Origin of the sequence: Candidatus Pristimantibacillus lignocellulolyticus (genome assembly GCA_023639215.1) — a bacterium.
GTDB classification, from domain to species: Bacteria; Bacillota; Bacilli; order Paenibacillales; family Paenibacillaceae; genus Pristimantibacillus; species Pristimantibacillus lignocellulolyticus.
Genome location: CP097899.1, coordinates 1842844 through 1900514 on the forward strand (window position 1 = coordinate 1842844; position 57671 = coordinate 1900514).

At 37.9% G+C, this 57671-nt stretch carries 45 protein-coding genes (2 of these 45 only partly in view); 38 read left to right on the forward strand and 7 right to left on the reverse strand.

The window, feature by feature from the left end:
- From neuC to argH, 25 genes are all read left to right on the forward strand, one after another.
- Positions 1–1012, forward strand: partial view of a UDP-N-acetylglucosamine 2-epimerase gene (gene neuC / locus NAG76_07725; GenBank protein URN96108.1) — the 3' portion only. Its footprint begins 146 nt before the window's first position; the window shows 1012 of its 1158 coding nt (coding positions 147–1158); its start codon lies off the left edge, out of view; it ends in the stop codon at positions 1010–1012.
- On the forward strand, positions 1013–1678 hold the full coding sequence (locus NAG76_07730) for a PIG-L family deacetylase (protein ID URN96109.1): 666 nt from the start codon (positions 1013–1015) through the stop codon (positions 1676–1678).
- Positions 1675–2748, forward strand: coding sequence for an N-acetylneuraminate synthase (gene neuB / locus NAG76_07735; protein ID URN96110.1), 1074 nt, complete (start codon positions 1675–1677; stop codon positions 2746–2748). Before NAG76_07730 ends, neuB begins: the two co-directional genes overlap by 4 nt.
- Positions 2741–3364, forward strand: a complete 624-nt coding sequence (locus tag NAG76_07740; protein URN96111.1) for an acetyltransferase — start codon at positions 2741–2743, stop codon at positions 3362–3364. The genes neuB and NAG76_07740 overlap by 8 nt, the downstream gene beginning before the upstream one ends.
- 3 nt (positions 3365–3367) lie before the next feature.
- A complete protein-coding gene (locus NAG76_07745) occupies positions 3368–4429 on the forward strand; it encodes a nucleotidyltransferase family protein (GenBank protein ID URN96112.1) in 1062 nt (353 codons plus the stop codon).
- Entirely contained in the window at positions 4426–5337 is a 912-nt protein-coding gene (locus tag NAG76_07750) for a Gfo/Idh/MocA family oxidoreductase (protein URN96113.1), read from the forward strand. Before NAG76_07745 ends, NAG76_07750 begins: the two co-directional genes overlap by 4 nt.
- Positions 5330–6037: an acylneuraminate cytidylyltransferase family protein gene (locus NAG76_07755; GenBank protein ID URN96114.1), complete on the forward strand. Its 708-nt coding sequence runs from the start codon at positions 5330–5332 to the stop codon at positions 6035–6037. Before NAG76_07750 ends, NAG76_07755 begins: the two co-directional genes overlap by 8 nt.
- A 33-nt stretch (positions 6038–6070) precedes the next feature.
- Entirely contained in the window at positions 6071–7003 is a 933-nt protein-coding gene (locus NAG76_07760) for a Gfo/Idh/MocA family oxidoreductase (protein URN96115.1), read from the forward strand.
- Complete coding sequence (locus NAG76_07765; GenBank protein URN96116.1) at positions 7000–7959, forward strand: Gfo/Idh/MocA family oxidoreductase; 960 nt, start codon at positions 7000–7002, stop codon at positions 7957–7959. The genes NAG76_07760 and NAG76_07765 overlap by 4 nt, the downstream gene beginning before the upstream one ends.
- Positions 7956–8825 (forward strand): SGNH/GDSL hydrolase family protein, encoded by an 870-nt coding sequence (locus NAG76_07770; GenBank protein ID URN96117.1) that lies wholly within the window; start codon positions 7956–7958, stop codon positions 8823–8825. Before NAG76_07765 ends, NAG76_07770 begins: the two co-directional genes overlap by 4 nt.
- Before the next feature lie 35 nt (positions 8826–8860).
- Positions 8861–9676 carry an SDR family oxidoreductase gene (locus NAG76_07775; GenBank protein URN96118.1) on the forward strand — a complete coding sequence of 272 codons (816 nt, stop codon included), beginning with the start codon at positions 8861–8863 and terminating at the stop codon, positions 9674–9676.
- 521 nt (positions 9677–10197) lie between these two features.
- Positions 10198–10395 (forward strand): cold shock domain-containing protein, encoded by a 198-nt coding sequence (locus NAG76_07780; GenBank protein ID URN96119.1) that lies wholly within the window; start codon positions 10198–10200, stop codon positions 10393–10395.
- Between the two features lie 168 nt (positions 10396–10563).
- A complete protein-coding gene (locus NAG76_07785; protein URN96120.1) occupies positions 10564–12168 on the forward strand; it encodes a helix-turn-helix domain-containing protein in 1605 nt (534 codons plus the stop codon).
- 102 nt (positions 12169–12270) lie between these two features.
- Positions 12271–13284: an ABC transporter substrate-binding protein gene (locus tag NAG76_07790; protein URN96121.1), complete on the forward strand. Its 1014-nt coding sequence runs from the start codon at positions 12271–12273 to the stop codon at positions 13282–13284.
- A 336-nt stretch (positions 13285–13620) separates the two neighbouring features.
- Positions 13621–14169 (forward strand): ribosome-associated translation inhibitor RaiA, encoded by a 549-nt coding sequence (gene raiA / locus NAG76_07795; protein URN96122.1) that lies wholly within the window; start codon positions 13621–13623, stop codon positions 14167–14169.
- A gap of 449 nt (positions 14170–14618) precedes the next feature.
- Entirely contained in the window at positions 14619–17129 is a 2511-nt protein-coding gene (gene secA, locus NAG76_07800; GenBank protein ID URN96123.1) for a preprotein translocase subunit SecA, read from the forward strand.
- 42 nt (positions 17130–17171) lie between these two features.
- Positions 17172–18279 (forward strand): peptide chain release factor 2 gene (gene prfB / locus NAG76_07805; protein ID URN96124.1). Its coding sequence is split into 2 segments (ribosomal slippage): positions 17172–17243 and positions 17245–18279, totalling 1107 coding nucleotides; the frame shifts between segments, so codons are not numbered across the junction.
- Between the two features lie 129 nt (positions 18280–18408).
- Positions 18409–19239 (forward strand): YitT family protein, encoded by an 831-nt coding sequence (locus tag NAG76_07810; GenBank protein URN96793.1) that lies wholly within the window; start codon positions 18409–18411, stop codon positions 19237–19239.
- A 225-nt stretch (positions 19240–19464) separates the two neighbouring features.
- Entirely contained in the window at positions 19465–20514 is a 1050-nt protein-coding gene (argC, locus tag NAG76_07815) for an N-acetyl-gamma-glutamyl-phosphate reductase (GenBank protein URN96125.1), read from the forward strand.
- Positions 20515–20849: 335 nt separating this feature from the next.
- A complete protein-coding gene (gene argJ, locus NAG76_07820; protein ID URN96126.1) occupies positions 20850–22091 on the forward strand; it encodes a bifunctional ornithine acetyltransferase/N-acetylglutamate synthase in 1242 nt (413 codons plus the stop codon).
- A 216-nt stretch (positions 22092–22307) separates the two neighbouring features.
- A complete protein-coding gene (gene argB / locus NAG76_07825; GenBank protein URN96127.1) occupies positions 22308–23096 on the forward strand; it encodes an acetylglutamate kinase in 789 nt (262 codons plus the stop codon).
- A 75-nt stretch (positions 23097–23171) separates the two neighbouring features.
- Positions 23172–24359 carry an acetylornithine transaminase gene (locus NAG76_07830; protein URN96128.1) on the forward strand — a complete coding sequence of 396 codons (1188 nt, stop codon included), beginning with the start codon at positions 23172–23174 and terminating at the stop codon, positions 24357–24359.
- Positions 24360–24718: 359 nt separating this feature from the next.
- Positions 24719–25675: an ornithine carbamoyltransferase gene (gene argF, locus NAG76_07835; protein URN96129.1), complete on the forward strand. Its 957-nt coding sequence runs from the start codon at positions 24719–24721 to the stop codon at positions 25673–25675.
- 28 nt (positions 25676–25703) lie between these two features.
- A complete protein-coding gene (locus NAG76_07840) occupies positions 25704–26936 on the forward strand; it encodes an argininosuccinate synthase (protein ID URN96130.1) in 1233 nt (410 codons plus the stop codon).
- A 303-nt stretch (positions 26937–27239) separates the two neighbouring features.
- Positions 27240–28655 carry an argininosuccinate lyase gene (gene argH / locus NAG76_07845; GenBank protein URN96131.1) on the forward strand — a complete coding sequence of 472 codons (1416 nt, stop codon included), beginning with the start codon at positions 27240–27242 and terminating at the stop codon, positions 28653–28655.
- Between the two features lie 142 nt (positions 28656–28797).
- Here the strand turns inward: argH and NAG76_07850 are convergent, their stop codons facing one another.
- From NAG76_07850 to NAG76_07865, 4 genes are all read right to left on the reverse strand, one after another.
- Entirely contained in the window at positions 28798–28977 is a 180-nt protein-coding gene (locus tag NAG76_07850) for a hypothetical protein (GenBank protein URN96132.1), read from the reverse strand.
- 9 nt (positions 28978–28986) lie between these two features.
- Positions 28987–29880, reverse strand: coding sequence for a carbohydrate ABC transporter permease (locus tag NAG76_07855; GenBank protein URN96133.1), 894 nt, complete (start codon positions 29878–29880; stop codon positions 28987–28989).
- A gap of 12 nt (positions 29881–29892) precedes the next feature.
- Positions 29893–30786 carry a sugar ABC transporter permease gene (locus NAG76_07860; protein ID URN96134.1) on the reverse strand — a complete coding sequence of 298 codons (894 nt, stop codon included), beginning with the start codon at positions 30784–30786 and terminating at the stop codon, positions 29893–29895.
- A gap of 94 nt (positions 30787–30880) precedes the next feature.
- On the reverse strand, positions 30881–32251 hold the full coding sequence (locus NAG76_07865) for a carbohydrate ABC transporter substrate-binding protein (GenBank protein ID URN96135.1): 1371 nt from the start codon (positions 32249–32251) through the stop codon (positions 30881–30883).
- Positions 32252–32558: 307 nt separating this feature from the next.
- Between NAG76_07865 and NAG76_07870 the strand changes: the two genes are divergently transcribed.
- Complete coding sequence (locus tag NAG76_07870; GenBank protein ID URN96136.1) at positions 32559–33980, forward strand: carbohydrate ABC transporter substrate-binding protein; 1422 nt, start codon at positions 32559–32561, stop codon at positions 33978–33980.
- 77 nt (positions 33981–34057) lie between these two features.
- Here the strand turns inward: NAG76_07870 and NAG76_07875 are convergent, their stop codons facing one another.
- Both NAG76_07875 and NAG76_07880 read right to left on the reverse strand, forming a co-directional pair.
- Positions 34058–35653, reverse strand: coding sequence for a response regulator (locus NAG76_07875; GenBank protein URN96137.1), 1596 nt, complete (start codon positions 35651–35653; stop codon positions 34058–34060).
- A complete protein-coding gene (locus NAG76_07880) occupies positions 35646–37409 on the reverse strand; it encodes a sensor histidine kinase (protein ID URN96138.1) in 1764 nt (587 codons plus the stop codon). The genes NAG76_07875 and NAG76_07880 overlap by 8 nt, the downstream gene beginning before the upstream one ends.
- A gap of 415 nt (positions 37410–37824) precedes the next feature.
- Between NAG76_07880 and ftsE the strand changes: the two genes are divergently transcribed.
- The 9 genes from ftsE (at position 37825) to NAG76_07925 (ending at position 51207) form a co-directional block, all read left to right on the forward strand.
- Positions 37825–38511 (forward strand): cell division ATP-binding protein FtsE, encoded by a 687-nt coding sequence (ftsE, locus tag NAG76_07885; protein ID URN96139.1) that lies wholly within the window; start codon positions 37825–37827, stop codon positions 38509–38511.
- Positions 38501–39418 carry a permease-like cell division protein FtsX gene (gene ftsX, locus NAG76_07890; protein URN96140.1) on the forward strand — a complete coding sequence of 306 codons (918 nt, stop codon included), beginning with the start codon at positions 38501–38503 and terminating at the stop codon, positions 39416–39418. The genes ftsE and ftsX overlap by 11 nt, the downstream gene beginning before the upstream one ends.
- Before the next feature lie 13 nt (positions 39419–39431).
- Positions 39432–40646: a peptidoglycan DD-metalloendopeptidase family protein gene (locus tag NAG76_07895; protein ID URN96141.1), complete on the forward strand. Its 1215-nt coding sequence runs from the start codon at positions 39432–39434 to the stop codon at positions 40644–40646.
- A 135-nt stretch (positions 40647–40781) separates the two neighbouring features.
- Positions 40782–42236 (forward strand): S41 family peptidase, encoded by a 1455-nt coding sequence (locus NAG76_07900; protein ID URN96794.1) that lies wholly within the window; start codon positions 40782–40784, stop codon positions 42234–42236.
- Between the two features lie 101 nt (positions 42237–42337).
- Positions 42338–43654 (forward strand): PDZ domain-containing protein, encoded by a 1317-nt coding sequence (locus NAG76_07905; protein URN96142.1) that lies wholly within the window; start codon positions 42338–42340, stop codon positions 43652–43654.
- 174 nt (positions 43655–43828) lie between these two features.
- Positions 43829–44989 carry a response regulator gene (locus tag NAG76_07910; GenBank protein ID URN96143.1) on the forward strand — a complete coding sequence of 387 codons (1161 nt, stop codon included), beginning with the start codon at positions 43829–43831 and terminating at the stop codon, positions 44987–44989.
- Positions 44990–45670: 681 nt separating this feature from the next.
- Positions 45671–47653 carry an excinuclease ABC subunit UvrB gene (gene uvrB / locus NAG76_07915; GenBank protein URN96144.1) on the forward strand — a complete coding sequence of 661 codons (1983 nt, stop codon included), beginning with the start codon at positions 45671–45673 and terminating at the stop codon, positions 47651–47653.
- 290 nt (positions 47654–47943) lie between these two features.
- Positions 47944–50805: an excinuclease ABC subunit UvrA gene (uvrA, locus tag NAG76_07920; protein ID URN96145.1), complete on the forward strand. Its 2862-nt coding sequence runs from the start codon at positions 47944–47946 to the stop codon at positions 50803–50805.
- Positions 50806–50988: 183 nt separating this feature from the next.
- On the forward strand, positions 50989–51207 hold the full coding sequence (locus NAG76_07925) for a DUF2759 family protein (protein ID URN96146.1): 219 nt from the start codon (positions 50989–50991) through the stop codon (positions 51205–51207).
- Positions 51208–51274: 67 nt separating this feature from the next.
- Here the strand turns inward: NAG76_07925 and NAG76_07930 are convergent, their stop codons facing one another.
- Positions 51275–52243, reverse strand: coding sequence for a sugar phosphate isomerase/epimerase (locus tag NAG76_07930; protein URN96147.1), 969 nt, complete (start codon positions 52241–52243; stop codon positions 51275–51277).
- Between the two features lie 630 nt (positions 52244–52873).
- On the opposite strand from NAG76_07930, the gene NAG76_07935 reads away from it, so the two are divergent.
- The 3 genes from NAG76_07935 to pcrA all read left to right on the forward strand — a co-directional run.
- Positions 52874–55396 carry a U32 family peptidase gene (locus NAG76_07935; GenBank protein ID URN96148.1) on the forward strand — a complete coding sequence of 841 codons (2523 nt, stop codon included), beginning with the start codon at positions 52874–52876 and terminating at the stop codon, positions 55394–55396.
- A gap of 498 nt (positions 55397–55894) precedes the next feature.
- Positions 55895–56608: a heptaprenylglyceryl phosphate synthase gene (locus tag NAG76_07940; GenBank protein URN96149.1), complete on the forward strand. Its 714-nt coding sequence runs from the start codon at positions 55895–55897 to the stop codon at positions 56606–56608.
- A 99-nt stretch (positions 56609–56707) separates the two neighbouring features.
- On the forward strand, positions 56708–57671 hold the 5' portion of the coding sequence (pcrA, locus tag NAG76_07945) for a DNA helicase PcrA (GenBank protein ID URN96150.1). 1370 nt of this gene lie beyond the right edge of the window; only the first 964 of its 2334 coding nucleotides appear in the window; the start codon lies at positions 56708–56710; the stop codon falls past the right edge of the window.

The window sequence follows — 57671 nt, forward strand, 5'->3', positions numbered from 1 at the left end:
TGTAGAACAAATAGAAAAAGACGGTTATTTGATAGCAGAAAAAATTGAAAGCTTACTCAACAGTGATCTTACATCAGGCAGAGTAAAGGGACTTGCTATTCAGTTACAAGGAATGGTTCAGGCTGTAGAGCGAGTGAAGCCGGATGTTCTATTGGTATTAGGTGATCGCGAAGAGTCCATGACGACTGCACTAGTAGGCGCATACATGAATATCCCCGTTGTACACGTAGCCGGGGGAGACCGGGTTATCGGAAATGTAGATGATCAAGTAAGGCATGCAGTAAGCAAGCTAGCACACATTCATTTTACAACAAATCATGAAAGCGCAGAACGTTTGATAAAATTGGGTGAAGAGCCGTTTCGCGTGTTTAACACTGGAAATCCAGGACTAGATCGTTTAAAAGAAGTGCCTTTTTTAACAAGAGAGGAATTATCTCAACGATTAGGCTTTAAGATTGAAAACGGTGAACCATTAATTTTACTAATCCAACACGTAATTTCGACAGAAGTGCAATATGCTTATGAGCAAATGAAAGCTACGATGGAGGCTGTAAAAAAACTAGGAATAAAAACGATAATAAGCTATCCGAATTCTGATGCTGGTGGGCAACAAATCATAGCAGCTATTAACGAATATGCTGACTTACCATTCATATATGTTCAAAAAAATATTCCTAGACTTGAATTTGTTAATAGTATGCGTCATGCAAATTGCTTGCTAGGTAATTCTAGTGCAGGCATTCTAGAAGCTCCATTTTTAAAGTTGCCTGTAATAAACGTAGGTAATAGACAAAAGGGTCGATTACACGCCAATAATGTTCAATTTATAGATCATGATGTTGATGAAATTATAAATGCAGTGAAAAAATCAATACATGACAAAGAGTATTTATTAAAAATAAAGAACGGTACGAATCCTTATGGAAACGGTGATAGTGCTTCTAAAATAGCTAATATATTGGCTGATTTACAAATTGATCAAAAGTTATTAATTAAGGAGATAACTTACTAAATGAATAAAGTAATTATTATGACACCACATCCTGACGACGAAACACTGGGGTGTGGTGGTACTTTACTACGACATCTTCAGCAAAATGATAAAGTTTATTGGGTTATAGTAACAGAGATGAAAGATTCTTTTTCCCAAGAAAAAAGATCAAAAAGAAATACGGAAATAGAATGTGTTGCTGATCAATATCAATTTGAGAAGATATTTAACTTAGGTTTTGAAGCAGCGGCATTAGATCGAGTACCTGATTCAGACTTAATTATGAAAATAAGCAAAGTATTTCAAGAGATACAACCTAATATTGTATACGTGCCTTATCCAAACGATATTCATTCTGACCACAAAGCTGTATTTGATGCATCGGTAGCTTGTACCAAATGGTTTAGATATCCATCTATAGATAAGGTTTTAGTGTACGAAACTTTATCAGAAACTGATTTTACAATAAACCCTGATGGTAATGGATTTAGGCCGAACATCTTTGTAAATATAGAGCCCTACATTGATCAAAAAATAGATATTATGAAAATCTATGAATCTGAAATAAGTGAATTTCCATTTCCGCGTAGCGAAAAAGCGATTCGGTCACTTGCCTATATTCGCGGTGCAGCAAGTGGATTTGAGGCGGCAGAGGCATTCATGCTATTGAAGGAGCGAGTGCTATGAAGACGTATATTATTGCTGAAGCTGGTGTTAATCATAATGGTTCACTTCAAATTGCAAAAGAGTTGGTTAGAGCCGCAAAGCAAGCGGGGGCAGATGCAGTTAAATTCCAAACGTTCAAGACGGAAAATTTAGTGACAAAGCACGCCAAACAAGCTAATTACCAAATAGAAAATTTAGGTGAAGCTACGTCTCAATTTTCCATGCTTAAAAAGCTGGAATTAACGTACGAGGAGTTTAAGGAATTACAGTTATTTGCTAAGGCAGAGCAGATAGAATTTTTATCTACAGCTTTCGATTTTGAAAGTATTGATTTTTTAGTAGACCAACTGTCCTTACCTATAATAAAAATTTCTTCAGGTGAAGTAACTAACACACCATTTCTTCATTATGTTGCCTCAAAAGGAAAACCAATGATTTTATCAACGGGTATGGCAACAATCGAAGAAATTCATGAAGCTTTGGCTTTTATTGCATACGGCCTAGCAAGACCCGTAGAGCAGGTTGTATTTGAGCAAGTAGTTAATTTCTATCGGACGACTGAGGCAAAGGAAGTGCTTGAAAGCTACGTAACACTTTTACACTGCACTACCCAATACCCGGCTCCAATTGATTCAATAAATTTAAATGCGATGAACCAAATGGAAAAAGTATTTCAGTTGCCTATTGGGTTGTCTGATCATTCAGAAGGAATTATGATACCAATTGCAGCTGTTGCCCTTGGTGCTAAGGTTATTGAGAAGCATTTTACACTAGATAAAACGTTAGAAGGCCCAGATCATGTATCTTCATTAAATCCAGATGAATTAAGCGGAATGGTGAATAAAATTAGAAAAATTGAAATAGCGTTGGGAGATGGAATAAAAACTCCAACTGCAACAGAATTAAAAAATAGCATTGCTGCACGCAAAAGTCTAGTGGCTAAAACCGCGATTAATGCAGGAGATATTTTTACGATGGAAAATTTGACAGTAAAAAGACCTGGAGGTGGCCAAGCACCCTCAAGGTACTGGACTTATATTGGTCAAAAAGCAGTGAAGTCGTATGAAGAGGACGAGTTAATCGATGAGTAGACCGCTAATTATTATTGGGAATGGGGGCCACGCCTCTGTATTAACTGAAATATTAATGGATCGTACTGAGAAAATTATAGGATTTACTGCGCCCTTGCAAGAGAAGAATCGTTATGGTTTACCTTACTTAGGAAGCGATGAAGTAATAGAAAACTATCTTCCTTCTGAGTGCATGCTAGTGCTCGGGATAGGGATGATAGAGCCATCACCACTTCGCGAAAAGTTGTTCAATTACTACTTCAATATAGGCTATCAATTTATGACTGTTATACATCCATCAGCTATTATTGCTCCATCTGTTAGACTAGGGCAAGGGGTTCAAGTAATGGCAGGTGCCATTATTCAAACCAACACGAAAATTGCCGATAATAGTATTATCAATACAGGGGCGATAATAGATCACGATTGTCAAATCAGTTCCCACACCCATATCTCGCCAGGCACAAGACTATCAGGAGGTGTTCATATAAAAAAAGGAACACATATTGGTGTTGGTGCAACAGTAATACAAAATATTACGATAGGTGAGAATTGTTTAATCGGTGCAGGGGCTGTGGTCATTAATAATATCGCTGATAACTTAAAAGTAATTGGAGTACCTGCGAAGGAAGTGTAACATATGAGACATTGGGAAAAAATAATTGTTTTTAATAAACAAACATTGTTTGAAACTATGAGAATCATTGATAAAACTGCCTTACAATTTGCAGTAGTATTAGATGAACAGCGTCGTTTGCTAGGGACCGTAACAGATGGAGATATACGTCGTGGTATTTTAAGAGGAAACGGACTAGAGGTACCTATTACTTCAATTATGAATCCCAATCCAATTAGTGCAAGAGAAGGTCAAAAAAATTATAAATATCATAAAATTATGAAATCAAAAATGCTAAAACAACTACCAATCGTGGATAGAGAGAATAGAATCATAGATATTATATTTTTTGACAGTGTAGATAGATTATCAAATAAAAATACCGTAGTATTGATGCTTGGTGGATTAGGGACTAGACTACGTCCACTTACAGATGATACACCTAAGCCTATGCTAAGAGTAGGGAATAAACCAATTCTTGAAACCATTGTTGAAAGCTTTAAACAGTATGGATACTCTAACTTTATTTTTTCAGTGAATTATAAAAAAGAAGTGATTAAGGATTACTTTCAAAATGGTGAGCATTTCGATATATCAATAGATTATGTCGAAGAAGATACAAGGATGGGTACTGCTGGAGCACTCTCTTTAATAAAAAATCGACCAAGTAAACCATTTTTTGTTATGAATGGAGACTTACTTACACAAATAAACTTTGATCAACTGATGGAATTTCACCAAGAACAAAATTCTGTCGCAACAATGTGTGTACGAGAGTATGAATTTCAAATTCCATACGGTGTGATTGAAACAAGTGGGACGAGACTAGTGACAATTAAAGAAAAGCCCGTTCATAGAAGCTTTGTAAACGCCGGTATATATGTCTTAAGTCCAGAGGTTTTTAATTATATACCAGCTAATACGTTTTATGATATGCCTACTCTATTCGAACAGTTAATAGAAGCGGGTTTGAAAACAACAGTATTCCCAATTCATGAGTATTGGTTAGATATTGGGAAAATGGATGAATATGAGCGAGCGGATACTGAATATATGAAAATATTTAAGAGAGAAGTTTTGAGATGAAAGCTCTAGTAATAGGATATGGATCAATTGGACAAAGACATGCTAGGCTACTAGAGGAAATGGGAATTGATGTTTCAGTTGTTTCTCGTCGTAACTTTAATTCTCCTAATTTTTATAATAATTTAGAGTATGCCTTTCTAGAAAATGAATACGATTATATTGTTATTTCTAATGAAACAGTATTTCACGCAGAGTCTTTAAGAGAGTTAGTTAGTAACCAATATGAAGGGCATATACTAATCGAAAAACCTCTATTTATGAATTTGGAACAGATTAATTTTAACCACAGTAAGACGTTTGTAGCTTATAATTTAAGATTTCATCCCCTGATACAAAGTTTAAGGACTTATCTAAACAATGAAGAAGTAATTAGTGTAAATGCTTACGTTGGACAGTATTTGCCTAGTTGGAGACCAAACGCAGACTATACTAAAAGCTATTCTGCATCCAAGGCTCGAGGGGGAGGGGTCTTAAGGGATTTAAGTCATGAGTTGGATTATTTAATGGATCTATTTGGGGAATGGCATTCATTGGTCGCAGTAATTAATAAAATAAGTGATCTAGAGATTGAATCAGAGGATTACGTACAGATCAGTTACAGCACCAATCTTAATACTCGTGTTACAGTTGAATTGAATTACCTAGACCGCATTACTCAACGATATGTCATTGTTCAAACAAATAGCAAAACGCTAAAAATTGATTTCGTTAATAATATTATTAATTGCAATGGAGAGCTTGAGCAATTAGTGCCAATAGATAGAGATTACACATATAAAAAGCAGCATGAAGCTGTTTTAAATGGATCAACCCTTTGTTGCTCTTTTGCACAAGGAGTGAGTGTTGTCAAAATGATTGAAGCGGCAGAAAAATCTTCACTACTCAAGGAGTGGGTATATAATGGCTAGAATCTGTACGATATGTGCACGGGGTGGATCTAAAGGTGTAAAAAATAAAAATCTTCGTGAGATTTTAGGGAAGCCCCTAATTGCTCACAGCATTCTACAGGCAAAGAAAAGCAATCTTTTTGATGTTGTAGCAGTGAGTAGTGACAGCAATAAAATATTAGAGGTAGCTAAAGCATATGGTGCCGATTATGTAGTTAAGCGTCCCGATGAAATGGCATCAGACACGGCTGCCAAGCTACCGGCCATTCAACATTGTGTAAAACATGTAGAAGAGCTTTGTGATCTAACCTTTGATACCATTACAGATATTGATGCAACCTCACCTCTACGCACAGTAGAAGACTTGCAAAATGCTATTAAAATGTTTGAAGAGCATAGTAATGCTAGTAATTTAATTACTGCAGCACCAGCTCGAAGAAGTCCTTACTTTAATCTAGTAGAGCAAGGAGATGATGGCTTTGTAAAGCTATCGAAGCCACTTGATACATCCATTGTTCGTCGTCAGGATGCTCCAAAATCATTCGATATGAATGCCTCAATTTATGTTTGGAATAGAGAAACTTTTATTAATTCAAGTAAGCTTTTTACAGAGAATACCATCTTATACGTTATGCCAGAAGAACGTTCGCAGGATATCGATTCCGAATTAGATTTTGAGATAGTTAAGCTTATTGCTGAAAAAAGAATTATTTTAATATAATTTCAGGCTAGATTTATATAGAGGGTGAATGTTGTGAATATAGTCATAATAGGTGCTGGTCAGTTAGGAAGTAGACATTTGCAGGCGATGGCTCTTTTAGAAGACAGTATGAACATTTATGTGGTAGACCCATTAGAAACTTCATTAGAACTAAGTAGCAAAAGATTTGATGAAGTAGATAGATTTGGTAATAAAAGTTTGTTCTTATTGAGGAAAATTGACGAGTTACCGGCTGCTATTGAGTTTGCAGTAATTGCAACGACTTCGATTCATAGATTATATGTGATTAAGAAATTATTTAATCACGCAACTGTAAAGTATTTACTGTTGGAAAAGTTTCTATTCCCTTTTATCGAAGAATATAAAGAAGCACAAGATGTAATAGCGGCATCTAGAACGATTACATATGTTAACTGTGCTCGGAGGCAATGGGAGAATTATAAAAAATTAAAAAAGGAAATTAGTAACTCAAGTAAAATCAATCTTATAGCTAAAGGTACAAATTGGAACCTTGCAAGTAATTCTATTCATTTACTTGACTTATTCTTCTACCTAAACGGGCGTGAGGAGATTGAGTTAAATACAGACCATCTAAAGCAACAGCTCATTCAAAATAAACGCGAGGGTTTCATCGAGTTTTTAGGCACGATTAGTGGTACTACAGAAAGAGGAAGTATGTTTCAATTAACTTGCGAAGAAAGTGATGCATTTAATTTCACTATTGAAATTGAAACTGATGAAGATAAATATTGTATAGATGAGATGAATGAGCATATCGATTTTAATGGCATGCAAAATAAATTCTCCCTTTATTATCAAAGCCAATTAACACACATTATTTATAAACAATTAATTCATAACGGCAGCTGCGATTTAACATCTTTTGAAGAATCAGTACATTATCATCTGATTTTACTCAGAGCATTTAATGAATTTTTGGGAGATAGAGTAGGGATTATCACATGATGAACGTATTATTAGTGGGCGCAGGACTAATGGCTGGAGAATATGCCAATGTATTAAATGCTATGAATATTAAATATACCGTTGTTGGTCGCAGTGAAAACAGTGCGAAAAGATTCAAGGAAACGCAAGGAGTTCCTGTCATCATCGGTGGGCTAGAAAGCTTAGACGACGGTTTTTTGCAAAATTATTCTCATGCAATTGTTGCAACTACTCTTGAAAGTCTTGAAGATAATGTCTTGTATTTGTTGGATAAAGGAATGAAAGAAATATTAGTAGAGAAGCCTGGTGCAGTTACAGAAGAAGGAATTGAACGGATTAATAAACTCTCAAAAAAGTATGAGGCAAAAACATATATCGCATATAATAGAAGGTTTTATTCTTCAATTATGGAAGCTAGGAAACGTATTGAAGAAGACGGAGGCTTAACGTCCTTTTTATTTGAGTTTACAGAATGGACTCATATTATAGAAAAGCTGAATAAAACTGCCTTTCAGCTGAACAACTTGTTTATTGGTAACTCTACTCATGTAGTAGATGCCGCATTTTATATTGGTGGGCTACCGAGGGAACTTCAAGGGTACACGCAAAGCAAGTTAGTGTGGCACCAAAAAGGAAGCATATTTGTAGGTGCGGGTATAACAATGAACGATATTCCATTTTCTTATCACGCCAATTGGAATGCACCTGGCAGCTGGAAACTAGAATTGTTAACGAATAAAAACAGGTTTATTTTTAGGCCATTTGAGCAGCTACACACTCAGAAAATTGGAAGCACTGCAATAGAACAAGTTACATTTGATGATCATTTAGATACTCAATTTAAACCAGGTTTGTATCGTCAACTCGAGCAATTTTTATTAGGTGGAGATTACGGACAACTACTCTCTATAGAAGATGCGGCTCGTACGTTTCATTGGTTCTATCGTATACTTGGACAACATGGAGGTAGCGTATGAGAATTTTAATATTAGGTGATTCACTTGGACTTCCAAGACCACATCGTATTAATAATTATTCTCCTTTGGAACAAGAGCTGGCTGTTTCATATGAACAAACATATTCATCGATTATACAAAGAAGCTTATTGGAAACATTTAAGTTTGAGCCGTATTTTGAGATAATAAATCGTTCTAGACGTTTTTGTACTTTAAGAGATATTGATGCGGAATTTGCAGATTACCTTTTCTTTTACGAGCCAGATATAATTGTATTACAAATTGGTATTGTTGACTGCTGGTTCAGGGAAGGCAGAACTCAAATGGTAAACAGTGAGGACTTCCAAAATTATTTAAACAAAATATTAAAAATGCTATCATTGAGACAGAATTGTTTTTTGATTATCGTAGGCATTTCGCCAACATCTAGCAAAATGGATGAAAGGCACGGTGGTCTTAACGAGGAAATAAGTAAATATAATCAAATTTACAAAGCTAATGTTGATAATAAAAGAATATTTTATATTGATATGGAACAGTACGTGGATCCATCAGATGTGCATAAATACTTGTTGCCGGACGATCATCATTTAAACCCAGAGGGAAATCTATTGGTGGCGAATGATTTGTTAAGAATAATTTATTCATTGACATATAATAAAATAGGGTATCAATTGCATCAACAACAAGATATGGATGGAGCATTAGCACGTTTTGAACTTGCATATAAACTGTACCCTTACAATGTTGATAATATATACAATTATATTTTTTTGCTACACAATAAGAATGATATAGAGCAATTACAATTAGTATCAGAATTTTGTGAAGAAAATATCTATGATCCTGATATTCAACAATTATTGTTTGAGTGTAATATTAAATAAAAAATAAATATTAAATATTAGAATGAGGAAAACATATGAACTATACCAAAAAATTCTCACTAGTGGGAAAAAATGCAATCGTTACTGGTGGTGCAGGGATCTTGGGTAGGCATTTTTGTTTTGGTCTAGCTGAAGCAGGAGCACAGGTAGCTGTAGTAGATATCAATAAAGAGGCTTCCCAGCAGGTGGTCGATCAAATCATTGAACGCGGTGGTAAAGCGACGCGCTTTTATTGTAATTTAACCTCTGAACAATCTGTAATCTCAATGGTAGACTCAGTAAGGTCTGAATTTGGCTCTATTGATATCCTCCATAATAATGCAGCTGGTAAATCAAATGATTTGAATGCCTTTTTTGCACCCTTTGAAGAGTATGAGCTAAACCAATGGAATCAGATTATGTCCACAGATTTAGATAGTATGTTTTTGGTTGCTAAGCATGTAGGTAAAGTGATGAAAGAACAAGGGCAGGGAGGCTCAATTATGCAAACTTCTTCTATTTACGGCATAATGGGTCCAGATAATCGAATATACGAAGGCTCATATTACTTAGAACGCGGAATAAATACCCCTGCTATTTATTCCGCCGCTAAAGCTGGCGTCATTGGACTTACACGTTATTTAGCTACTTATTGGGCTAAGGATAATATTCGTGTAAATACAATTACTCCTGGTGGAGTAGAAAGTGGACAAAATGATGTATTCAAGGAGAAGTATAGTAATCGAATTCCTTTAGGGAGAATGGCGCAACCTGAGGAAATGGTAGGTGCTTTAATTTTTCTAGCATCTGATGCATCTAGTTATATTACTGGTCAAAATATTATTATTGATGGTGGATTGAATGCTTGGTAAAGAAAACGGACATCGAACAATTAATTACGAATATTAGAAGCTAATCTATAGTAGATATGCATACTCGCAGAAAATAGGCGTTCTAGTGCATATCGATAATGGGTATCGTTTTATCTGAACCGTCATACTTGGTATGTAGATATCCATTACGTTAGGAGTAACATATAGTTTTACTCCCATGTAATGTTTGGAGTCAGGGTTTACCATGCCTTCTAACGGTTAAGCGAGGAATCTAGTTGTATAAAAGTTTAATATTCAGGGTAAATGATAATTATAAAGAGATAGCGGCGATTGTAAGACTCATCGATTCTCGTAGTGATCTCCAAAATTCTGCAAAACGGCAGTAAATATGATATATTGTATAAAAATAGCATGAACTCTTAAAAAGAACTGCCCATCCACCAATAATGTATTCGCTTTCAAAAATAGATTGACAATTTGAACCAACGTATTGTATATTCAAATTGTGGCCCATATAAGGTTGCCACCTAGTATTTTGAATACGAAGGGAATGTTTGCACATGCAAGGAAAAGTTAAATGGTTTAACGCAGAAAAAGGTTATGGTTTTATCGAAACAGAACAAGGTGGCGATGTATTCGTACATTTCTCCGCTATCCAAACAGAAGGTTTCAAAACTCTTGAAGAAGGCCAAGAAGTTGAATTCGACATTGTTGAAGGCGCTCGTGGTCCTCAAGCTGCTAACGTTAACAAACTGTAATTATAAGGCTGTATAGCCCTTTCTTTATAGTTATAATGGTTGAAAAGGACTTCCCACAAGGAAGTTCTTTTTTTGTATGTTAACATTATGGACGATAGTTAGCACTACTCTATATTTTTTCGCTTGAACTTTGTGTATAATTGAGAATGATTATCACACAAAAAGTAGGTGAAAAATATTTCTACTGAATTAACGAATATAATTAACACTCCATTTGTTTTTCATTATCCTCAAACTGTAATAGAGTTATCAAAGTTAATAGCAAACAAGCCTCCTCATCACTCGATTCAAAATCGTTATATTATCATTGTAACTTCAGGAAAATGTCGCGTATCCACTACGGAAGAACAGTTAATTGTTCAAGCGGGGAATGTGGCTCATTATAATTATGATAATAATTCTTCTATAACCTCACTTGAGAAATCTCAACTTCAAGGTGTAGCGATAGAATATGTTACGGCAGGGGCAAGTAACAAAAAAGAAAGATCTTTTCAACAAGGATTAATAATAGATCACGCATCAACTAGATTAGTTCAATTAGCGGATAAATTGTTAGAGCAATGGAATCTTCAAAATTATGAAAATTCTTTATCTATTCAGCAAGTTTTTTCTGATCTACTTGCTGAGATACATCGTAACTCACAGCTTATTACAAATGATAAAAGTGAGGATTGGCTACAAAAGATACTTCTTTATATGGGGCAACGCTATTATTCAACAATTACTAGAAGCGATATGGCCGAGCTTGCTGGTGTAAGCCCTGAACATTTCTCTAGAGTATTTCGAAAAGAAATAGGTCAGACGTTTAATTCGCATTTGAATTTGCTTCGTATAAGAAAAGCTCAACAACTATTGTTGACGCAGCAGTTAAATTTATCTCAATTGGCATTGGAAGTAGGATATGAGGAAGGCACCTATCTTAGTAGGAAATTTAAGCAGGTCGTTGGAACGTCACCTTCAGTATTTATTCGTAAGGAAAAGAAGGTAGTTTCATTGAATTATAACTATACAGCATGCTTAAGAGCGCTGGGAATTATGCCTGAACTCGCTCCTTATTCACACTGGTTAGCGAGTCGTGAACATATACCACAGACAAAACATTTATCCATCGATCATATGAGTTTTGATAATGTATGTGATGCTATTTCAGCAGTAAGGCCCGATGTTATTATTAATTACTGTATTGAACAAGAGAATGCAGCCATGCTTACAATTGCTCCTGTTATTGCTATTCCATTTCGCGAAATGTCCTGGAGAGACCAATTCCATTTAATAAGTGAAGTGGTTGATAGGAGAAACCAAGCGAATGTTTGGCTACAGAAATATGACGATCTATGCACGGATCTAAATAACAACTTAAATAGAAGAAACACAACTCGGGGCTCTGCTATCGTCTGGGAATTTGGAGATAAGAAAGTGTATTGCTATGATTCAAGCTATGGTCGTGGATGTCATATTTTATACGGAGAATTGAATTACCATAGACCGGATCTTTTGATGAAAGAAAAAATCAATGAGCGAGGATACTTAGAGAAGAAGATAAAAGATATTGCATTATACCAGGCTGATGTTATTATTTTTCTCAATTTTCCATATAGTTTGGAAGAAAAACTAGAATTCAAAAAATTAATAAATTCTGATGATTGGCTGAAACTCGAAGCGGTTCGTAACAAGCAAGTTCATTTCTTGAAAGAGTCATCGATGTTTTACGGTTTTGATCCTCTTTCATCACTAGCACAAATTGAAATATTAAGTGAGGTTTTGAGATCATAAAAGTACATAGTACATATCACATTTAGACATGGTCATAAAGCGAATTCCTCTGTAATATTATTGAGAATGATAATCATTATACATTATAGGAGGAATGCAATCATGAGTAGCAATATAACGTGGTATAGAAAGCTAGGCATTTTACTAATCGTTACAATGTTGGCGATAATAATGGTAGCCTGTGGAAGTAAGAATAGTAATCAATCCACAGAAGGAAACTCTAATCAACAAGGCATATCTGACGTTGTAATTGATGAGACAACCAATGATAAAGAACAGGATTTCAAAATTATTACTACGGTTAATGGTGAAATAAAAGTTCCAGCACATCCTAAGAGAATTGTTGCAGAGGAATATTTGGGAAGCTTAATCGCTCTTGATGTAATTCCAGTAGGTGCACCAGGATTGACGCTTGATAATATGTACTTTAAGGAAGCTTTGACAGGGGTAGCAGATACAGGAGCTTACGGCCAAATGTCATCTGAAAAAATCCTTGAGCTACAGCCTGATCTTATTATTTCAGGAATAGCCGAAAATTATGAAGTATTAAGTAAAATCGCTCCAACAATTACAATACCGTATGGAGATTTGAAAAATGCACATGAAGAGCTTACTTATTTTGGAGAGCTGCTTGGTATGGAACAAGAAGCGAAAGATTGGTTAGTTAATTACGATCAGATTATTGCTGAAGCTAAGCAAAAGGTTGATGAGGTTATTCCCGCAGATGCCTCGTTCAGCATTATTGAAAACACCGCAGGATCAACATATGCCTATGGTGATAATTTTGGACGTGGCGGACAAGCTGTGTATCAGGCTTTAGGACGTAAGCCACCTGCGGAAGTTGCTGATCATATTATGGAGAAGCAATGGGCAGAAATTTCTGAAGAAACGTTAACACAATATGCGGGCGACTATATCATTTTGACCTCGAACGATAGGACGCTAGAAGATTATAAAGCTGACCCAATTTGGTCGAGTCTTCCTGCTATTAAAAATAATCAAGTGTTTGTTTGGAAAGAAGAAGTTTCTTGGTATTATGATCCAATAGCAATCTTGAAACAAACCGAACAATTGACTGCTTGGTTGACTGGTCTTCATGAAGAAAACAACAAATAGAGGCAGTTCAAAAACTTGAGCTAATTATAACAATCTTCTCATTTTCATGTTCTTTTAAGGTGAAGTGGGTATAGTCTTATTAAACCATTCAATACTTCCCTAATTTGTATGTGTTTAGCTTTGTAATATAGTTATTGATTTGCCACAAGCGCTACAATTATCAATATAGATAGCGTAAGTGGCCGATCTTAACTACTATTAATTAAAAGTATTTAGCGAAATAAAATTGAAATAATATCGTCACAAATTATCAGAAAATTCTAAATTAACTAAAATCTATTTTGTATATGTTCTTTGCATATGATATAATAAGAACATGTAAAGGAGGAGTGCCACATGAACTACAATATCCGAGGACAACGCGTTCAAGTTACCGATGCACTAAGGGACTACACTGAGAAAAAACTCAGCAGATTGGAGAAATATTTCGATCCTTCGATCACCTCCGAAGTAAACGTTACACTTTCAGTTACAAAAGGACAACACACGGTGGAGGTTACGATACCAGCATCTGGACTAATCCTTCGAGCAGAAGAAAAAAGTGAAGATATGTACGCATCAATTGATCTAGTAGTTGATAAGCTAGAGCGTCAAATTCGCAAACACAAAACTAAATTGAATCGTAAATTCCGTCAAGCTAGCGGATCGAAAGCATTATTCCGAGAAAATTCTACTTCAGTATCTGTACTGGAGGATGAGGAGGAAGATTTCGAACTTGTCCGTACAAAGAGCTTTACATTAAAGCCAATGGACATAGAAGAAGCGATACTTCAAATGAATATGTTAGGTCACGAATTCTTCGTATTTTCTAATTCTGATAGTAAATCAGTTAACGTCGTCTACAAACGTAACGATGGCAAATACGGATTAATAGAACAAGGATAATTAATGAATTTTTTAGGTATCTCTGGATTTGCTACTTCGGCAGCAGTTCAGAGATACCTTTTTGGTTATTATCGATGTTCAAATAGACCAATAACAAGTCTAGCAATAGTAAGTATTGGAATGATATAGATGAATAATAATATTAAAATAAAAGATATATAATAGAATATATTAATTTCAAATGCTATCGAGCAACCGCTCGGCCATAAATGAAGTCTACCGACGATAGTTGGTAGGCGAGAAGTTCTAACGTTATACCAATAATTTGGTCATATTATGTCAACGGTATCGTTAAAAATTATTAATGATATTGATCACAGTGCTACAATACCTACAAAACACGTATCTCTTCCTTTAAATGGTTATACCAAATAGGGGATAGATTGCGATTATAACTACAAACTGTTACAATCTTTAACATAAAGACGTACTATCGGAAGGGGAAAGCCATGCTTGGATTGGTGAAGAAAATATTTGGTGATTTTAATGAAAAAGAAGTAAAACGACTAACTAAGATCGTTGAGCAAATAAACGAAATGGAACCACAGTACTTGGCATTATCCGATGAACAACTACAAGCGAAGACCGGCGAATTCCAAGAGAGAGTTGCTAAAGGTGAAGATCTAACAGATCTATTGCCTGAAGCATTTGCAACTGTACGTGAAGCATCCAAGCGCGTATTGAATATGCGCCATTTTGATGTTCAATTACTGGGCGGTATGGTTCTTCATGAAGGTAAGATCGCTGAGATGAAAACAGGTGAAGGTAAAACTCTAGTTGCTACGCTACCGGTTTATCTAAATGCTCTTGCCGGAAAAGGCGTACACGTTATTACGGTCAATGGTTACTTGGCAGAACGCGATAGCATATTAATGGGGCAACTATATAACTTCCTTGGCTTAACAGTTGGTTGTAACTTACATGGTTTGACGCATGCTCAAAAACAAGAAGCATATGCTTGTGATATTACTTACGGAACGAACAATGAGTTCGGTTTCGACTACTTGCGTGATAACATGGTTTTATACAAAGAGCAGATGGTTCAACGTCCATTGTTCTTCGCTATTATAGATGAGGTTGACTCGATTCTAGTCGATGAAGCGCGTACGCCGCTTATTATTTCCGGACAAGCTGCTAAATCTACAGAATTATACGATGCGGCACAACGACTTGTATCTCGTATGGTGCCAGAAGAAGACTTTACAATAGATATCAAATTAAGAAATGTTATGCTTACTGAAGCTGGTGTTACGAAAGGTGAGCGTGCTTTCGGAATCGAAAATTTATTCGATCATGCGAACGTTACGATTAACCACCATATCCAACAAGCTTTGAAAGCAAACAATATTATGAAACGTGATGTTGATTACGTTGTTGAAAATGACGAAGTTATTATCGTTGATGAATTTACTGGTCGTCTAATGGCTGGTCGTCGTTATAGCGATGGTCTACATCAAGCGATTGAAGCGAAAGAAAACTTGAAAGTACAGAACGAAAGTATGACACTTGCTACGATAACTTTCCAAAACTACTTCCGTATGTATCGTAAACTAGGCGGTATGACTGGTACAGCTAAAACAGAGGAAGAAGAGTTCCGTAAAATTTACGGTCTAGATGTTATTCAAGTTCCTACTAACCGTTCTATGATTCGTAAAGATCTTCCCGATGTTGTCTACAAAACAGTTAAAGGTAAGTTCAAAGCTGTTGTAGAAGAAATCGTTGAACGTCATAAAACGAATCAGCCAGTACTAGTAGGTACAATCTCAATTGAAAACTCTGAAGTGCTTTCTGAAATGTTGAAACGCCGCGGAGTACAACATAAAGTATTGAATGCAAAGTTCCATGCAGAGGAAGCAGAAATAATTACTCGTGCTGGACAACCAGGTTCTGTTACGATTGCAACGAATATGGCCGGTCGTGGTACCGATATTTTGCTTGGTGACAATGTTGCTGGTAATGGTGGTCTGCACATTATCGGTACAGAACGTCATGAGAGCCGTCGTATTGATAATCAGCTACGTGGTCGTGCTGGACGTCAAGGTGACCCAGGTTCTTCTCAATTCTATTTATCACTGGAAGATGAATTAATGCGTCGTTTCGGTGCTGAAAATATTATGACAATGATGGATCGTCTAGGTCTTGATGAAGATCAACCTATTGAGAGCCGTATGATTACAAGAGCTGTTGAATCTGCTCAAAAACGTGTCGAGGGTAATAACTTTGATACGCGTAAAGTTGTCCTGCAATATGATGATGTAATGAATCAACAACGTGAAGTTATCTACAAACAACGTCGTGACATTTTAGAATCTGAAAATATTCGTGATGAAGTTATGAATATGATTAAGCCAGTGATCGAACGTACAGTAGATGCGCATTGTATAGAAGATATTCCAGAGGATTGGGATCTACAATCTGTTATTGAGTTCGTGCAAGCGAACTTACTTGATGAAGGTGCTCTTACTCGTGATGATATTTGGGGCAAGGAAAAATCAGAAATCGTCGATGTTATCTACAATAAAGTTGCAGCGGCATATGATGTTCGTGAGGAGCAATTAGGCGAAACAACAATGCGCGAATTTGAGAAAGTCGTTGTACTTCGTGCAGTTGATTCCAAATGGATGGATCATATTGATGCAATGGATCAACTCCGTCAAGGTATTCACTTGCGTGCATATGGTGGTACTGATCCGCTTCGTGAGTATCAATTCGAAGGATTTGAAATGTTCCACGGCATGGTGGAGAGCATTCAGGAGGAAGTTTCCAAGTATATTATGAAAGCACGTGTGGAAAGTAATCTTGAACGTCAAGAAGTTGTGAAAGGTCAAACTTCATCAACAAGTGGCGGTGGTGAGGATGCTGTGAAGAAACCAGTTCGCCGTGATGATCGTGTTGGCCGTAATGACATGTGTCCTTGCGGTAGTGGTAAGAAATATAAACAATGTCATGGTATGAATTAATATCTTAGGACAAGAACAATAGTTTGAGGTGAATGTATTTCTATGTTAGATGTTACTTTAAAGCAAGATTTACGTGAAATAGCTAATCGATTACAGACACTTAGGGGGTCTCTTTGACTTAGAGCTAAAGCATGATATTATTGCTAACTTTGAGGAAAAGATGTCTATGCCAGATTTCTGGGATGACAATACACGCGCGCAAAGCGTGATCTCTGAATTGAACGCTGTAAAATCGGTAGTTGAAGATTACAATAGCTTTGAAACTACTCATCAAGAGTTAATGATGATACTAGAGCTTGTAGAGGAAGACGAAGATGAAGATATGGTAGCTGAACTAACGCAAGGTTTAGCTGCTCTTCAAGAGAAACTTTCTGCCTATGAACTACAGTTATTATTGAATCAACCTTATGATAAATTGAACGCTATATTAGAGTTGCATCCAGGAGCTGGTGGTACCGAGTCGCAAGATTGGGGTCTAATGCTTTATCGTATGTATACTCGTTGGGCTGAGAAGCGCGGCTTCAAAGTTGAATTACTGGACTATCTACCAGGCGATGAAGCGGGTATTAAGAGCGTAAGCATACTAGTTAAAGGATTTAACGCCTATGGATACTTGAAAGCAGAGAAGGGTGTTCATCGATTAGTTCGAATCTCACCATTCGATTCTGCTGGTCGTCGTCATACTTCATTTGCATCTTGTGATGTCGTTCCAGAAATTGATGATACGATTGAAATAGAGATTCGTTCGGAAGATTTGAAAGTTGATACGTACCGTGCAAGTGGTGCAGGTGGTCAGCATGTCAATAAGACCGAATCAGCTATACGTATCACGCATATTCCCTCTGGAATTATAGTAGCCTGTCAGCAAGAACGTTCTCAAATTGCGAACCGTGATCGTGCTATGAAGACTTTACGTTCCAAGTTATATGAGCGTAAAATTGAAGAGCAGATGAAGGAGCTTGCAGAGATCCGCGGTGATCAATCCGACATTGCATGGGGAAGTCAAATTCGTTCTTATGTGTTCCATCCCTATAGCATGGTTAAAGATCATCGTACATCTGTTGAAACGGGTAACGTTAATGCAGTAATGGATGGCGATATTGATATGTTTATTGATGGCTATTTACGCAATCAAATTCGTCAAAAGTAATAAACATATATGCTCGGAGAGTTTTTACACAATGGTGTAGAAGCTCTCCTTTTTTACATAAGAAAGGTTGGTCTACACGCCATGAAACAACAAACGAGAAAAGCCGCGAAATATTCACTTTCTCCTTCTATGCAAATCGCATGGAATATCGTTCAAGTACTTATAGGTTCATTCATCTTGGCGTTGAGTTTTAATTTGTTCCTCTTGCCGAATGGTATAGCATCCGGAGGCGTATCAGGAATTTCTATCCTCGTAGAAAGGCAGTTACAGATTCCACCAGCAGTTACACAATGGGCGCTAAATATACCTTTATTTATTGCGGCTATTTGGCTACTAGGTAAGAAATTTGGTGCTAAGTCGATATTAGGTTCTACTGTATTTCCTTTGTTCGTACTTCTTACTTCTCATTTCCCCGCACCTACTGATAATCCAATACTTGCTTCCATCTATGGTGGTATTGGTGTAGGGATTGGACTTGCGATCGTTTATCGAGGTGGAGGTTCAACCGGGGGATTAGATCTTGCTTCCCAAATGTTACATAGATTAACGGGTATTCCTTATAATCTTGCGGTCGTTTGTTTTGATGGAGCAGTCATTATTGCTGCTGCGATAATCATTTCTCCTGAGTTATCACTCTATGCGCTAATTTCACTATTTGTAACGAGTAAAAGTATCGACTTTGTGCAAAATGGACTACAGTTATCAAAGGTAGCTTTTATTATAAGCGAGCAAACAGAGCAATTAGAACAAGCGATATTGCAAGATCTTAATCGTGGTTTGACGAAATTAGAGGGTACCGGCGGATATACAGGTAACCCACGTAATGTCATTATGGTTGTTGTGGCACAGAATGAAGTATCCAAGTTGAAAAGAACTGTAGCAAAGCTTGATCCTACAGCATTTATCATTATAAGTAATACAGGTGAAGTGCTTGGTGAAGGGTTTAAATCTTACCAATAATTGAAGCGGAACAGGGTGTATATATCCATTAATATACGTTGAATTTTTATGAATACGGATGTATAATAATACAGTAATAAGCATATTCTCTTTCATACCGATATAATGTAAAATAAAGTGTTGGGTAAATTTGGGTCATCTTTAAGAAGTTGTTCAAACGGCTTAGTTGAAGATGAAAATATAGATGAGATCTACATAAATAGTAACTAGAGGGGAAGCGGTAATATGAGTAAGAAGCTAGGTATTGCAATTGTTGGGTCTACAGGATATGGCGGAGTTGAATTAATGCGTCTGCTACACTCTCATCCCAATGTTGAAATTACATCTGTCATATCTTCGTCCAGTGCAGGTACGAAAGTAACAGAAGGTTATCCTCATCTGCAAGGTATTCGTGAAGAACTGCTTGATGATGTGAATCCGGAACTAATTAAGCAAAAAGCAGATATTGTATTTTTGGCAACACCAGCCGGAGTAGCTTCAAAGCTTGCGCCTCAATATTTAGAAGTTGGTTTAAAAGTTATTGACCTGTCTGGTGATTTCCGTATTAAAGATCGTGATGTATATGAAGAGTGGTATCAGAAGCCGGCAGCAGAACAAGAACATCTTGATCAGGCGGTATTTGGACTTTCTGAAATATACGGTGAGCAAGTGAAGGATGCACCGTTTATTTCAAATCCAGGATGTTTCCCGACTGCTACTTTATTAGGACTTATTCCAGCACTTCAAGCGAACTTAATTGATCATTCTTCTATTATTATTGATGCCAAATCTGGTGTCTCTGGTGCTGGTCGTGGTGCTTCAGTAGCGAACCATTATGCAGAATTGAATGAAAACTTTAAAGCTTATAAAGTTAATAAACATCAACATATTCCGGAAGTTGAAATGGTACTTAGTCAAATCGTAAACGAACCTGTTACGGTTACATTCACGACGCATCTCGTTCCAATGACTCGTGGTATTCTTTCAACGATGTATGCAAAGCTGAAAAGTGATGTTACGGAGCAAGATCTTATTGATTTATATGAACAATATTATGAAGGTCGTTCATTCGTACGTATTCGTCCTGAAGGAAAATGGCCAGCAACAAAAGAAGTCTGGGGATCTAATTATTGTGATATTGGTTTCTCTATTGATAGACGTACGAATCGTGTAACGATTATCTCTGTTATTGATAACTTAGTTAAAGGTGCAGCAGGTCAAGCGATTCAAAATATGAATTTGATGATGGGGTGGGATGAACAACTAGGCCTACAATTCGTTCCAGTCTACCCTTAAGAGGAAGTTCAAAAAGCGGACTTTGATAACGATGTGATACGCTGTAGCTTAGTCGGCATCGAATATGAAGCGAACTTGGGAAGTCCGGTACGCATGTACCAATAACGTACATTTTCGTTTCCTCCTTCCACAAGTAGCGCTCCATCTTCTCGGTTCTGAAAGCCCGCTTTTTGAACTCTCATTAGAATTAGAAGCTCAAAAATCGGACTTTAATAACGATGTAATACGCTGTAGCTTAGTCGACATCGAATATGAAGAAAAATATTATAATTACGTAGTAATACCTCAAATATAAATCAATAGTTTAATAGCATATTTAGGAGGATAAGATCGAGATGGTAGAGGAACAGAACGAAGCTTTATTTACTATTATTCAAGAAGGCTCAGTAACATCGCCTCAAGGTTTTGTAGCAGGTGGTTTGCATTGTGGTTTGAAGAAAACAGATCGTCATGATCTAGGTGCTATTGTATGCGAAGTACCAGCTACGGCAGCTGCGGTATATACAACCAATGTATTTCAAGCAGCACCTATTAAAGTAACTCGCGAAAGTATTGCTAGCAAAGGTACGCTTCGTGCGATGATCGTGAATAGCGGTAACGCCAATGCTTGTACGGGAGATCAAGGCGAAGCAGATGCATTTGAAATGCGTAATCGTTTTGCAGAGCAAATTGGCGTAGATGCAGATCAAGTTGCTGTTGCTTCCACTGGAGTTATTGGTGAGTTATTGAAAATGGATAAAGTGCGTTCTGGTATAGATAAACTTCCAAGTCTATTAGAAAAAAGCGATAAAGGTGCTGAAGATTTCAGCCAAGCAATTTTAACAACGGATCTTGTGAAGAAGACGATTTGTGTTGAGCTAGAAGTCGATGGCAAACTAGTGAAAATTGCTGGAGCGGCAAAAGGATCTGGTATGATTCATCCGAATATGGCAACTATGCTTGGTTTCGTAACGACGGATGCTAATATTAGCTCAACGGCTCTACATCAACTATTACGCGAAGCTACTGATTTGAGCTTTAATATGATTACTGTTGATGGTGATACTTCTACGAATGATATGTTAGTCGCTATGGCAAGTGGTCTTGCAGCTCATACTGAACTAACTGAAGCTCATCCTGCATGGGCAGCTTTCAAAGCAGCTCTTACTCATGTATGTGTTGTACTAGCAAAAGCTATTGCACGTGATGGTGAGGGTGCTACGAAGTTAGTTGAGGTTCGTGTTGAAGGAGCAGTCAATGATTTTGCAGCTCAAGCAATCGCAAAAACAGTTATTGGTTCGTCTTTAGTGAAATCTGCCGTATTTGGAGCAGATGCAAACTGGGGACGTATTATTGCCGCTGTAGGTCGTGCAGGTCAACCGGTTGATCCTGCAACTGTAGATATCGCGCTAGGTTCCATTGTTACGCTAGAACAATCACGTCCTGTAGCATTCGATGAGGAAGCTGCCCTGCAATATCTTAAGGGAGACATAGTTGTGATTTCTGTTAATTTAAATATGGATAACGGTAAAGCAGTAGCATGGGGTTGCGACTTGACCTACGATTATGTACGTATTAATGCTGCTTACCGCACATAGATGTAGTTCAAAAAGCAGGCTTTGATAACGATGAGTATACTAATGCAGAATACTCGACGTCGAAGATGCCATTCATCGCTAGCTGTGGTGCTCGTGTACCAAGTACGTACACTCCGCTCCTCGCGTCACTAGCTTCATGGTATCTTCTCGGTTCTGAAAGCCCACTTTTTGGAACCTTGATAGGAAGATGCAGTTAATAATGTGGAGGAAAAGGATATGACTAAGCAACGTTTTGTAATGAAATGTGGTGGAAGTACGTTAGCGGCTCTACCAAATCGATTTTTTGAAGAATTGCGTGACCTACAAGCTTCTGGAGTAGCACCTGTTATTGTTCATGGTGGTGGCCCAGCAATTTCAGAAACGCTAGAAAAGTTAGGGATTGAAACAGAGTTTGTCCAAGGTTTACGTAAAACTAGTGATGAAGTACTTGATGTTGTCGAGATGGTACTTGCAGGACGAATTAACAAAGAAATCGTTCGTAAGATGGAAATGAATGGCGCAAGGACATTAGGACTTTCTGGTGTGGATGGCATGCTTATTGGGGCGAAGCCTGTAGCTAACAGTGCTGAGATCGGATTCGTTGGTGATGTAACGGAAGTGAATGCTTCTCTAATCGAAGGTGTTATGAGGATGGGATATATTCCTGTGATTGCACCGATTGGTATCGACCGAAGTGGTCAGCGCTATAATATTAATGCAGATACAGCAGCAGGAGCAGTTGCTTCTCATCTAGGTGTAGAGCGAATGATCGTTGTTACTGATGTGCCAGGTATTATGAAGACTGTTGATGGACAGAAAGTAACGCTACCTTCGGTAACAGTTGCTGAGATAGAAGCAATGATTACTAGTGGTGAAATATATGGTGGCATGATTCCTAAAGTACGTGCTGCGATTCAATGTATACAAGGTAAAGTACAAGAAGTCGTTATTGTAAGTGGTCAAGTTGAAGGAGTTCTTACTCAGGCTGTTACAACAGGCGGAGTGGGAACTGTTATTAAGCAATAGGGATGCTTTCGATGCTACTTTTTATAGCAGCGAAGTATTCCAAGTAGTTAATAAAAAGTTTTAGGAGTGTTTAACATGAGCCAAAGTACGGTAGAGGTAGCTAGTGGATCATTATTTCCAACGTATGCAAGATTTCCACTTGCCATTGTTAAAGGCGAAGGTAGCTGGCTGTGGGATAGCGAAGGTAATAACTATTTAGACTTTATGAGTGGAATTGCTGTTACTAATCTAGGTCATGTGCCGCAACGTGTTAAGGAAGCTTTAGTAGCACAATTAGATCAACTATGGCATATTTCGAATTTGTTCCAAATTCCTAATCAAGCGGATGCTGCAAGGCTAATTACTGATAATAGCTGTGGTGATGCTGTATTCTTCTGTAATTCTGGTGCTGAGGCGAATGAAGCAGCTATTAAGCTAGCTCGTCGTTATCAACAACTAGTTGCTCGTAATGGTCGTTATGAAGTCATTACATTCACACAATCTTTCCATGGACGTACGCTTGCAACATTAACAGCGACTGGTCAAGATAAGGTGAAGGAAGGATTTTTACCACTACCTGAAGGCTTTACTCATATTGCACTAAATGATTTTGAACTACTGAAAGCAACGATCACTGACAAAACAGCAGCTGTTATGCTAGAGATGGTTCAAGCTGAGGGTGGTATCCTGCTTGTTGATCCAACGTATATTAAGCAAGTTGCTGAACTTTGTAAGGCAGAAGGAATTTTATTAATCGTAGATGAGATCCAAACAGGCATGGGTAGAACGGGTAAATTGTTTGCATATGAGCATTTTGGTATTGAACCTGATATATTTACATTAGCAAAAGGTCTAGGTAGCGGATTCCCTGTTGGGGCTATGGTTGCTAAAGAAGCATTAAGAGAAGGCTTTACAGCAGGTAGTCATGGATCTACATTCGGTGGAACACCAATCGCGACAGCTGCAGTAAAAGCGACGATTGAAACAATCGTTGAAGAAAAGGTAGTTGATCATGCAGCGAAGCAAGGTCAATATCTACTAACGCAACTACGTGAGAAACTTAGTGGTTGCTCATTCGTAAATGAAGTACGTGGATTAGGGTTAATTATCGGTATTGAATGTAAAGAGCCGATAGCTAGCGTAATCGTGGAAGCACAAAGTAAAGGTTTGCTAGTCATTTCGGCTGGACCAAACGTGATTCGTTTGCTTCCTAATCTACTAGTGTCTAATGAAGAGATCGATCAAGCGGTGCAAATACTAACAAAGTTGCTAAGCAATCGATAGAATATTGAACATTAACTAATGAAAAGTTAAAAATTATGTTCTTAAGATTATAATGAAAATTCAAAATGTTCGCTTGTTAGTACCAAGAAGATGGCATGAAGCTAGGAAATGAAGCGCGGAGCGTACGCAGTTGGTACGTGAGCACTCACAATGTTTCTGTAAGAAACATACTTCGAAAGCATATGGTTAGCTTTCGATGAATGACATATTCGAAGTCGATTAAGCTATCATAGATAACTTCGTGATAACAAGTGGACTTTTTGAATATCTGCTAACGAAAATGCTAAGCTTCTGATGTAACTCTTCATAACAAATAGTGCATCGAGAAGCTAATGAAAAGTTTGAAGGAGGATTTAAACATGGTAAGATCCAAAGCAGAAATCGCTCAAAGTATGAAGGGCCGCGATTTTCTAATGCTAGTTGATTTTTCACAAGAAGAAATTATGTATTTGATTGAGCTGGCTATTGAGTTGAAACAGAAACAAAAAGCTGGTATTGAACATAAAGAATTACAAGGAAAAACGATAGGTCTAATTTTTGAAAAATCTTCCACGCGTACGCGTGTTTCTTTTGAAGTTGGTATTTACCAACTAGGTGGTCAAGGTCTATTCTTAAGTGGTAATGATCTTCAAATCGGCCGCGGAGAAACAATTCTAGATACAGCTCAAACATTATCTCGTTACTTAGATGGTATTATGATTCGTACGTTCGAGCACCGTAAAGTAGTAGAATTGGCTCGTGGAGCTACAATTCCTGTTATTAATGGTTTGACGGATCTATCTCATCCATGCCAAGCACTTGCTGACTTCCAAACGATCTATGAGCAAACAGGTACGTTTGAAAATGTGAAACTTGCATATATCGGTGATGGTAACAATATGGTACACTCTCTAATGATGGGTGCTGCCAAATTAGGTGTTCATATGTCAATTGCAACACCTGAAGGCTATGAACCAGATGCAGATATTATCGCTCAAACAATGGCTATCGCAGAAGAAACAGGCGCACAAATTGTTGTGTGTCGTGATCCACAAGAAGCAATTGATGGTGCAGATTTCGTGTATACTGATGTATGGGCGAGTATGGGCCAAGAGCAAGAGCAAAAAGAACGTGAGCTAGCATTTGCTAATTATCAAATCGATGAGAACCTTGTTCAATTCGCGAAGCCAGAATTCAAATTCATGCACTGCTTACCTGCACATCGTGGGGAAGAAGTGACTGAAGGAGTAATTGATGGCGATCACTCTATTATTTTTGATCAGGCTGAAAATCGTCTACATGCTCAAAAGGCGATTATGGCTGCAATCATGTCATAATAAATGAAATATGAAGGGAATCAATAACATGGCTAAAGATAAAATTGTATTAGCTTATTCAGGTGGTTTGGATACTTCCATCATCTTGAAATGGCTTAAAGAAACATATGACGCGGAAATTATCGCATTCACTGCTGATATCGGTCAAAAGGAAGAACTAGATGGACTAGAAGAAAAAGCTTTGAAAACAGGTGCTTCTAAAGTATATATTGATGATCTTACTGAAGAATTCGCTCAAGATTTCATCTTCCCAATGTTTCAAGCTGGAACAATGTATGAAGGTCAATATTTACTAGGTACTTCTATCGCTCGTCCGCTTATTGCGAAACGTATGGTGGAAATTGCTCGTGCTGAAGGTGCAAAATATATTGCTCATGGTGCAACTGGTAAAGGTAATGACCAAGTTCGTTTTGAGCTAGGCGTAGCTGCACTAGCGCCGGAAATCGAAATTATTGCTCCTTGGCGTTCTGAGCAATTCCGTAACGATTTCCCAGGTCGTGCAGAGATGATTGCTTTTGCTGAGAAACATGATATTCCGGTTTCAGCATCTGCTGCAAAACCTTATTCTACAGACCGCAATTTGCTACATATTAGCTTCGAGAGCGGTGTGTTAGAAGATCCTTGGTTCGATCCAAGTTCTGAAGAAAATGAGCCAATGTACGTACTTAGCGTATCTCCTGAGCGTGCTCCGGATCAAGCTGAATACGTTGAGCTTTCATTCGAAAAAGGTAACTGTACAGCTATTAATGGCGAAGCAATGTCTCCACTAGCTATTATGGAGAAATTGAATGAGCTTGGTGGCAAACATGGTATCGGTCGTGTTGACATGGTTGAAAACCGTTTTGTAGGTATGAAGAGCCGTGGCGTGTATGAAACTCCAGGCGGAACTATTCTATTTACAGCACATCGTAAGATGGAATCTCTAACAATGGATCGTGAAGTTATGCATCTTCGTGACTCTCTGATTTCTAAATATAGTGAGCTAGTATACAATGGTTTCTGGTTCGCTCCTGAACGTCTTGCATTGCAAGCGCTAGTGACAGAATCTCAGAAAAATGTATCTGGTGTCGTACGTTTGAAATTGTATAAAGGTAATGTTATCGGTGCTGGCGTACAAAGCCCAGTAAGCTTGTACAACCCTGATATCGCTACAATGGAAGCTGATCCATCACAAGCTTACGATCAAGGTGATGCAACTGGATTTATCCGTTTGAATGCATTGCGTTTGAAAGTTTCTGCTGGTGTAACTCAGAACAAGTAATTAATAAGAGATCAAGGGCGGAAGAATCATATACGATATGTTGGAAGTCTTATAAGTGCAAGTTCAAAAAGGTCGGCTTTCAGTACCGAGATGATGGGAGGATACTAGAAAACGAGGAGCGCATCGTACGGATTAGGTACGTGAGCACTGCAGGTTTCGGTAGCATGTCATCTTCGATGTCGAGTACGCTTGATGCGTGACTTCGTAATCAAAGTCTGACTCTTTTGAACAAACTCTTTAAGACAATCATTTCGTATAGGGTTCTTCCGTTTCCTTGTATCAATAAGAAGGAGTGCTGAAGAAGTGAGTAAGCTTTGGGGTGGCCGTTTCACGAAAAAAACGGATCAATTAGTTGAAGAATATACAGCATCTATTACATTTGATAAGGCGCTTGCTGAAGAAGATATTCAAGGTAGTCTTGCACATGTTACTATGCTTGGTAAACAAGGTATTGTACCACAAGACGATGTTGAAACGATTAAAGCAGGTCTATTGCGTGTATTAGAGCGCATCAAAAATGGTGAGCAAGAGTTCACGATTGGCGATGAAGATATTCATATGAATATCGAAAAAGCATTAATTGATGATATTGGTGCTGTAGGTGGTAAACTTCATACAGGACGTAGTCGTAATGACCAAGTTGCTACAGATATGCATCTTTGGCTTCGTAAGCGCGTAGTTGAGTTCGTAGAATTGCTGCGCAAGTTACAAGAAGCATTGATCGGACAAGCTAAAGCTAACATCGATACGATTGTACCTGGTTACACTCATTTACAACGTGCACAACCTATTTTATTTGCACATCATATGATGGCTTATGTATCTATGTTTGGACGTGATATTGAACGTCTACAAGATAGCTACAAACGTATCAATGTTCTTCCACTGGGCGCAGGTGCACTAGCTGGTACGACATTCCCAATTGATCGTCACTTTGTGGCAAGCCAATTACATTTCGATCGCGTATATGAGAATAGTCTTGATGCGGTTAGTGATCGTGATTTTATTTTAGAGTTTTTAGCTGATGCATCGATCGTTATGATGCATTTATCACGTCTCAGTGAAGAGCTAATTATGTGGTCAAGCAACGAATTTAACTTTGTTGAATTAGATGACGCCTTCTGCACAGGTAGTAGTATTATGCCACAGAAGAAAAATCCTGACGTACCAGAATTAGTTCGGGGTAAAACAGGACGTGTGTATGGAAATCTTATGGGCTTGCTAACTGTAGTGAAATCTTTACCGCTAGCATACAACAAAGATATGCAAGAAGATAAAGAAGGTATGTTTGATACTGTAACAACGATGCAAGGTGCTCTTCAATTGTTTGCTCCTATGATCGCAACGATGACTGTGAATAAAGATCGTATGCGTCAAGCAGTTAACCAAGATTTTTCTAATGCAACGGATATCGCTGACTTCTTAGTTAATAAAGGTCTACCGTTCCGTCAAGCTCATGAAGTAATCGGTAAAACTGTGCTATACTGCATCGAAAACAATAAATACTTACTTGATCTAAGTATAGAAGAATTTATTCAATTCTCCGATTTGTTCGATGAACGTATTTATGACGTATTACAGCCTGAGCAGGTTGTAAATGCACGTAATGTATACGGTGGTACTGCTAAACCTCAAGTTGAAGCAGCGATCGCACGTGCTGAAGAAGTTATGAACGCTACATCTGTTTGGGTGGCTGAATATTTGGAGCGTAGCCAATAGGTTACGCTAAAATACACAAAAAGGTCGTTAGAGCTATCAATCCATATGGATGACAGCCTAACGACCTTTTACATATTCTTCGATTTAATGTGCATGGAGAGTTTGAAACGAAAACAGACTCGTTACTGTAAGTACTCTCCTTTTATTTATATTTGCGATTATAGAACCAGAGAAGACCAATTAGAAGTGCTAATCCTAGAAGCATCAGACCGAGCCCAAATGCACCAATATTTTTTTGACCAATAATAACGAGCACTATACCGATAATAAATACAATTAGCATTAAATAATTGCGTAAAAGATTCCGCACGGATTCATTCATAGCAGCACCTTAACCTTTCAGCCCGCCCATGGTCATACCTTGGGTAAGCTTCTTTTGTACTAAAATATATAGAATAAGAGTTGGCAGCATGACAATGACGAGTCCTGCATACATTTGACCATACTGTACAGCTGACTTTTGAGCAGCCATTAGATTCATTAGTCCAACTGGTAACGTTCGAAGTCCTGGCGTCGTCAACAAAGTCATCGAAATAATATATTCGTTCCAGAAAGAAAGGAAATTGAACAAGATAACAGTTACTATGCTGGGTTTAGCCATAGGCATAATAATTTGTACCATTGTTCTAAAGTATCCTGCACCATCGACAGACGCTGCTTCTTCAAACTCCTTAGGCAATGATTTGAAATATCCCGACAATAAATAAATGGTGAAGGGAAGCGCCATTGCGGCGTAGACAAGTGCCAATACGAATAAATTATTCAAAAATATAGGATGTCCGAGAAAACCACGAACGGCTTTATCACCATTGTTGAGCATGAGAAAGATAGGAACGACAATGTAATTCACATTAATAAATAATCCTGCCATAAACATCATATTCCAGAAGACGCTGCCTCGGAATTTAAATCGTGAAAGGACGTAAGCGGCGGGTAATGCAATAACAAGTAGAAGACCTAATGCAATTGATGTAACAATTAGGGAGTTAAGCATATAACTACCCATTTTAGCTTTTTCCCAAGCATCAACAAAGTTTTGTAGGTAGAACCCTTGCGGTAGAACCCAAGGATTACCATAAAACTCGATGTCTTGCTTAACAGATGCAATAAATGCCCAGGCTACTGGGACGATAATAATGATTGCGAGTAATATTAACACAACATAGTTGAGGCCCTTATATAGCTTGTCGCTAATACCGAGCTTGGCGAGTTTATTATTGTTCAAGTTGTAGCCTCCTTAATACTCTAAATGGTCACGTGATGTGACTGCATTCAGGATAGCAGCTAATGCAAATGAGAACAGGAATACGATAACACCGATTGCCATACCATAACCGTAAGAAGAGTTGGTATATGCTTCTTTATACATATAGCTTAGGAATACTTCAGTTGATCCATCCGGACCACCTTCTGTCATCGCTACAACGAATAAGAAACTCATGTTAATCGTACTAATGATGAAGAAGGTTAATGTGGTACGAATATTCGTCCAGATTAACGGAATTGTAATACTGAAAAATTTCTCCATACGACCTGCACCTTCAAGCTCAGCCGATTCATATAAGCTTTCGGGTACATTCGCCATACTCGCCATATACATTACCATATAATAACCGATGGCCTGCCAGATCATTGCACCTGAGAGAGAGAAAATAACAATTTTCTGATCACCCAGCCAAAGGGTAGGTGCTGACTCTGATCCACGGAATAAATTCAAAATTGCATTCAGAAGTCCACTATTCGGGTCATATATAGCAGAGAAAATAGCACTAATTACGACAACCGATAGGATATTCGGAATATAGAAAATAATTCTCAATAAATTTTGCCCTTTTAGCTTCTCACGTGAAAGTATTGATGCGAATACAAGTGCTAATGCAAAAGTAATAACGGACACGACTACGATTAGTAGAAGACTATTTTGAAAAGCTTGATAAAACTTTTCACTTTGAAATAACTTAGTGAAATTTTGCAGTCCTACGAAAGTTTTTTCATCTGTATAGCCACCCCATTTGTAGGTGGACATACGAAATACATTTATTGTAGGTACAATTAAAAAGATAATGAATAGCATTACTGCGGGAGTAAGACAGAAGAAAATAAATCGTCGTTGTCCCTTCTTGATATCCATGTGCCCATCTCCTTCCCAAGGTGAAAACAAAGGCGGCAGCTTTCGCATGCCACCTTTGTTTAAAGAATTAATACGTATTTACTATTACCATTATTTATTTCAATGCTCCACGCAATGAATCACTTGCTTTTGTAATAGCTTCAACCCATTGTTGTTGTGTTTTAGCTTTTGTCACAAGAGAATCTACTGTACCAAATACTGTATCAGAGATGCTTACACCTTCAACAGGATCAGTTGTAGCAAAAGCACCCATAGCAGCTTTAGTACCATTGTCGTAAATACTGTAGAACAGTTTATTGTCGCCTTCTAATTTGTCGGACAAGCCTTTAATCGGTTGAATTGCACCAGCTTCGGCAAAAATAGCAGCTGCTTCATCTGAATAAAGGTAAGCAATAAACTGTTTAGCTAGATCTGGATTTTCAGCTTTCGCAGGAACCCAAATTTGTTCAAAGAAAGTATAAGAGTAGCGATCGCCGCCATCAGTTACAGCAGGTAGAGAAGTGAAGCCCCATTTGAATCCTTCTGCACGAGGTGCACTACCCATTTCACCAACAATCCAAGTACCATTTGGCATGAATAACGCCTTATTGTCTAGAATAAGCTGTTGGTTTTTAACAAAGTTATCTTTATTAGCATTGGCTGGAACAGTTTGCTCAGTGTAACTTGCAAGTTTACTGATAATATCAAATGCTTGAGTTGCTTCTGGTGTTTGCCATACGCCTTCCGTGTAGCTCATCGCTTTTCCGAAGAATTCAGGACCACCAACCTCATTCAGCAACGCATAAAATAATGAATCGAAGTATCCTGTCGTTGGGTAGGCGAATAAGGCAATGCCTTCAGCTTTTGCTTTGTCGCCTAAAGCCCACATTTCATCCCAAGTTGTAGGCACTGTCCAACCTTTTTGTTCAAATAAGCCAGCATTGAAGAATAGACCAGTTGGGCTATAGAACATCGGCATTAGGTGAGTTTTACCATCGCCATACGGATTCGTAATAGATGTATCCGTAAAACCAGGAATTATTTTGTCTTTTACAGTAACGCTTTCACCAGGAACCGTCATTGAAAGCACATCTGTAAGATCAAGAACGTTATTATCTTTTACAAATGTTTCTGTCATACCTTTAGGTTGACCTACAGAAATAAGAATAACGTCTGGGAAATCACCTGATTTCATGCTAGGTCCAATTACGTCTTCTAGATTTTTGTCAATCGTTGTTTCGATTTTCACGTTAGGATTCGCGTTCTCGAAACCTGCTGCAACTTTTTTCCACATGTCAGCACCATAAGCAGTTTCCAAAGCGGCAAACTTTAAGACTTGAGTCTCAGCTGGTTCAGTAGCATTTGTTGGAGTAGGTGTAGCTGAATTACCAGGTGTAGTATTAGCGCCGTTGTTAGTATTACTACCACAAGCAACAAGGCTAAGTGTTAAAAATGCTGTTAATGCTAGACTAATAATTTTTTTCATGTTAACCCTCCTATAAAATTTTTATTTGTCTTTTCGTAAATTAAGATTAGTGCTTAAAATGATGCATTTCAATAGGTTTTGGGCATGTAGATAGAATCGTACATAGACATGCAAAAATTATCGATAAGTTAAAAATAACAATTAATAGCGCTTACTAAACTGCTATAATATTAATAGTTAATAATGTTTAGTCACCAATAATAAAGCTAATATTGTACATAGATAAGTATATTTAATTCATGTATGGTTAAAGGACGAATACGTATAGTTGAGGTTATTATAAAAAAAGACAATCTAGGAGGACTCAATGAAGAAAGTTGCTGGCCTACTTATTGTGGTAGTGATAATCATGGTAAGTTTGATTACTGTAAATAGAGATACCCCTTTAAATAGTGATGTTAACTTAATAACGACAACAGATTCTTTACACGATTTGAAAAACAAAGAATTGAATATTGCAGTCTTTCAAGGTGGTTATGGTCCGGAGTATTGGAATGAAATTATAAGTGAGTTTGAGTCTGCTTATCCGGGTGTAAAGGTCAATATGACCAATAGTCCTAGAATTGGAGATGTTGTTAGGCCACAAATTGTAGCGGGAAATCCACCAGATGTTCTTGTGGTTGCTGACACCGATCAAAGTGGACTAATTACGTCCTTAGTTAAAGAAAAAGCATTGTTAGACATTAGTGATGTATTCGAAAGTAAGGCACTTGATAACGATCAATTATTGAAGGATAGAGTTCTCCCGGGTATGCTAGAGAGCACCCGATTCTCTCCCTATCAAGATGGGAAAGTGTATTTAGCACCACTTAATACGGGACCTATGGGGTTGATTTATAACAAGAAGTTATTCCGAGATAAGGGTTGGAAGTTGCCGGTAACATGGGATGATTTTTTCGCTTTAGGTGAGGAACTGAAGAAAGAAGAGAATTATCTAGTCAATAGTAGTGGTAAAAAGACGCAACGAGCATTGTTTACTTACCAAGGAATTTATCCAGATTATTTGGAAGAAATCATGTACCCTTCATTAGCTAATGCAGCTGGAATAGAAAATCTAAAAAGAATTTTTGCATATGAGCCGGGTTCTTTTTCGACGGATTTGGTAAAGAAGGTGCTTGATACCTTTGCGAGGATTGGTACGGAAGGGTACCTAATGAATGGTACCGTTTCATTGAATCACACGCAATCACAATCGGATATGATGCTTGGCAAAGCAATATTTATCGTGAATGGAACATGGATGGAGAATGAAATGAAGAATGCACCTAGAGAAGAGGGCTTCGAATTTGGTATGATTCCTGTCCCAGTATTTAACCAAGATGATCAACGCTATATCCTTATGAGCTATGAACAATTCTCGATTCCGGCAAGAGCGAGCAATCCAGAACTTGCGAAGGAATTTCTAAAGTTTCTTTACACCGATCAATCTGTTAAATTATTCGCAGAGAAATCTAATGGTATATTTGCACTAAAAGGTGCTAATGAGCTTTCGAAGCCATACTTAACTAAAGGTGTCTATGAAATGTTCAGTGCGTATGATGGAACAACAGCCATTTTACAAGAATGGAAGGCTCTTTCTAAAGGGTCTAGAATCGATATTAAGACTGAATTATTTAGAAATACGATGACTCCCATTATGACCGGGAAAATGACAACAGATCAATGGATGGACAAGGTTGAGCAGTCATTCGCTGAAATTCAATCTGAAGAAGTAGCTAATCAGTATTGAGTAACACAATAGAAACAGGGCTGTGCGGAAGTCGCTTAAGACTACCCCCACAGCCCTGTTTTCATTTATCAGCCTTATTATGCTTGTAATTGTTGAGACTTATATTCAGTAGGTGACATCCCGAAATATTTCTTAAACAATCGATTAAAGTAGAATTGATCATTAATACCGACTGCAGAAGATACTTCCTTAATATAGTTACCACCATTGCGCATTAATTCCGCTGCTTTGTTCATTCTTACATCGTTAATATAGCTGAACAAACTTGTTCCAACCTGTTCTTTAAACATACGACATAAGTAATTTTCGCTGAAATTAGTATGGCTAGAGATCATTTCTAGAGTAATCTTTCCTTGGTAATGTGTCTCTATATATTGGATGACATCGAGTACTTCTTTCTTATACACTGGAGTGGTAGCGATCTCCGTTTGTAAGCTGAAATGTTGAAAAGCTTGTATACAGTTATCGGCGAACACTTCAATATTGTTGCAATCAAGTAAACTCTTCTTAAGGAGCTCGAATTCCTTTGGATCATCGATGTGTATTTTATTATCGTATAGCGGAATGTAGTCTAGACATTTAATAATAAATGATTTAATAATATCCGGATGTGTATTGTTTTGTTTGCATTCTATAAAGAGTGTTTTCAACTTATCCTTGATCGAATCATTATCATATTGCTGCCAATGTTTAATGATGGAGATAGAGTAATCCACGAAGTTGGTACATATGGAGTCATCATTAAACTTCACATCATTCACGAATATTACGGAATGATGATTATAAAAGTTTATATTTAGTGCGTCTTTACATGCCCAATATGCCTCTCTTGCCTTTACATAGCCAACCATTTCATCGGAGAATACAATTGTAGGTTCTATTGATATATACATACTAATTAAAGTACGGATTTTATTAATGAAGTCCAACGGCTCGATCTGCTGGTTGTTCAGCTGTTCTGTTGAGATCAGTGCAATAATACCTTGAGTTTCAACTTGAAACACTTCAATACGATGGACGTCGCCAATGAGATCTAAAATAATATTTTCAATAAAAGCAACTGAGACATCTGGTTTCTTACCATGCTCTTCTGATGTATCTCGATCAAAAGTAATATAGAATAAATAACTTGGCGTATCTAATAAATGCAATACAATAGGTTTACTTTGCAAATAGTGAATGAAATCAAGGGAAGTATCTGTGAAGTATTCTTTCAAAATAGTCCCTTTTACACTTTTAAGATTACTACGAATAAACTGCTCTTTAGCTTCCTGCTCTTGTAATGTATGCTGTTGTTCTTCGATGAGGGCAGCTATCTTCTTAAGTTGTGCAATAAGTTCATCGGTCTTAATACTTATTTTTAGCATATAGTCAACAGCACCAAGTAACAATGCTTCGCGCACAAGCTCGTAATCTCCAAAATTGCTAGCGACGATAATCTTTCCAGTATAGTTACGTTTATTGAGTTCTTTAAGGAGTTGAAGTCCATCCATGTTGGGCATCTTCAAATCTGTAATAATAATATCAGGTTGTAATGTTTCAACTAAAGCTAATGCCTCAACTCCATCAGAGGCAGTGCCACAGATAGGAAAACCGAGTTCATCCCAAGCGATCATCGTTCGAAGTGCGATTTTCACAATAGGTTCATCATCTACAAGTAGTACATTAAACATTAAGATCGACCCCCTGTCTAAATTGACTTTCGTATGGAATGATGATTGTGCAACAAGTACCTTCTCCAATAACACTAGTAATGAATAAACCATATTCTTCTCCGTAATATAGTTTAATTCGCTCATCTACATTCGTTATGCCGATGCCAGATAGCTTTTTATTATTGTCAGAATTTTTAGAGCTATTTGTATCAAATCCTTTGCCGTCATCCATAATTTCAATATAGATAAATTGGTCTTTTCGTTGCACTTTAATTATTATTTTAATAGATTTACCATGCTCTGATAAGCCATGTATAATGGCATTCTCAGCAACGGGTTGCAGGATAAATTTTGGAATAGGACAATGGATTAGTTCATCATTGACAGCGTATTCAACTTGGAAACTATCGGCATAGCGAATTTTTTGTATTTCAAAATAGTTCGATAAATTTAGAAGCTCTTGTTCAATTGTAATTTCTTCATTATTGTCTAAAATGGTACTTCGAAGTAACTCGGATAATGAGGTGATACCGTTACTTAATACTGGAACTTGATTAATAATAGCAAGCCATCTCAATGTGTTCAGCGTATTGAATAGAAAGTGCGGATTAATCTGTGACTGAAGCATATGCAATTCTAACTCTCGCTTACGCTTTTGATCCAGTTTCTGATTTTGCATCAAATGTTCAATTTCACTAACCATATTATTCATTTTACGTGATAAAACGCCCATTTCATCATCATGATTATCTTGAATACGATTGGAGAATTCTCCATTTGATATTTGATTGCTAAAGGTGATGATTTTCTTTATAGGCTTCACAATACTTTTGTTCATTACAGAAATGATTACGATACAACATATTACGATGAACACTATGATAATAGCCATACTGCCTGTAATTTTGCTAGTTTCTGAATTAATGTAGGAGTAAGGCATCGTAGATATGAGATACCAGCCCATTTGTTCATTATATATATATGAAACTTGTTGCTGTGTATTATTAACCTGCCCGGTAAAAGATTGATTGCCTCGCTCTTGTTGATCCTTAATTTGATTGATGAGTTGAACATCCTTATATGGCGTTCCTAAAGGAATCTGCTTATCGTTAGCAGATAACACAGTGCCGTCTCGCCCCATAATCATAAGCTTAGAACCAGTTCCCAGATCAACGGTAGAAAGAATGTTTTTTGAAAATAAATCATCGCTAATGAACACAAAAGTATAACCAATCTGTTTAGAACTATCGTCGACAGCATGTATTTTTCGGCCAAGGGCAAGTGTATCGTATGATCGAACTGTCTTGACATGAGTAAGGCCATCATAGGGAGCATTGGCATCGACATCTCTCATAGCCTTATCCAATGCCTCGGCATCGATAGTCTCAAATCCAAGTTCATAAAATTGATTACGGTCAGTGTCAAATACACTTACGGTTACAGCATGTGATGGAAAAATGGTTCTAAAAATGCTATCCATCGCAGTTTCTTTGGCATTTTCCTGATCCTCTTGATCGGCAACTTTTTTTTGGAGATTCTCCTGTACAAATTCATTCGTTGAGATAGATCCAATGAGATATTGATAATTTTGAAGTTCGGAAAGTAAATTTATATTAATTAATGTTAAGGCCTGATAGGTAGAGTTACTAAGTTTGTGGCTGATCGATCCTGAATAAAGATGATAGGCATAATATCCAAGGAAGCAGATAGGGAGGATAGAGACAATTAAGAAGGTTCCTATCAATCGATGTTGTATTTTGAATTTACGTAACATAGGATGACCTCCTCTAAATTGTTAAGTTTATTTTATCATAGGCCAACAAAACAGCCTCTGTCTTCATACATTTGGATAAAATAATCCATAAAGAACATAAAATCGTCTAGTTAAGTCCAATTAATTTAAGATGCTTATTAGAATCAATGTATTACAAAAGTAAAGCTTTGTATAGCAATTGAATTAAATGGTTAATTAACGTAGGTCATCTATATATGCAAGAAGTGGAAAAGCTGCATACTCTTTAGAAGAGCGAATGAATAATAGAGCTACGATCATGTGGCAGCATCCGACAGCATGCTACGTATTTGAAAAATGAGAAAAGTGAAAATTGCCTAATAATAGCATGTCTTTGAAGGAATTAGAGGTATACTGTCGAATTCATAGTATTGAACTTTCTACAGGATGTGATAACGTGATTGAAATGGATAAGATCAGAAAAACGTATGCCGATGGTACAATTGCACTTGATGGAGTATCAGTAAAAATAGATCGAAATGAGTTTGTTTATTTAGTTGGCCCATCAGGCGCAGGTAAGTCTACATTTATGAAGCTAATATATCGCGAAGAAGTTCCTACGGAAGGACAAATTTTCGTGAATGGTTTTAATATTGGTATGTTAAAACAACGCAAGATCCCTTATGTTCGTCGTAATATTGGGGTCATTTTTCAAGACTTTAGGTTGCTTCCCAAACTAACAGTCTTTGAGAATATTGCATTTGCAATGGAAGCAATTGAAGCACCGCGCAAAGTAATTAAGAAACGTACGATGGAAGTGTTAGAACTTGTCGGATTAAAACATAAATATAAAAACTTCCCATCACAATTATCAGGCGGTGAACAGCAAAGGGTGTCAATTGCCCGGGCAATTGTGAATAATCCGTCAGTTATTGTAGCAGATGAACCGACAGGAAACTTAGATCCAGATACATCGTTAGATATTATGCATTTGCTCGAAGAAATTAATTTCCGTGGGACGACAATTGTTATGGCAACCCACAATAAAGAGATTGTAAACTCGATGCGAAAACGTGTCATTGCTATTGAAAATGGCAATATTGTGCGTGATGAGCAAAGAGGGGAGTACGGTTATGAAGCTTAGTACGTTGACTCGACATGTACGTGAAGGATTCAAAAGTATTATTCGTAATGGATGGATGTCTTTTGCGTCAATAAGTTCTATTTTCATTTCTCTATTTATTTTAGGTGTATTTATTTTATTAGCTTTAAATATGAACTACATGGCTTCTCAAATTGAGAGTCAAGTACAGATTCGAGTGTATTTTGAAACGGATGCAGCTGAAGAAGTTGTTACTGACTTGCAAAATAAAATTGGTAATATTAGCGAAGTTAGTAAGCTTACATATGTATCGAAAGAAGATGGGCTTGCAATTTTGCGTGAAAAAATGGGTGAAGATAACAGCGATTGGCTAGAAGGATACGATGATGAAAACAATCCGTTGCCGATCTCATTTACAATAGAAGTATTTAATCCACAGCTTGTTGATTCGGTAGCTCAGCAAATTGAAAGTATTAACAATACGTTGGACCCGAAACCGATTAAAGAAGTGAAGTATGGTCAAGATACGGTAGAAACATTATTCAAAATAACTAATGCAATCCGAAATGCAGGATTTGCTATCGTTATTGCACTTGCAGTGACTGCTATGCTTCTCATTTCTAATACAATTAAAATGACCATTGTAGCAAGAAGAAGAGAGATTGGTATTATGAAACTAGTAGGTGCGACGAATGCATTTATTAGATGGCCATTCTTTATTGAAGGAGCTCTTATAGGAATTATAAGTTCAATCGTTACAACGATCATTATATTAATTGGATACGATCAAATTGTTCATGCATTCCAATATGATCTATCACTTATGTTGATACAACTATTGCCACTTAAACAGGTGATTACATTAACTGCGGCGACAATGATTATACTTGGATCTCTTATTGGGATTTGGGGAAGTGTCATGTCTGTACGTAAGTATTTGAAAGTGTAGGTGAGAGAGTGAAATGAAAAGAGTTGTCTTATACCTAACTTCAATAGCGCTACTTGCAACGATAGTGATAGGATCTCCAAGTAGTAGTGCTTCAAAACTTTCGCAAATTGAACAAGATATTAAAGAAGCTAATGAACAAAAAAAGGCGGCTGAGCAAAAGGCAGCTGAAGCTGCTAGTGAAGCACAAAAAGCGGAAGAAGAGAAAAATGCGATTGCCGTTAAAGTTGTAGATATAGAAGCAGAACTGAAAAAATTAATGTCAGAAATCGAAAAAGTAGCACAAGATAAAAATAAAACAGAACAAGAAAAAGATGATAAAGAAGAAGAAATGGTAATAACTAATCAGGAGTTAGAAGCTGCAATTGCACAAGTTGAACAACGTGATGAGTTACTTCAGAAGCGGACAAGACTTATGTATTCCAATGGTGCGGTATCTTATCTTGAAGTATTATTAAGCTCGACGAGCTTCACAGATTTCCTTGATCGCTTTGATGCATTGCAAATGATCTTACAATCAGATCGTGAGGCATTGGATCAATATAAGGTTGATCAGGAATTAGTAGAGCAGAAGAAAGTAGAAGTAGAAGAGCAACTTGGTGCTTTGCAAGTATTGTATGCAAAACTAGAGGCGGAGCAAGCTTCGCTTGTCGCGAAAGAAGCAGAAAAGGAAAAACTTATTGCTAGTTATAACGCACAATCTTCTGAGTTAGATGCACATATTGAAGAATTGGAAGTAATTAGTGAAGAACAGGAGCAATTGCTAGTAGGGTTGGCTTCCGAACTTTCCAAGCTGAATGCGGAGAAAAAACGTATTTCTAATCCATATACTGGCGGTACACTTGGTATGCCAATAGCTGATGGATACCGTCTATCATCTAACTTCGGTGTTCGTATTCATCCTATAACGGGTGTGAAAAAAGCACATAACGGAATAGACTTTGCAGCACCATCAGGAACTGCCATCTATGCAGCTGAATCTGGCGTAGTCTTAATCTCAAAAACTTGGAGCGGATATGGTAACTGTATCATTATCGACCACGGAAATGGAATTTGGACGCTATATGGACATATTAAAAATGGTGGATTGCTTGTAAATGCAGGCGACACTGTAAAACGTGGAGATAAGATTGCTTTAGTAGGTAGTACAGGCAATTCTACTGGTCCACATTTGCATTTCGAAGTACGTAAAAACGAAGTACCAGTTAATCCATCGAGTTATTTACAATAACGTATAAGCATCATTTATAGGCGGTCTATTGCAAAATAGATTGCCTATTGCTATTCTTAGGTAAATATTTTCTCAACAAATGTCATATACTATTGTGGACGAGCTAAAGCAAACGAGGATAGGTGGTATGAGTTGATGCAATTTAAGGGACGTACAGTTTTTGCATTCGTTGTACTGACGATTGTAACTTCGGTATTTGTTACGATTATCGTTACGGACAAGCTAGAGGGAAAACCAGCAAACGCTTCTATGTCTCACGTATCAGCTGCTACTGACGCAAAGACGGAGTTAACAGAAGATGAGCTTAAACGGATTAATTCTGTTATCGAGTTAGTAGAAACTAAATATGTGTCTGATATAGAACGTAACGAACTCGTTGATGGTGCGATATCAGGAATTATGAATGCTTTGGGTGATCCGTATTCCGTATACATGGAGAAGGAAATTGCGAGTCAGTTTTCACAATCTATTGAAGGTTCTTTCTCGGGAATTGGAGCTGAAGTAGGTATGGAAAACGGACAAACGGTTGTAGTTTCACCGATAAAAGGTTCTCCTGCTGAACGTGGCGGTATAATAGCCAAAGATATTATTATATCTGTAAATGGCGATAGTCTTGCTGGACTATCAATACAAGAATCAGTAAATCTTATTCGTGGTGAAAAAGGGAGTAAGGTTAAGCTAGAGATAAAAAGATCTGGACATTCGGAACCGATAAGTATTGTACTTATCCGTGATGATATTGATATCGAAACGGTATATTCTTCGATCGACGAACAAGGGATTGGTAAGATTTCGATTACTCAGTTTTCCATGCACACAGCAGAAAGGTTTGCTGTAGAATTAGCTGCTCTGGAAGAAAAAGGACTGAAAGGGTTAGTTATCGATGTACGTAATAATCCTGGTGGTGTTCTGCAAGGCGTAGTGGAGATTGCACAGCTAATGATGAAAGAAGGCAGCGTCGTCGTGCAGGTAGAAGATCGTGCTGGCAAGAAGGAGAAAACTTATGCTCAAGGAGGCGAGCAAAAGGAGTATCCTATTGTAGTGATGACGAACGGTGGTAGCGCAAGTGCTTCTGAGATATTAGCAGGTGCGCTTCAAGAATCAGCAGGTGCAACCGTACTAGGGCAACAAACCTATGGTAAAGGAACGGTACAAGTCAGCTTTAATAAAGTTCTATCCGATGGCGGGTTAATAAAATTAACGATTGCCAAATGGTTAACGCCTAAAGGAAATTGGATTAATGAAAAAGGAGTTACACCAGATATCGTGGTTGAACCTAATGCTGTATACAGTACAGCTCCTTTGAATGTAACTGATGAATTGAAAGTAGATCATTTGAGTGAGCAAGTACGTGGTTTGCAGATCATGTTAGATGCGTTAGGCTATAAAGTAGATCGTCAGGATGGATATTTCAGCAAACAGACTGAAACGTCTGTAAAGGCATTTCAAAAAGACCAACAGCTTCTCAACACTGGCATCGTAGACAGTAAAACGGCAATGAAGCTAGAAGAGAAAGTCATTGAATATATTCGTGATGACCAACATGATGTGCAATTGCAAAAAGCATTGAATCAAGTAGGCAGGAAATAATTGATTTTTGTCGAATTCTTTAAAGGTTGGTTTCTCTTTCTAGAGAGACTAGCCTTTTTTCTTATTTACTCAATATGAACATTCGAAGGGGTGTATGAGCGGTGGGCGATATAGAACTTTGGCTTCAAGTATTAGGGAAAGCCCTGGTTTCCTTATTGATACAACCGTTATTCTATATTTCACTTATGTTATTACTCACGATGTTCTTATACCGCGTACGTATGGAACGTTCTATGTTTTCGGTGAAATTAAAGGAATGGAAACTTCCGATGGTATTTATGATATTAGGTGGGCTAGTTGCCGCTATTTTAGTATCTGTTATTGCCGCGGTATTAGGCTTTACATTAACCGTCCCAACTATTTATTGGTTATGGTTTATTATGCTTATACTTACAGTTTTCAAAGTGCGTTTTTTAACAATATCCTACAGTGCTGGAATTGTTGCTATACTTCATCTTATTGCTTCAGTTATAGGTCCCCTTTCTTTACAAAATGATTTGGCGTTCATCTATCAAACTTTACTTGATATTAATGCATTTAGTTTGTTGGTTATAAGCGCATTGCTTGGAATAGCTCAAAGCGTGTTAGTGCGAATTCAACATAAACATATGATAAGTCCTGTTTATATGTCAGGCAAACGTGGAAAAGTCATCGGCGGTTACGTTTTACAAGGTTATTGGCCTATCCCATTACTTTTATTTATGCCAGTAACACCAGAACAATCCGGAGCATTTTTGTTTAATACAGCATACGGACAGCCGTTCTTTATGAGTATGTCTAATGAAGCTTGGTTAATGCTAGCGTGCCCACTTATGATTGGTGTCACACAATTAACGCAAGCAGTTACTCCAAAGCAACTTGCTCTGCGAGTATCTCGACAAGGGCTATTAGTTTCTTGCGTGTTATTATTAATATCCATTGGATCATGGTGGGTTAGTGGTCTTATATGGGTATCAGCAATACTTACGTTAATAGCTTCCGAACTGCTCAATTGGTATAATAATTCACAAGAATCGAAGCAAACCCCGTTATATGGGCAAGACAACAATGGGTTGAAAGTGTTAGCTGTCGTGAAGTCTTCTCCTGCCGAGCAGATGAATATTGAAATTGGCGATATTATTATTAAGGCAAATGGGCAAGATGTACATACCTTGGAACAATTATACGAGGCAATGTCTATTAATCCTGCGTTTTGTAAATTAGCGCTACTTAACAATAATAGAGATTTGAAGTTTGCTCAGCGTACCCGTTATGCTGATGAACATCATCAACTCGGTATTATTCTCGCTCCAGATGAACAAGCCAAATATTTAGCCAAATATAAAGAGCCCTCTCTATTTACTTGGTTAGGCAGAACAAAGCTGCTGAGCAAACAAAGCGCGATAATTGCTGAATCGTCGAGTACATCTGTAACGTAGCCTTATCATAGTAAAAATTAACCATTAAATCGAAACATTAGCCTATTATGAGCGTAACTATATCATAATAGGCTTTACTTATTGAGATTATAGCTTGTGCTTCCGAGGCTACTTTTTATTGCAAGATGTTATGTCTCGAAGTTATAAAGAGTTTTAGAACAGGCGGTGCTTAGCTTGCAACTACTATTAGTCGATGATGAGAAGTTAGCTTTAGTGCAGTTAGAAAGAATGGTAAGGAGTGTATTCGCTGAACACGGTGTACCAGAAATTGTAATACATAGCTTTCAGTTAGTAAGCGAAGCGATCCAATTTGCTAAGAGTAATAAGCTTGATGTTGTTTTTCTTGATATTAATATGCCAGAAATGTCGGGGCTTGAGGCGGCAGAATTATTACAACAACTTATACCAACTATTGAAATTATTTTTGTAACTGCATACGATGAATATGCTGTTAAAGCATTTGAATTAAATGCGATGGATTATTTATTAAAGCCATTATCTATGCAACGTCTACAGAAAACGATAGAACGATTGCATAGTAAAAATGAAATCGCTGCATCCCTGCAAGATGTTGTAGTCACATCACATCGACAAAGTATATACTGCATGAAAAAGATTCGCTTTCAAGCAGTGCAAAGTGCTATTGTATATCCCAAGTGGAGGACTGCAAAAGCTCAAGAATTATTTGCTTATTTACTACATCGACGTGGTGAATTTGTACCTAAATATAAAATTATGAATATGTTTTCACCTGAACTAGATAAGAAGCGCGCAATGACACAGCTGTATACCGTTATCTATCAAATCAGAAAATGTTTGAAAGAGTCTGGTATAGAAGTGAAAATTGATAATGACAGTATTCAAGAAGGTTACTGTCTAAGGTTAGAAAATACTTATATAGATGTTGAGGCATGGGAAACATTAGTTAATGAATTAGATGAGAAGGATCCTCAATATTATGAGAAACTGAAGTATTGCTTGGAGCAATACGACGGTGATTATATGGAAGACTATGATTATTTATGGGCTGAGAGTGAGCGCGAACGATTAAGACAATTGTGGATGTATTATGCAAGACAATTACTTCTGCATTTGTATCATGACGGTAAATGGACGAAACTATTGCAATTAGGTGAGCGTTTTAAACAATTCAATCCGTACCAATTTGAATATGGTGTCTATATGCTTGAAGCATATCATCAACTAGGCCAGTACGATAGACTTAAGCAATATTACGAGAAACAAGAACAAGAAATGTTAGATGAATTAGATTTACCTTTACCGACTGAAATGTTGGAATGGTACGAAGATTGGATGATTAGCCGTAAGAGTTAAACCAATATTGGTTTAGCACTTGCGGCTATACCTTTTTAGGGGATATAATAATAGAAGGGAACATACATTCTTATTTTTACAGGTAGTTCTAAATGTCCGACTGTGATCACGCGGTTACCCGCTGAAGTTAATTCGGCATCGAATATGCCCTCCATCATAAGCCTGGTATAAGCTTCCGATGTATGTTTCTTGTAGAAACATTGTAGGTGCTCGTGTACCAATAACTACTACTTGCGCTACTCGTTTCTGCTGGAGTGCATCTTCTTGGCGGGCGACAGCCGAACATTTAGAACTTTCATTAGAAGATGATGTTCTAAATGTCCGACTGTGATCACGATGGTTCGCTTATTTCATAATCGACATCTACAAATAAAAAACAGAAATATCTAGAATATTTTAACAGTGAGTACTAGTTGAACTGCTTGCATTTTGACTATACTAATAGTATTAGTTCAAAATGCAGTATAAATTCAAAAAGCAGGCTTTCAGAATCGAGAAGAGGGAGTGTTACTTGAGGAAGGAGGAAGCTCCAGTGTACGTAATTGGTACACGAGACCCGGACTTCCCAAGTTCGCTACCTATTCGAAGCCGAATAAGCTTCTTGCATCACTTCGTTATCAAAGTCTGCTTTTTGAATATCCAATAAAAATAGATAGGTGAATATATGGATGGGAGGATACTATGTCACAATTTGAAATTGTTTCGAACTATGAGCCTCGAGGGGATCAGCCACGAGCCATTGAACAAATCATTAAGGGTTTGCAAGAGGGCAAGAGACATCAAACATTGCTTGGAGCAACAGGTACTGGTAAAACGTACACGATGGCTAATGTTATTGAACGTGTCAATCGTCCAACACTCGTTATCGCTCATAATAAAACACTTGCCGCGCAATTATGTAGTGAGTTTAAAACCTTCTTCCCTAACAATGCGGTTGAATATTTCGTAAGTTATTATGATTACTTTCAACCAGAAGCCTATATTCCATCTACAGATACATTTATAGAAAAAGATTCTAGCATTAATGATGAAATAGATAAGCTACGACATTCAGCAACAACTGCACTATTTGAACGTCGCGATGTAATTATTGTAGCCAGTGTTTCTTGTATTTATGGTTTAGGTTCGCCTGCTGAGTACGGCAGTCTTGTTGTTTCATTACGTGTAGGAATGGAAAAATCGCGAAATGAGATTCTTCGTTCGCTTGTTGATATTCAATATCAACGTAATGACATTAGCTTTACTCGCGGTACGTTTCGAGTTCGTGGTGATGTTGTTGAGATTTTCCCGGTTGCTAATAATGAACGTGCTGTTCGCATTGAAATGTTTGGTGATGAGATAGAACGGATATGCGAGATGGATGTTATTACTGGTGAAGTATTAGGGGAACGCGAACATATTGCTATATTCCCAGCATCTCACTTCGTTACACAAGAAGAAACAATGAAGCGGGCAATCGTTAATATTGAACAAGAGCTTGAAGAGCAATTAGCTAATTTCCGTGAACAAGGAAAGTTACTGGAAGCTCAAAGATTAGAACAACGGACTCGTTATGATCTTGAGATGATGGCAGAAATGGGTTTTTGTTCTGGTATTGAGAACTATTCCGGTCCACTCACATTCCGTGAGCGGGGTGCAACGCCATATACATTATTAGATTATTTTCCTGATGATATGCTCGTAGTAATTGATGAGTCACATGTATCACTGCCACAAATTCGAGCGATGTTTAATGGCGATAAAGCTCGAAAAGAAATGTTAGTTAATCATGGCTTCCGTCTACCTTCTGCACTAGATAACCGTCCACTGCGTTTTGAGGAGTTTGAAGCGAAAACGAATCAATTAGTTTATGTTTCGGCAACGCCTGGTCCATATGAGATGGAACACTGTCCGACAATGGTAGAACAAATTATTCGTCCAACAGGTTTGCTTGATCCCGTCATTGAAGTGAGACCATCAAAAGGTCAGATTGATGATCTATTACATGAAATCCATTTGCGCATTGCTAAAGATGAGCGTGTGCTCGTTACAACATTAACGAAGAAAATGTCAGAAGATCTCACGGACTATATGAAGGATATTGGTCTTAAGGTTCGTTATCTTCACTCTGAGATCAAAACATTAGAGCGAATAGCGATTTTACGAGATCTACGACTTGGAGTATTCGATGTGTTAGTTGGAATCAACTTGCTTAGAGAAGGTCTTGATTTACCTGAGGTTAGTCTAGTAGCTATTCTCGATGCTGATAAAGAAGGATTTTTACGTTCTGAGCGTTCGCTTATTCAGACAATTGGTCGTGCAGCTCGGAATAGTGAGGGCTTAGTTATTATGTATGGCGATAAGATTACCAATTCAATGGATCTTGCGTTGAAGGAGACTGCTCGTCGTCGTGAAATACAGATCGCACATAATGAAGCGAATGGTATTGTGCCTCAAACGATTCGTAAAGATATTCAAGGTGTTATTGAAGCAACGAAAGTCGCAGAATCTAAAGCAGATTACTTAACTGATGCAGCCAATAAGAAACTTACGAAGAAAGAGTTTGCATCACTTATTGAAAAGTTGGAAGCTGAAATGAAAGATGCAGCGAAAAACTTACAGTTCGAGCGTGCAGCGGAGCTGAGGGATGCGTTGCTTGAGCTAAAAGCAGAACAACTAGGATAGGTAGCTCTAGAGGTAGCTCTAAATGTCCGACTGTGATCACGATGATTATACTGTCGTAGCCTAGTCGGCGTCGAATATGCCCTCCATCGAAAGCCTACTTGTAATCACGTACAGAAAACGTACGCTGTGCTACTCGTTTCCGCTGGAGTGCATCTTCTTGGTACTGACAGCCGAACATTTAGAGCACTAATTGAAATGTAGTTCGAAATATTTAGCACATGCTTACGATGCAACTTCTCATATATAAATAGCGAAATATATAGTCATGAATAGTTTTAGGGGGAAAAGATGTGGCAATTGACAAAATCGTTGTAAAAGGTGCACGCGCACATAATTTGAAAAACATTGATGTAACGATTCCTCGAGATAAGTTTGTAGTGTTGACTGGTCTAAGTGGATCAGGAAAATCTTCACTCGCATTCGATACGATCTATGCAGAAGGTCAGCGTCGATATGTTGAGTCATTAAGTTCCTACGCAAGACAATTTCTTGGACAGATGGATAAGCCTGATGTGGACTCTATTGAGGGACTATCACCGGCAATTTCCATTGATCAAAAGACTACTAGCCGAAACCCACGTTCAACCGTCGGAACGGTAACGGAAATCTATGATTATTTGCGATTATTATTTGCTCGTATAGGTAAACCACACTGCCCAACGCATGGCATTGAAATTACAGCTCAGACGGTCGAACAAATGGTTGATCGCATTATGGAATACGAGGAACGTACTCGATTACAAATACTAGCCCCTATCGTTTCAGGTAGAAAAGGCGAGCATACAAAGCTATTAGCTGATATGCAAAAGCAAGGTTATGTACGTGTAAGAGTAGATGGCGAAATTAGAGAGTTAACTGAAAAAATTGAGCTTGATAAGAATAAGAAACATAGTATTGAAGTTGTTATCGATCGTATTGTAGTAAAAGCAGATATCGAGTCTAGACTTGCAGATTCTCTAGAAACTGCGCTTAACCTCAGTGAAGGTAGAGTGCTAGTAGATGTGATGGGACAGGAAGAATTACTATTCAGTTCTAATTTGGCTTGTCCGGAATGTGGTTTCAGCATTGAAGAACTTGCTCCGCGAATGTTCTCTTTCAATAGTCCTTACGGTGCTTGTCCTGATTGTGATGGACTAGGTTCAAAAATGATTGTTGATCCTGATATGCTCATACCTGATTACTCTAAGTCGATTGCTGAAGGTGCATTTCTTGCTTGGGCGGGTAGCACTTCTAATTACTATCCACAATTTCTGAAGTCTGTATCTGAGCATTACGGTATCCCACAAGATGTACCAGTATCTGAGCTTAGCAGTGAACAGATGAAGAAATTACTCTATGGAACAAATGGAGAAAAAGTTCGTTTCCTATACGAAAATGATTTCGGTGCTAGAAAAGAAGCTTACGTTCCATTTGAAGGTATCGTTAATAATCTAGAACGTCGTTATCGTGATACTGCATCAGATATGATGCGTGAACATATCGAGGGGTATATGAGTGCTAAGCCTTGTAGCTCTTGCAAAGGGCAACGTCTTCGTAAAGAGACATTAGCAGTAACAATTGGTGATGTAAACATCGCTCACGTAACCAGCTTGTCCATTGGAGACGCAGAACAATACTTCGAACAGTTACAATTAACAGACAAAGAATATACAATAGCTAGTCTAATATTGAAAGAACTAACGAATAGATTAGGGTTCTTGGTTAATGTAGGACTAAACTATCTTTCACTTGGTCGTGCAGCAGGCACTTTATCTGGTGGCGAAGCACAGCGAATTCGCCTAGCAACGCAAATTGGATCTAGTCTAATGGGTGTATTATATATTCTCGATGAGCCAAGTATTGGTCTACATCAACGAGATAATGATCGATTGATCGAAACGTTAGTTCATATGAGAGATCTTGGTAACACACTTATCGTAGTTGAACATGATGAAGACACCATGCTTGCAGCTGATTATATAATTGATATCGGTCCGGGAGCAGGTATTCATGGTGGACAAATTATCGCTCAAGGTACACCGGCAGAGATTATGGCTGACGATAATTCGATTACGGGACGTTATCTGAGTGGTAAAGACTTTATAGAAGTACCATTAAAGCGAAGAGCATTAAGTGATCGATGGCTTGAAGTTGTTGGAGCGAAGGAAAATAATTTGCGTAATATTACGGTGAAAATACCATTAGGTGTATTTGCAGCTGTAACAGGAGTATCTGGTTCTGGTAAATCAACATTTGTGAATGAAATACTATATAAAGTACTTGCACGAGATTTGAATCGAGCGAAGACTCGTCCTGGTGAACATAAAGAGGTTCGTGGTCTAGAACATATTGAAAAAGTCGTTGAGATTGATCAATCCCCAATTGGTCGTACTCCGCGATCTAATCCTGCCACATATACTGGCGTTTTCGATGATATTCGTGATTTATATGCATCTACGAATGAAGCGAAAGTTCGTGGTTACAAGAAAGGGCGTTTCAGTTTCAATGTGAAAGGCGGTCGCTGTGAAGCTTGTCGTGGCGATGGTATTATCAAAATTGAAATGCATTTCTTGCCCGATGTATATGTTCCTTGCGAGATTTGTAAAGGTAAACGTTATAATCGCGAAACACTTGAAGTGAAGTATAAAGGGAAAAGTATTGCTGAAGTACTAGAAATGACCATCGAAGATGGCTGTACGTTCTTTGAAAATATTCCTCGAATCCAACGTAAATTAGTAACATTATTTGATGTCGGATTAGGATATATGAAGCTTGGTCAACCTGCGACAACACTTTCTGGTGGTGAAGCGCAGCGTGTGAAGCTAGCCGCTGAATTATACCGCAGAAGTACAGGTAAAACTTTATATATTCTCGATGAACCTACAACAGGTTTACATGCTTATGATATTTCTCGGTTATTAGATGTATTGCATCGCCTAGTCGATTCAGGCGAATCTGTCCTGGTCATTGAGCATAATCTTGATGTAATTAAGACAGCAGATTATATTATTGATCTTGGTCCTGAAGGCGGAAATGGCGGAGGAATGATTGTAGCAACAGGTACGCCTGAAAAAGTTGTACAGGTGAAAGAATCCTATACAGGTAAGTATCTTGCTCCAATTCTTGAACGTGATCGACTTCGTTCTGAGCAAAAGCTTGTTACGGAGCAGTAATAAATAAGGCTATGATGGGATATGATATGTAACATTCAACCATCATAGCTTACATAATCGGTTTGAAAATGTGAACATTACGTGACAAAGCATCCAACATTTACTATTCGTACTTGCTTGTTGACGACATACAAGATACGATATATAAATAATAGGACACGTGTCAATAAGGGGGTATTCTTCATGTTTTTGGCAGCAGAGGCAACAGAAGCAGCAACAAAAGCAATAAATATTGATCCATTTGATTGGTTTATGCTAGCGTTTACCATTGTTATTGCGATTGGTTTTGTTCGTTTGGTTAAAGAGAAGAAGAAAAATATTTTTGCAATCGGTTTTGCAACTGTTTCATTAGCGGTTTTCGTAGTTATCGACGTTATTATGATCTCGCAAGTATGGTTCTAATAGTCTAAATGATAAAAAGTTCCACCGTTATCGGTGGAACTTTTTTCGTGATCTATAGAAGTAATGCTTATACCCACCACATGTCGCCTAAAGGTTCGCGGATAAGTACTTGCTGAAGATTTTCTACTGCTTTTGAGAATCCTTCTTCAACGGACATTAAGCCATCTTCATGCTCGATGCTTACAACATAGTCGTAGCCAACTAGACGCAGTGCACTCATAATGTCAGCCCAAGTTTTTAGATCATGACCGAAACCTACACTGCGGAATTGCCAAGCGCGATCAAGCATATTGGAATAGCTTTGCATATCGGTTAGACCATAACGATTAACGTTAACAGGATCAATAGTTGTATCTTTAGCATGGAAGTGATGAATAGCACCTTCACGTCCAAGAATATGAATCGCTTGTACAGGATCAATACCTTGCCACCACATATGACTTGGGTCAAGGTTTGCACCGATAGCTTTACCAGTTGCTTCACGAAGACGAAGCATTGTTGCAGGGCTATGAACAGAGAAGCCGCCATGTAGCTCTAGACCGATCTTCACGCCAGCATCAGTAGCTACATTGTTAATGTCAGACCAATAAGGTATAACTTTTTGTTCCCATTGCCATGTTAAAATGTCTTGGAAATCATTTGGCCAAGGAGCTACGGGCCAGTTTGGATATTTCGCATCTTCATGGTCACCAGGACAGCCAGAGAATGTATTAACAACTGGAACTTCAAGACGATTAGCAAGCTCAATTGTTTTACGAATGATTGTATCATCTGCTTGAGCAAGATGTTTTTGTGGATGAAGTGGATTGGAATGGCAGCTAAGTGCGCTGATCATTAATCCGCGAGATTCTACAGCTTGTTTAAACGCTTTCAATTTACCGGCATCTGCAAGAAGTACATCTGGATCGCAATGTGCGTTGCCAGGATAACCGCCTGTACCAATTTCAATAGCATCTAGCCCTTTTGCGGCAATATAATCTAAAGCTTCTTCAAATGGTTTTTGCGAGAATAATACCGCGAATACGCCTAATTTCATCTTAAAATAACCTCCTAAAATTTTCGTTTGCATCTTGTTATACTTCTCGTAAATGAAAAATCATTTCGGAAGCATTAACTAAGTATGGTTAAAAAGTTTTTATACGTGAATCATGTAGACTATACTATTATAATGCCTCTAATAGAGAGTAACTTCAAGTGCAATCACAAAATCACATAATAAGTAGACAAATACGTTGCAAAGCTTAAGTGTACTCCACATTCGATGCGAATATGCTTTCTATATAACATTGTTATCAAGTTCTGCTGTTTGAACTACCACTATTCAATAAAGGTTCAAAAAGCAGGATTTCAGAATCAAGAAGATGGAGTGCTACTTGAGGAAGGAGGAAGCTCCAGTGTACGTAGTAGGTACACGAGTCCCGGACTTTCCAAGTTCGCTTCATATTCGAAGTCGAATAAGCTTGCTTCATGACCTCGTTATCAAATTTTGCTGTTTGAACTACCTATTAAAGTGAATATGGCAGTAATGTCTTGTGGAATATCTGGCTCAGCTTTGTTACACTATTAACTAGAAAAAAGATAGATTGGACTACTTCCACTTTTATCATATATTGCATAAGAGATCATCGTAAGTCTATGAGATTACGACAATGAGAGGACTATAAAAATGACTTTAACACGATCAGATATAGAACTATTAGCACCGGCTGGAGATTGGGATTGTATGCGAGCTGCGGTTGCTAATGGAGCAGATGCGGTCTTTTTCGGAGTGGAAAAATTCAATGCCCGTGCCCGCGCCAACAATTTTAGAAGTGAAGAGCTTCCAGAGATTATGTCCTTCCTGCATACGTACGGAGTTAAGGGCTTTTTGACATTCAATATTCTTGTATTTGAGGATGAATTACGAGATGCACAAACTTTAATTGAAATGTGTATCGATGCTGGTGTAGATGCTGTTATCGTACAAGATCTAGGTCTTGTCAAATTAATACGTGAGCTTTCACCAGATTTCCCGATTCACGGTTCAACACAGATGACCATTACATCGCCTGAAGCAGTAGAATTTACAAAGCCGTTCGATATGGAACGTGTTGTACTTGGTCGTGAAAATAATTTGAAGCAAATTAAAACGATTGGAGACCAAGCAAAGTTGCCAATGGAAGTATTTGTTCACGGTGCGCTTTGTGTATCCTATTCTGGACAATGCTTAACTTCCGAAATGTGGGGCGGTCGTTCTGCCAATCGTGGTGAATGTGCACAAGCTTGTCGTTTGCCTTATGATCTTATCGTTGATGGTGAGCAAAAACCTATGGGTGCAGTAGCTTACTTATTATCTCCAAAAGATTTAGCGGCGATCGAAATTGTCCCTGAATTAATAGAAGCAGGAGTAACTTCTTTCAAAATAGAAGGTCGTTTGAAAACACCTGAGTATGTAGCTAACGTGGTAAGGAAATATCGCAAAGCGATTGATAAATATTTTGATGGAGATTCATCTAAACCATCCAAAGAAGAAGTGCGTGAATTGCAACAAAGTTTCTCTCGTGGATTCACGCATGGTTTCCTAGAAGGTACGAATAATAAGGAACTTGTTGATGGTACTTTCCCGAAAAGTCGTGGGGTATACCTTGGTAAAGTAGAACGTGTTATGCGTGATGCGGTAACCCTTCGTCTTGAAGCTCCACTTAAGCGTGGCGATGGAGTTGTATTTGATGCTGGTGATCCAACGCAGAAAGAAGAAGGCGGACGAGTATATGATGTTCGTCGTCAAGGTGTGAAATTAGAATCGGAAGCTCCTGAAGGTATTCTTATTGAGCTTGTACCAGGCCGTAATGATGTAGATTTGCGCAAAGTTCATGTGGGCGATCGCGTTTGGAAAACGAATGATCCTGCACTAGACAGAGCATTACGTGCTTCGTTTGAAACGGATAAGCCATATCGTGTATTCCCGCTTCATATTAAAGTTACAGGTGCGATCGGTGAACCACTGCGTACGTGGTGGACTGATGTAGAAAAAGGAACAACAGTGGAAATCGCTTCTGAACTATTGCTTGAAGAAGCAATGAAACGTCCAATGGATGCGGCTCTACTAGAAGAACAACTAGGACGTCTAGGTGGTACTGTGTATCAACTTGATCAATTAGAAGTGTTACTTCAAGGTAATCTAATTATTCCAATGCGTGAATTGAATCGTTTACGTCGTGAAGCAGTAGAACAACTTGCGGGAGAACGTCCGAAACCGCCTGTCTATATTAAGCATGAAGTTAATGCGATGGATGATGCATTCGATAATAAGAATCAACCAACACCAATCGTTAATGGTCGCGATGCTAAACTGATAGCGTTATGTCGTACATTAGAGCAAGTTGAAGCTGCGGTAGCTACAGATATAGACTTCATTTATGCCGATTTTGAATTTATTAAGCAGTTCCCAGCCGCAATAGAAATAGCTCGTAAGGCAGGGAAACAAATTGCATTAGCAACTCCTCGTATTCATATGCCGAACGAGAATGGCTATCATGCGAATATTTTAAAACTAAAACCAGATGCGGTGCTTGTACGTAATACTGGAGCGCTGTACTATTATTTACGTGCAAAAATGGCAAATCCAGATGCGCCTTTCCCTAAATTGATCGGTGACTTCTCGTTGAATATTGCCAATCATAAAGCAGTTAATCTATTCCTTGAAAGTGGTTTAGATGCTGTAACACCATCATATGACTTGAACATTCAACAAATGGTCGATCTTCTTGAACGTTCTAACACGAGTAAGATGGAAGTAGTTATCCATCAGCATTTACCGATGTTCCATACTGAACATTGTGTATACTGTACATTCTTAAGTGAAGGAACAAACTACACGAACTGTGGTCGTCCTTGTGAAACATCAAGAGCATCACTGCAAGATCGTATCGGCATGAGTCATCCTGTACGTGTAGATGAAGGTTGTCGTAATACGGTATATAATGCAGTCGAGCAATCTGGTGCTGAATATTTGAAAAACTTTATTGAACTAGGCGTAGAGCAATATCGCGTAGAGTTCTTAGAGGAAGGCGCAGATAAAGTTCAAGAAGTAATTCAATTATATCGCGATGCACTTGATGGCAAGATTACAGGTACGCAAGTGTGGAGAGGGTTGAAGGCTACGAATCAGTTGGGCGTTACCCGTGGATCACTTGTGAACTCGAAGTAACTCGGAGTAGTATACTCGACGTCGAATATGCCATTCATCGGAATCCTGTGATACTCACGTACCAATAACGTACGCTCCGTTTCTCGGATTTCCTAGCTTCATGTCATCTTCTCGGAGTTGACAAGTGATCCTACCTCCGAAGTTTTCAAAGGCTTCTTGAGTGGATCCGCGTTGAGGTGATGGCTCCTATTGAACATTCCGCTGGAATGCCCAAAGATTCGCTACTAGCTTGAAGAGCTTGTGGGTTTGAGTCGGAGGGAAGATGGCTCCTATTGAGCTTTCCGCTGGAATGCTCAAAGATTCGCTATTGATTCGCAAGGTGTGTGTGATTCGTTTAGATAGTATTGTAGTGTATATATAGAAGATACTGAGGAATGTGGTCAAGTCGTGCGTGAGGGCTTGACCTTTTCTGTAGCAAGTTAGCTTATGCTTACGAAGCTACTTTTCATCTACGAGTAGAGTATCAAGTAGATTATGAAAAGTTTAAGGAGGGGAAATGTGGATAATCAATGGTTTTCACAGTGGGAACATGTGTTCAAGCTTGACCCTGATCGTGACATAAGTGAAGAGCATTTAGAGCTTATTTGTATGTCTGGGACGGATGCAATTATTGTAGGGGGCTCAAGTGGTGTTACTTATGAAAATACAGTAGAATTATTATCTCGTATACGTCGTTACAGCTTAGATTGTGCGCTTGAAGTATCAACGATGGATGGAGCTGTTCCTGGTTTCGACGGATATTTTGTACCGTTTGTTCTTAATACTAAGCAAGCTGATTATTTGATGTTGAATCAACTAGAAGGTTTGCAGACATATGGACATTTTGTGCCTTGGCATATGACAGCTGCTTCGGGATATATTGTGCTCAATGAAGATTGTACTGCCGCTAAAGTGTCTGGCGCAGAAGCATCTTTATCAACACAAGAGATACTTCCCTATGTATGGATGGCTGATCGATTACTACATTTTCCGCTCCTATACATAGAATATAGTGGGAGCTTTGGTGATATGAGCTTGCTTCGACGTATTGCATCGGAAGTAGAAGGAGCTAAATTGTTCTACGGTGGTGGGATAGATGGAGTAGAGCGTGCAAGTGAAGCTGCCAAATATGCTCATACCGTTGTCGTAGGTAATATTGTATACAATAATATAGAAGCAGCATTAGAAACGGTACAAGCAGTTAAATCGATTAAATCAATGCAATTAATATAATATATTGCAATTATTAAAGACTATCCATTCGAAGTTACTTTTTATTTATAAGGTGTTGTTTCGAATGATGTATATAAAAAGATTAAAGGAGTGGGATAGATGTTTAGTTCATTTAGTATCGATGATGCGGTGCAGAAGCTGAATGCTCCGCAACGAGAAGCAGTGAAAGCGACAGAAGGTCCATTACTTATTATGGCAGGAGCAGGTAGTGGAAAGACTAGAGTATTAACGCATCGTATCGCCTATCTCATTGAGAAAAATAGAGTAGCTCCATGGAGTATATTAGCTATTACATTTACGAATAAAGCGGCAAGAGAAATGCAGGAGCGGGTTAGCGCTCTAGTTGGTGCATCAGGACGTGACATTTGGGTGTCTACATTCCACTCCATGTGCGTACGTATTTTACGTAAAGATATTGACCGAATCGGCTTTTCATCGAACTTCTCAATTCTCGATTCTACTGATCAATTATCTGTTATCCGTAGTTGTATGAAGGATGAAAATATTGATGTGAAGAAGGTTGAGCCGAAATCGGTACAAGCGACAATAAGCTCAGCGAAAAATGAACTCATTTCTCCCGAGGCGTATGAGAACAAAGCTGGAGATTACTTCCAAAACATCGTTGCCAAAATATATAAGATGTATCAGAAACGATTAAAAAACAATAACTCGTTAGATTTTGATGATCTTATTATGAAAACGATACAGTTATTTAAGGAAGAGCCAGAAGCGTTGAAGTTCTATCAAAACAAATTCCGTTATATACATGTTGATGAGTATCAAGATACGAACCGTGCGCAATATATGTTATGTCGAATGCTTGCAGATCAACATCATAATATATGCGTTGTTGGTGATAGCGATCAGTCAATCTATCGTTGGCGTGGTGCTGATATCTCGAATATTTTGAACTTTGAAGATGATTATCCTGAAGCGAAAACGATTATGTTAGAGCAAAATTATCGTTCTACAGCCAATATTCTGAATGCAGCCAATGCTGTTATAGCTCTAAATAGTGGGCGTAAAGCGAAAAACCTATGGACTGATCAAGGTGAAGGTAATA

What these genes read in the sequence shown, in the direction of transcription:
- NAG76_07730 (URN96109.1), top strand. Translation starts at nt 1,013, where the DNA reads ATGAATAAAGTAATTATTATGACACCACATCCTGACGACGAAACACTG.
- neuB (URN96110.1), top strand. Translation starts at nt 1,675, where the DNA reads ATGAAGACGTATATTATTGCTGAAGCTGGTGTTAATCATAATGGTTCA.
- NAG76_07740 (URN96111.1), top strand. Translation starts at nt 2,741, where the DNA reads ATGAGTAGACCGCTAATTATTATTGGGAATGGGGGCCACGCCTCTGTA.
- NAG76_07745 (URN96112.1), top strand. Translation starts at nt 3,368, where the DNA reads ATGAGACATTGGGAAAAAATAATTGTTTTTAATAAACAAACATTGTTT.
- NAG76_07750 (URN96113.1), top strand. Translation starts at nt 4,426, where the DNA reads ATGAAAGCTCTAGTAATAGGATATGGATCAATTGGACAAAGACATGCT.
- NAG76_07755 (URN96114.1), top strand. Translation starts at nt 5,330, where the DNA reads ATGGCTAGAATCTGTACGATATGTGCACGGGGTGGATCTAAAGGTGTA.
- NAG76_07765 (URN96116.1), top strand. Translation starts at nt 7,000, where the DNA reads ATGATGAACGTATTATTAGTGGGCGCAGGACTAATGGCTGGAGAATAT.
- NAG76_07770 (URN96117.1), top strand. Translation starts at nt 7,956, where the DNA reads ATGAGAATTTTAATATTAGGTGATTCACTTGGACTTCCAAGACCACAT.
- NAG76_07775 (URN96118.1), top strand. Translation starts at nt 8,861, where the DNA reads ATGAACTATACCAAAAAATTCTCACTAGTGGGAAAAAATGCAATCGTT.
- NAG76_07780 (URN96119.1), top strand. Translation starts at nt 10,198, where the DNA reads ATGCAAGGAAAAGTTAAATGGTTTAACGCAGAAAAAGGTTATGGTTTT.
- NAG76_07790 (URN96121.1), top strand. Translation starts at nt 12,271, where the DNA reads ATGAGTAGCAATATAACGTGGTATAGAAAGCTAGGCATTTTACTAATC.
- raiA (URN96122.1), top strand. Translation starts at nt 13,621, where the DNA reads ATGAACTACAATATCCGAGGACAACGCGTTCAAGTTACCGATGCACTA.
- secA (URN96123.1), top strand. Translation starts at nt 14,619, where the DNA reads ATGCTTGGATTGGTGAAGAAAATATTTGGTGATTTTAATGAAAAAGAA.
- NAG76_07810 (URN96793.1), top strand. Translation starts at nt 18,409, where the DNA reads ATGCAAATCGCATGGAATATCGTTCAAGTACTTATAGGTTCATTCATC.
- argC (URN96125.1), top strand. Translation starts at nt 19,465, where the DNA reads ATGAGTAAGAAGCTAGGTATTGCAATTGTTGGGTCTACAGGATATGGC.
- argJ (URN96126.1), top strand. Translation starts at nt 20,850, where the DNA reads ATGGTAGAGGAACAGAACGAAGCTTTATTTACTATTATTCAAGAAGGC.
- argB (URN96127.1), top strand. Translation starts at nt 22,308, where the DNA reads ATGACTAAGCAACGTTTTGTAATGAAATGTGGTGGAAGTACGTTAGCG.
- NAG76_07830 (URN96128.1), top strand. Translation starts at nt 23,172, where the DNA reads ATGAGCCAAAGTACGGTAGAGGTAGCTAGTGGATCATTATTTCCAACG.
- argF (URN96129.1), top strand. Translation starts at nt 24,719, where the DNA reads ATGGTAAGATCCAAAGCAGAAATCGCTCAAAGTATGAAGGGCCGCGAT.
- NAG76_07840 (URN96130.1), top strand. Translation starts at nt 25,704, where the DNA reads ATGGCTAAAGATAAAATTGTATTAGCTTATTCAGGTGGTTTGGATACT.
- NAG76_07850 (URN96132.1), bottom strand. Translation starts at nt 28,977, where the DNA reads ATGAATGAATCCGTGCGGAATCTTTTACGCAATTATTTAATGCTAATT.
- NAG76_07860 (URN96134.1), bottom strand. Translation starts at nt 30,786, where the DNA reads ATGGATATCAAGAAGGGACAACGACGATTTATTTTCTTCTGTCTTACT.
- NAG76_07865 (URN96135.1), bottom strand. Translation starts at nt 32,251, where the DNA reads ATGAAAAAAATTATTAGTCTAGCATTAACAGCATTTTTAACACTTAGC.
- NAG76_07870 (URN96136.1), top strand. Translation starts at nt 32,559, where the DNA reads ATGAAGAAAGTTGCTGGCCTACTTATTGTGGTAGTGATAATCATGGTA.
- NAG76_07875 (URN96137.1), bottom strand. Translation starts at nt 35,653, where the DNA reads ATGTTTAATGTACTACTTGTAGATGATGAACCTATTGTGAAAATCGCA.
- NAG76_07880 (URN96138.1), bottom strand. Translation starts at nt 37,409, where the DNA reads ATGTTACGTAAATTCAAAATACAACATCGATTGATAGGAACCTTCTTA.
- ftsX (URN96140.1), top strand. Translation starts at nt 38,501, where the DNA reads ATGAAGCTTAGTACGTTGACTCGACATGTACGTGAAGGATTCAAAAGT.
- NAG76_07895 (URN96141.1), top strand. Translation starts at nt 39,432, where the DNA reads ATGAAAAGAGTTGTCTTATACCTAACTTCAATAGCGCTACTTGCAACG.
- NAG76_07900 (URN96794.1), top strand. Translation starts at nt 40,782, where the DNA reads ATGCAATTTAAGGGACGTACAGTTTTTGCATTCGTTGTACTGACGATT.
- uvrB (URN96144.1), top strand. Translation starts at nt 45,671, where the DNA reads ATGTCACAATTTGAAATTGTTTCGAACTATGAGCCTCGAGGGGATCAG.
- NAG76_07925 (URN96146.1), top strand. Translation starts at nt 50,989, where the DNA reads ATGTTTTTGGCAGCAGAGGCAACAGAAGCAGCAACAAAAGCAATAAAT.
- NAG76_07930 (URN96147.1), bottom strand. Translation starts at nt 52,243, where the DNA reads ATGAAATTAGGCGTATTCGCGGTATTATTCTCGCAAAAACCATTTGAA.
- NAG76_07935 (URN96148.1), top strand. Translation starts at nt 52,874, where the DNA reads ATGACTTTAACACGATCAGATATAGAACTATTAGCACCGGCTGGAGAT.